Source organism: Amnibacterium soli (assembly GCF_039544415.1).
GTDB classification, from domain to species: domain Bacteria; phylum Actinomycetota; class Actinomycetes; order Actinomycetales; family Microbacteriaceae; genus Amnibacterium; species Amnibacterium soli.
This window is the reverse complement of sequence record NZ_BAABLP010000008.1, coordinates 1-47902: the sequence shown is the minus strand read 5'-3', so window position 1 is coordinate 47902 and position 47902 is coordinate 1. Positions and strand designations below refer to the sequence as shown.

General features: G+C 69.0%; 49 protein-coding genes. 23 read left to right on the top strand and 26 right to left on the bottom strand.

What is annotated here, in order from left to right; translation table 11 throughout:
• Nucleotides 1-340: 340 nt before the first annotated feature.
• Entirely contained in the window at nt 341-1588 is a 1248-nt protein-coding gene (locus ABEA53_RS15535) for an FAD-binding protein (protein ID WP_345482228.1), read from the top strand.
• 335 nt (nt 1589-1923) lie between these two features.
• Here the strand turns inward: ABEA53_RS15535 and ABEA53_RS15530 are convergent, their stop codons facing one another.
• The 8 genes from ABEA53_RS15530 to ABEA53_RS15495 form a co-directional block, all read right to left on the bottom strand.
• The gene (locus tag ABEA53_RS15530) at nt 1924-4110 is read right to left on the bottom strand and encodes an alpha-galactosidase (RefSeq protein ID WP_345482227.1); all 2187 of its coding nucleotides are present in this window, start codon (nt 4108-4110) and stop codon (nt 1924-1926) included.
• Nucleotides 4111-4164: 54 nt separating this feature from the next.
• The gene (locus ABEA53_RS15525) at nt 4165-7284 is read right to left on the bottom strand and encodes a glycoside hydrolase family 2 TIM barrel-domain containing protein (protein WP_345482226.1); all 3120 of its coding nucleotides are present in this window, start codon (nt 7282-7284) and stop codon (nt 4165-4167) included.
• 10 nt (nt 7285-7294) lie between these two features.
• Nucleotides 7295-10315, bottom strand: coding sequence for an alpha-mannosidase (locus ABEA53_RS15520; RefSeq protein WP_425550642.1), 3021 nt, complete (start codon nt 10313-10315; stop codon nt 7295-7297).
• A gap of 2 nt (nt 10316-10317) precedes the next feature.
• A complete protein-coding gene (locus ABEA53_RS15515; protein WP_345482225.1) occupies nt 10318-11133 on the bottom strand; it encodes a ThuA domain-containing protein in 816 nt (271 codons plus the stop codon).
• Entirely contained in the window at nt 11130-12278 is a 1149-nt protein-coding gene (locus tag ABEA53_RS15510) for a Gfo/Idh/MocA family protein (protein ID WP_345482224.1), read from the bottom strand. Before ABEA53_RS15510 ends, ABEA53_RS15515 begins: the two co-directional genes overlap by 4 nt.
• Entirely contained in the window at nt 12275-13078 is an 804-nt protein-coding gene (locus tag ABEA53_RS15505) for a carbohydrate ABC transporter permease (RefSeq protein WP_345482223.1), read from the bottom strand. Before ABEA53_RS15505 ends, ABEA53_RS15510 begins: the two co-directional genes overlap by 4 nt.
• Before the next feature lie 82 nt (nt 13079-13160).
• The gene (locus tag ABEA53_RS15500) at nt 13161-13985 is read right to left on the bottom strand and encodes a carbohydrate ABC transporter permease (RefSeq protein WP_345482222.1); all 825 of its coding nucleotides are present in this window, start codon (nt 13983-13985) and stop codon (nt 13161-13163) included.
• Nucleotides 13986-14101: 116 nt separating this feature from the next.
• On the bottom strand, nt 14102-15442 hold the full coding sequence (locus ABEA53_RS15495; RefSeq protein ID WP_345482221.1) for an ABC transporter substrate-binding protein: 1341 nt from the start codon (nt 15440-15442) through the stop codon (nt 14102-14104).
• A 188-nt stretch (nt 15443-15630) separates the two neighbouring features.
• On the opposite strand from ABEA53_RS15495, the gene ABEA53_RS15490 reads away from it, so the two are divergent.
• Complete coding sequence (locus ABEA53_RS15490; RefSeq protein WP_345482220.1) at nt 15631-16392, top strand: GntR family transcriptional regulator; 762 nt, start codon at nt 15631-15633, stop codon at nt 16390-16392.
• Between the two features lie 27 nt (nt 16393-16419).
• Here the strand turns inward: ABEA53_RS15490 and iolD are convergent, their stop codons facing one another.
• The 6 genes from iolD to ABEA53_RS15460 all read right to left on the bottom strand — a co-directional run bounded on the left by iolD (nt 16420) and on the right by ABEA53_RS15460 (nt 24600).
• On the bottom strand, nt 16420-18369 hold the full coding sequence (gene iolD, locus ABEA53_RS15485) for a 3D-(3,5/4)-trihydroxycyclohexane-1,2-dione acylhydrolase (decyclizing) (protein ID WP_425550641.1): 1950 nt from the start codon (nt 18367-18369) through the stop codon (nt 16420-16422).
• Nucleotides 18366-19253, bottom strand: a complete 888-nt coding sequence (gene iolB / locus ABEA53_RS15480; protein WP_345482219.1) for a 5-deoxy-glucuronate isomerase — start codon at nt 19251-19253, stop codon at nt 18366-18368. Before iolB ends, iolD begins: the two co-directional genes overlap by 4 nt.
• Before the next feature lie 13 nt (nt 19254-19266).
• A complete protein-coding gene (locus ABEA53_RS15475) occupies nt 19267-20808 on the bottom strand; it encodes a CoA-acylating methylmalonate-semialdehyde dehydrogenase (protein WP_345482218.1) in 1542 nt (513 codons plus the stop codon).
• Between the two features lie 10 nt (nt 20809-20818).
• Nucleotides 20819-21661, bottom strand: coding sequence for a Cgl0159 family (beta/alpha)8-fold protein (locus ABEA53_RS15470; RefSeq protein WP_345482230.1), 843 nt, complete (start codon nt 21659-21661; stop codon nt 20819-20821).
• Between the two features lie 55 nt (nt 21662-21716).
• The gene (gene iolC, locus ABEA53_RS15465) at nt 21717-22688 is read right to left on the bottom strand and encodes a 5-dehydro-2-deoxygluconokinase (protein ID WP_345482217.1); all 972 of its coding nucleotides are present in this window, start codon (nt 22686-22688) and stop codon (nt 21717-21719) included.
• Between the two features lie 88 nt (nt 22689-22776).
• A complete protein-coding gene (locus ABEA53_RS15460) occupies nt 22777-24600 on the bottom strand; it encodes a glycoside hydrolase family 2 protein (protein WP_345482229.1) in 1824 nt (607 codons plus the stop codon).
• 614 nt (nt 24601-25214) lie between these two features.
• Between ABEA53_RS15460 and ABEA53_RS15455 the strand changes: the two genes are divergently transcribed.
• Both ABEA53_RS15455 and ABEA53_RS15450 read left to right on the top strand, forming a co-directional pair.
• Nucleotides 25215-25385 carry a hypothetical protein gene (locus ABEA53_RS15455; protein WP_345482216.1) on the top strand — a complete coding sequence of 57 codons (171 nt, stop codon included), beginning with the start codon at nt 25215-25217 and terminating at the stop codon, nt 25383-25385.
• Between the two features lie 46 nt (nt 25386-25431).
• Nucleotides 25432-25947 carry a hypothetical protein gene (locus ABEA53_RS15450; protein ID WP_345482215.1) on the top strand — a complete coding sequence of 172 codons (516 nt, stop codon included), beginning with the start codon at nt 25432-25434 and terminating at the stop codon, nt 25945-25947.
• Nucleotide 25948: 1 nt separating this feature from the next.
• On the opposite strand, the gene ABEA53_RS15445 is transcribed toward ABEA53_RS15450, so the two are convergent.
• On the bottom strand, nt 25949-26569 hold the full coding sequence (locus ABEA53_RS15445) for a hypothetical protein (protein ID WP_345482214.1): 621 nt from the start codon (nt 26567-26569) through the stop codon (nt 25949-25951).
• 90 nt (nt 26570-26659) lie between these two features.
• Between ABEA53_RS15445 and ABEA53_RS15440 the strand changes: the two genes are divergently transcribed.
• Both ABEA53_RS15440 and ABEA53_RS15435 read left to right on the top strand, forming a co-directional pair.
• Nucleotides 26660-26938 (top strand): hypothetical protein, encoded by a 279-nt coding sequence (locus tag ABEA53_RS15440; RefSeq protein WP_345482213.1) that lies wholly within the window; start codon nt 26660-26662, stop codon nt 26936-26938.
• A 110-nt stretch (nt 26939-27048) separates the two neighbouring features.
• On the top strand, nt 27049-28065 hold the full coding sequence (locus tag ABEA53_RS15435) for a hypothetical protein (protein WP_345482212.1): 1017 nt from the start codon (nt 27049-27051) through the stop codon (nt 28063-28065).
• Between the two features lie 27 nt (nt 28066-28092).
• Here the strand turns inward: ABEA53_RS15435 and ABEA53_RS15430 are convergent, their stop codons facing one another.
• Complete coding sequence (locus tag ABEA53_RS15430) at nt 28093-28494, bottom strand: hypothetical protein (RefSeq protein WP_345482211.1); 402 nt, start codon at nt 28492-28494, stop codon at nt 28093-28095.
• Between the two features lie 544 nt (nt 28495-29038).
• On the opposite strand from ABEA53_RS15430, the gene ABEA53_RS15425 reads away from it, so the two are divergent.
• The 7 genes from ABEA53_RS15425 to ABEA53_RS15395 all read left to right on the top strand — a co-directional run bounded on the left by ABEA53_RS15425 (nt 29039) and on the right by ABEA53_RS15395 (nt 33989).
• Complete coding sequence (locus tag ABEA53_RS15425) at nt 29039-29635, top strand: hypothetical protein (protein WP_345482210.1); 597 nt, start codon at nt 29039-29041, stop codon at nt 29633-29635.
• Nucleotides 29636-29682: 47 nt separating this feature from the next.
• Complete coding sequence (locus tag ABEA53_RS15420; RefSeq protein WP_345482209.1) at nt 29683-29994, top strand: hypothetical protein; 312 nt, start codon at nt 29683-29685, stop codon at nt 29992-29994.
• Nucleotides 29987-30916, top strand: coding sequence for a hypothetical protein (locus ABEA53_RS15415; protein ID WP_345482208.1), 930 nt, complete (start codon nt 29987-29989; stop codon nt 30914-30916). The genes ABEA53_RS15420 and ABEA53_RS15415 overlap by 8 nt, the downstream gene beginning before the upstream one ends.
• Nucleotides 30913-31617 (top strand): DUF6518 family protein, encoded by a 705-nt coding sequence (locus ABEA53_RS15410; protein WP_345482207.1) that lies wholly within the window; start codon nt 30913-30915, stop codon nt 31615-31617. Before ABEA53_RS15415 ends, ABEA53_RS15410 begins: the two co-directional genes overlap by 4 nt.
• A gap of 269 nt (nt 31618-31886) precedes the next feature.
• Nucleotides 31887-32405, top strand: coding sequence for an RNA polymerase sigma factor (locus tag ABEA53_RS15405; RefSeq protein ID WP_345482206.1), 519 nt, complete (start codon nt 31887-31889; stop codon nt 32403-32405).
• Nucleotides 32402-33133: a hypothetical protein gene (locus tag ABEA53_RS15400; RefSeq protein ID WP_345482205.1), complete on the top strand. Its 732-nt coding sequence runs from the start codon at nt 32402-32404 to the stop codon at nt 33131-33133. Before ABEA53_RS15405 ends, ABEA53_RS15400 begins: the two co-directional genes overlap by 4 nt.
• A gap of 175 nt (nt 33134-33308) precedes the next feature.
• The gene (locus tag ABEA53_RS15395; protein WP_345482204.1) at nt 33309-33989 is read left to right on the top strand and encodes a hypothetical protein; all 681 of its coding nucleotides are present in this window, start codon (nt 33309-33311) and stop codon (nt 33987-33989) included.
• A gap of 323 nt (nt 33990-34312) precedes the next feature.
• On the opposite strand, the gene ABEA53_RS15390 is transcribed toward ABEA53_RS15395, so the two are convergent.
• From ABEA53_RS15390 to ABEA53_RS15360, 7 genes are all read right to left on the bottom strand, one after another.
• Nucleotides 34313-34834 carry a hypothetical protein gene (locus tag ABEA53_RS15390; protein ID WP_345482203.1) on the bottom strand — a complete coding sequence of 174 codons (522 nt, stop codon included), beginning with the start codon at nt 34832-34834 and terminating at the stop codon, nt 34313-34315.
• Between the two features lie 23 nt (nt 34835-34857).
• The gene (locus ABEA53_RS15385) at nt 34858-35190 is read right to left on the bottom strand and encodes a PadR family transcriptional regulator (protein WP_345482202.1); all 333 of its coding nucleotides are present in this window, start codon (nt 35188-35190) and stop codon (nt 34858-34860) included.
• Between the two features lie 228 nt (nt 35191-35418).
• Entirely contained in the window at nt 35419-36339 is a 921-nt protein-coding gene (locus ABEA53_RS15380; protein WP_345482201.1) for a DUF4238 domain-containing protein, read from the bottom strand.
• Between the two features lie 29 nt (nt 36340-36368).
• Nucleotides 36369-36959, bottom strand: coding sequence for a recombinase family protein (locus ABEA53_RS15375; protein WP_345482199.1), 591 nt, complete (start codon nt 36957-36959; stop codon nt 36369-36371).
• Nucleotides 36960-36978: 19 nt separating this feature from the next.
• Nucleotides 36979-37272 (bottom strand): DUF2185 domain-containing protein, encoded by a 294-nt coding sequence (locus ABEA53_RS15370; protein WP_345482197.1) that lies wholly within the window; start codon nt 37270-37272, stop codon nt 36979-36981.
• A 398-nt stretch (nt 37273-37670) separates the two neighbouring features.
• Nucleotides 37671-37895, bottom strand: coding sequence for a hypothetical protein (locus ABEA53_RS15365; protein WP_345482196.1), 225 nt, complete (start codon nt 37893-37895; stop codon nt 37671-37673).
• A 108-nt stretch (nt 37896-38003) separates the two neighbouring features.
• Nucleotides 38004-38285, bottom strand: coding sequence for a DUF4190 domain-containing protein (locus tag ABEA53_RS15360; RefSeq protein ID WP_345482194.1), 282 nt, complete (start codon nt 38283-38285; stop codon nt 38004-38006).
• A 128-nt stretch (nt 38286-38413) separates the two neighbouring features.
• On the opposite strand from ABEA53_RS15360, the gene ABEA53_RS15355 reads away from it, so the two are divergent.
• The 6 genes from ABEA53_RS15355 to ABEA53_RS15330 all read left to right on the top strand — a co-directional run bounded on the left by ABEA53_RS15355 (nt 38414) and on the right by ABEA53_RS15330 (nt 42864).
• Nucleotides 38414-38854, top strand: coding sequence for a hypothetical protein (locus ABEA53_RS15355; protein ID WP_345482193.1), 441 nt, complete (start codon nt 38414-38416; stop codon nt 38852-38854).
• Nucleotides 38855-39357: 503 nt separating this feature from the next.
• Entirely contained in the window at nt 39358-39675 is a 318-nt protein-coding gene (locus ABEA53_RS15350; RefSeq protein ID WP_345482192.1) for a hypothetical protein, read from the top strand.
• Between the two features lie 419 nt (nt 39676-40094).
• Nucleotides 40095-40619, top strand: a complete 525-nt coding sequence (locus ABEA53_RS15345; protein WP_345482191.1) for a GNAT family N-acetyltransferase — start codon at nt 40095-40097, stop codon at nt 40617-40619.
• A 101-nt stretch (nt 40620-40720) separates the two neighbouring features.
• Nucleotides 40721-41236 (top strand): DUF5063 domain-containing protein, encoded by a 516-nt coding sequence (locus tag ABEA53_RS15340; RefSeq protein ID WP_345482190.1) that lies wholly within the window; start codon nt 40721-40723, stop codon nt 41234-41236.
• A 156-nt stretch (nt 41237-41392) separates the two neighbouring features.
• A complete protein-coding gene (locus ABEA53_RS15335; RefSeq protein ID WP_345482189.1) occupies nt 41393-41917 on the top strand; it encodes an RNA polymerase sigma factor in 525 nt (174 codons plus the stop codon).
• The gene (locus ABEA53_RS15330; protein WP_345482188.1) at nt 41914-42864 is read left to right on the top strand and encodes a hypothetical protein; all 951 of its coding nucleotides are present in this window, start codon (nt 41914-41916) and stop codon (nt 42862-42864) included. Before ABEA53_RS15335 ends, ABEA53_RS15330 begins: the two co-directional genes overlap by 4 nt.
• 194 nt (nt 42865-43058) lie before the next feature.
• On the opposite strand, the gene ABEA53_RS15325 is transcribed toward ABEA53_RS15330, so the two are convergent.
• The gene (locus ABEA53_RS15325) at nt 43059-43262 is read right to left on the bottom strand and encodes a hypothetical protein (RefSeq protein ID WP_345482187.1); all 204 of its coding nucleotides are present in this window, start codon (nt 43260-43262) and stop codon (nt 43059-43061) included.
• Nucleotides 43263-43391: 129 nt separating this feature from the next.
• Between ABEA53_RS15325 and ABEA53_RS15320 the strand changes: the two genes are divergently transcribed.
• A complete protein-coding gene (locus tag ABEA53_RS15320) occupies nt 43392-43925 on the top strand; it encodes a GrpB family protein (RefSeq protein WP_345482186.1) in 534 nt (177 codons plus the stop codon).
• A 138-nt stretch (nt 43926-44063) separates the two neighbouring features.
• Here the strand turns inward: ABEA53_RS15320 and ABEA53_RS15315 are convergent, their stop codons facing one another.
• Entirely contained in the window at nt 44064-44648 is a 585-nt protein-coding gene (locus tag ABEA53_RS15315) for a TetR/AcrR family transcriptional regulator (protein WP_345482185.1), read from the bottom strand.
• A gap of 104 nt (nt 44649-44752) precedes the next feature.
• On the opposite strand from ABEA53_RS15315, the gene ABEA53_RS15310 reads away from it, so the two are divergent.
• A complete protein-coding gene (locus tag ABEA53_RS15310; protein ID WP_345482184.1) occupies nt 44753-45517 on the top strand; it encodes an SDR family NAD(P)-dependent oxidoreductase in 765 nt (254 codons plus the stop codon).
• 32 nt (nt 45518-45549) lie between these two features.
• On the top strand, nt 45550-45897 hold the full coding sequence (locus ABEA53_RS15305) for a hypothetical protein (protein WP_345482183.1): 348 nt from the start codon (nt 45550-45552) through the stop codon (nt 45895-45897).
• Nucleotides 45898-46213: 316 nt separating this feature from the next.
• On the opposite strand, the gene ABEA53_RS15300 is transcribed toward ABEA53_RS15305, so the two are convergent.
• The gene (locus ABEA53_RS15300) at nt 46214-46810 is read right to left on the bottom strand and encodes a hypothetical protein (RefSeq protein WP_345482182.1); all 597 of its coding nucleotides are present in this window, start codon (nt 46808-46810) and stop codon (nt 46214-46216) included.
• 242 nt (nt 46811-47052) lie between these two features.
• Here ABEA53_RS15300 and ABEA53_RS15295 point away from each other — a divergent pair, with 242 nt between their 5' ends.
• Complete coding sequence (locus ABEA53_RS15295; RefSeq protein WP_345482181.1) at nt 47053-47679, top strand: hypothetical protein; 627 nt, start codon at nt 47053-47055, stop codon at nt 47677-47679.
• The last annotated feature ends 223 nt before the right edge of the window (nt 47680-47902 follow it).

Sequence of the window (47902 nt, the reverse complement as noted above, 5' to 3'; positions counted from 1 at the left end):
AGCGGGATTTGAACCCGCGTTACCGCCGTGAGAGGGCGAAACTGGTGCCCGCCGTTCCCGAGCCTTCAAAAATATTCTCCTGATCGGACGCTTGATTCACTCTGCTGGATCACTAGCGCATGCCTGACTTCTCGTGCGCTTGTGGGCAAAATGTGGGCAAAAGCGCTCATGCGGAGTCAAGGCGAGACTCGGCGTGTCGCCGCTCCCTCGGCTGAGCGGACGACCCCTTAACCCCAGTCATCACCGTGCGCTCACGACCGGGTCGGCCGCGACTGACGAACAGTCGTAGCTCCCGGCCGGCTCGCGGCTCGCGCTTGCGGCGGAAGAGGATGATCGCATCGTGGTCGACGTCGCGCACGAACTGAATTGGGCTGGGACCTACGGCTACCTGGCGGAACGCATCGTGCGCGTGCGGAGCCTCGACGAGGTGCGTGACTTGGTGACCTCAGGCTCCCGTCTGCGGCCGCTTGGGACTCGACACTCCTTCAACGACGTCGCTGACGGCCCGGGGCTGCTGGTGGACTTGACCGGTCTGCCGGTGCAGGTCGAGGTCGCGCCTGATCGCCGCAGCGCGACGGTCAGTGCTGGCACGCGATACGGCGTGGTCGCCCGCGAGCTCGAGCGCCACGGCCTTGCGCTGCACAACATGGGCTCTCTGCCACACATCTCAGTGGGTGGGGCGACGGCCACCGCGACCCACGGCTCCGGCGTCAGCCTCGGCGCACTGTCCTCCGCCGTAGCCGCGGTGGAGATCCTCAGCGCCGACGGCGAGCTGCGCGTCGTGCGACGCGGCGAGCCGGACTTCGACGGCAGCGTCGTGGCCCTCGGCGCGCTCGGTGTCACGACGAGGCTGACACTGGATGTGCAGCCGACGTATCGGATGAGGCAGGACGCCTACGCCGACCTGCCGTGGGACGTGTTCCTCGAGCACCTTCCCGAGGTGTTCGCAGCCGCGTACAGCACCTGCCTCTTCACGGAGTGGGACGGACGTGTCCGCGAGATCCTGCTGAAGTCCCGGGTCCCGGACGGCGACGAAGACATCGCCGTGCCCGACGACCTGTTCGGCGCCCGCCGTATGGCACCTCGCCCGATCTCCGACCGTTCGACGCCCGTCGACGGCACCGTCGGCGCCTGGTGCGACAGGCTGCCCCACTTCCGCATCGATGGCACCCCGTCGAACGGCTCAGAGATCCAGAGCGAGCACTTCGTCCCGTTCAGTCACGCCGTGGACGCTCTTCAGGCGATGGCCGCGATGGGCGATCGCATCCGGCCCCACCTCCACACCGCGGAGCTGCGCACCATGGCCGCTGACACCGCATGGCTGAGCCCGTCACAAGGCGCCGACGTACTCTGCATCGCCTTCACCTGGCGCAAGCACCCCGAGGAGGTCGCCTCCCTGCTGCCCGACATCGAGGCCGCACTGGCTCCGTACGACCAGCGCCCGCATTGGGGCAAGATGTCCTCGCTCGACGCCGATGCGATCAATGCACTGTTCTCCGCGCTGCCACGCTTCCGCGACCTCGTCCAGCGCAGCGACCGGAACGGCCTGTTCCGCGGTCCCTTTCTCGACCGCATCATCCGACCCTGACGACTCCGATGCGCTGATGCCCCTCTGAGCGGTCTCCGCCTGAGCAGACCGGTCCACCGAACAGCAGCACGTCCTGCCGACGAGCAGTAGGACTCCGCGAGATCACGGCTTCACCGGAGACCGGAAGCGGGCCACGCTTCCGACCGGCCGGTCCGCTCTCTCCTTCTGGGACGTGTCGCCTCGGGTGCTCGGCGAGGTGTCATCAGCGGCGCACGATCGCCCGTCTCCTGGCATCCGGTCTGTCCGCGTGAGCGGGGGGGGGGGGGGGGGGGGGGGGGGGGCTGAGCTCGAGTCCCACCCGGGAGCCGGGAAGGGCGCCGACGCCCGGTCCGTCGTCACTCCTCCGTCACGTGGAGCACGACGACCCGCTCCGGGAAGGAGCCCGGGAGGTGCAGCCCGGCGACGGCGAGCGCCCGCCCGCTCAGGACGACCCCACTATCGACGCCGTACCAGGCCGGATCGGCGCGGCCCGGATCGGGGGTGCCGATCCGCACCGGTGAGACGCGGTACCGCTTCTCCGGGTTCAGGCCCGGGATCGTGAGGCGGCCGCGCGGCGAGACGACCGGGCGCCCGAGGAAGGCGAGGAACATCAGCGCCTGGCTCCGGTCCGTCGAGACGGCTCCGGTCAGCTGGAACGCCGGATCGATCTCCTCCCCGCGGACCAGATCGCCCGTGTGGAGCAGATGCCGGTGGTGCTTGTAGAGCTCGATCCAGAGCGCGAGGTCTCTGCTCTCCTGCTCCGTCGCCTTCGCGAGGTCCCACTCGACCCCGAGGTGACCGAAGAGGGACGTGGCGGCACGGAACGAGAGCGCGTGCGCCCGGCCGGTGCTGTCGTTGATCCCCGCGCCGACGTGCGCGCCGATCAGCTCGGCCGGAAGGAGCTGCATCGTCCACCGGTTGATCTGCTGGCGTTCGAGCGGGTCGGTGTCATCGCTCGCCCAGACCCGATCGGTCCGCTCGATCACGCCGAGGTCGACCCGTCCACCGCCCGACGAGCAGGCTTCGATCTCGAGGCCCGGGAACCGCGCCTTCACCGCCTCCATCAGCCGGTACGCGGCGAGGGTCTGCTCGTGGACTCCGGCGGCTCCGCGCGGCGGCGCGCCGGCATCGACGAGGTCCCGGTTGTGGTCCCACTTGATGTAGGCGATGTCGTACCGGATGAGGATGGCCGTCATCTGCGCCAGGACGTGGTCGAACGCCTCCGGGATCGCGAGGTTCAGCACCTGCTGGTTCCGCGCTCGGACGGGCAGCCGGTCTCCGGTCCGCATGATCCACTCGGGGTGCGCGCGGGCGAGGTCGCTCTCCTCGCTGATCATCTCGGGTTCGAACCAGAGCCCGAACTCCATGCCGAGCTGGAGGACGCGGTCCACCAACGGGGTGAGCCCGTCGGGCCAGACCTCCTCGTCGACCGTCCAGTCGCCCAGCCCGCGGTGGTCGTCGCGGCGTCCCTTGAACCACCCGTCGTCGAGGACGTAGCGCTCGACGCCGATCCGTGCGGCGCGCTCGGCGAGGTCAAGCAGCCGAGGCGTGTCGTGGTCGAAGTACACGGCCTCCCACACGTTCAGCGTGACCGGACGGGGACGGACGGGGTGGGTGCTGCGGCTCCTGAGGTAGCGGTGGAAGCGGTGCGCCTGGTCGTCGAGGCCGGCCCCGTACGCCCCGTACACCCACGGCGTCTCGTACGCCTCGCCGGTAGCCAGCCGGACCTCTCCGGGCAGCAGCAGCTCGCCGCCGCCCAGCACCTGCGCTCCCGCCGGGAGACGCTCGGCGTAGTGGCGGTGGTTCCCGCTGAACGCGACGTGCACACCCCAGAGCTCACCGTGCCGGAAGCCGAAGCCGGGCGTGCCGACGGAGAGGATGGTGGCCGCGTCGTGCCCGGTCCGCCCCTTGCGCCCCTCCCGCTCGTGGATGCCGACCACCAGCTCGCGCCGCTGCGGCACCCGCTCCCGCCCCCATCGCCCCGCGAAGTCGAGGATCTCCTGCGCTCGGAGTGGGATCGGGAGCACGACGTGGAGGTCCTCGAGGGCGTAGACCTCGGGCGCACGGTTCTGCACCTGCGCTCGGACGCGGAGCAGCCCGCTGACGAGGAGCTCGACCTCTACCACCACGCCGAGGCCCGCGACGGAGTCCTCCGCCCGGAAGGTCACGGAGGCGGGACCCGACTCGATGAGCGGCTCGCCGGAGGGCATCTCGTCGACGTCGATGGACGTGACAGTGAACAGCGGCGACCAGTCGGCGCCGGCGTGGTGCCCGACGAGGCCCGGCTTCCCCTGCCAGCCGGCGGTGTGCTCGGGCAGGATCGCGACGCGGACCGGCTCGTCGACGACGTTGCCCGACCGCGGCTCCTCGGCGGCCATCGTGAGCGCGCGGGCATCAGCGAGGGTCAGCGGCCCGAGCGACGGGCCCCAGTGCACGACTGCCGGCAGCCGCCCGTCGGTCGCGTCGAGGAGCACGCTGACGCCGGCTGCGGCCAGATGGATGAACGCGTCGGGGCCGCGTCGATGGGTGCCGGCTTCAGCCACGGATGCTCCTTCGGAGAGTCGAACGGGATCGAGTACCGGCTGCTGTCCGATGCGTCACAGCGCTGCGATCCACAGATCGAGCTCGCGCTCCTCGGCCCGGAGGAGCGCCTCGGGCCAGACGTCGGGCCCGCAGGCTCGCGAACCGAGACCGTTCTGGCCGGCGTCGAGGTAGAGGTACGACGAGGTTGCCGGCGGCAGCTCGTGCTGGTGCGTCGCCGCCGCGACCTGCTGGGCCGTGTGCCGCGCGAGGGTGAAGCCCGGCCTGCGACCGAGCCGGTCCTCGCGGGCGTCGAGGCGCAGCCATCTGTCACCGCCGCGCTCGAGGTCGAGGCGCCGGAGGTCGCTGCGGTGTCCGCTCTCCTGCGGCCAGGCGTAGGGGAACGTGAGCTGCTCGATGCCAGCGCGATAGCGCCCGACGAGGACGCCGCGGCGCGAGTCCGGGTAGGACTCCCCCGGTCCCGTGCCGAACCACTGCGCGCCGTCGACGTCGGCCGGCAGGTCGAGCCGCACGCCGAAGCGCGGCCACACGACCGTCCAGCGCGAGGTCGGCACGAGGTGCAGGACGAGTCGCACGGCGTCGTCCTCCACCGTCCACCGCTCGTCGAGGAGGACGGCCTCCCGCGTATCGGCCGCCGCCCACCGGGTCCTCCGCTCGAGCGCCCTGGATGTCCTGCGGACGGCGACGACCCGGGAGCGCAGCCGGTCGAGTCCGGCGTTCCGCCACTGCTCGGCATAGGACGGCCCGGGAACGCCCAGGCCGCGGCCCTCCATGGGGTCGCTGACGTCGTAGCTGCCCATGTGGGCGCCACCATCGTTGTCGGTCGGAGCGCGCCAGAGCTCGAGCCGCGGTCCGGTCACGGGAACACCGGCGAGCGCCACGAGCCGGCCGTCGACGAACTCGGCCGGGCCGAGGGCGGCACGGCCGCGGACGGGCCGCTCGTCGGAGCCCACGCGGACCACGGGCCGGGCTGCAGGAGTTGCCCCACGGGAGCGCAGTGCAGTCTGCGCGGACGCGAGCACGTGGCCGACGCCGGCCCAAGAGGTCTCGTGCGCGAGCACGGCCGACACGGTGAACCACAGCTCGCCGGTCCCGGTGCCGAGCACGTCCGGGTCGAGCACGACGACGACGTCCACGGCTCCACCCGCTGCGAGCGCGGCACCGTCCGGCGCGGCGACATCGAGCACGCCCTGCGCGACCCCGTGACCGTCGCGCTCCAGGCGCCAGGGGAAGCGGAGGTCGCCGGTGTCGGCCGAGTGCCGCAGGTTCCGGACGGTGACTGTGACCGCCCCGTCGGACGGGGCGAGGACGAAGCGGACCGGCGCGGTCACCGCGGCGAACTCGACCAGTCCGGGGGTCGGGGTCCCGTCGGAGAGCACCATGCCGTCCATGCAGAAGTGCCCGTCGTGCACCCCGGTCCCACCGAAGTCGCCGCCGGAGCCGAAGAACTCGACGCCGTCCGTGGTCCTGGTGCGGATCCCGTGGTCCCGCCACTCCCAGACGAACCCGCCGTGGAGCCGGGGGTACCGGTCGACGAGGTCCTCGTACAGCTCGATGCCGCCGGGCCCGTTGCCCATCGCGTGCACGTACTCGCAGAGCAGGAACGGCTTCGTCCGCTGCCGCGCCGACTGCGCGCCCGAGGCATTCAGGAGCAGCGCCGTGGAGTCGCTGCCGATGCTCGTGACCTCCGCGATCGCGGGATACATGCGGGAGTACACGTCCGTGTAGTCGCCGGCGTGGTCGCCCTCGTAGTGGACGGGCCGTCCCGGGTCCCGGTCGTGCACCCAACCGGCCATCGCGGCGAGGTTCGCGCCGGTGCCGGACTCGTTCCCGAGGGACCACATCACGATGCTCGGGTGGTTCTTGTCCCGCTCGACGGTCCGCTCGATGCGGTCCAGGTAGGCGGCCCGCCAGGCCGGGTCCTCGCTCGGGTTGTCCATCCACTCGTCGGTGCCGGAGTCGAACTGGCTGCCGCCGTGGTGGAACGCGTGGGTCTCGATGTCGCACTCGAGCATCACCCAGAACCCGAGCTCGTCGGCGAGGTCGAGCACCCGCGGGTGCGGCGGGTAGTGGGCAGTGCGGATCGCGTTGACGTTGTGCCGCTTCATCAGCTCGAGGTCTCGGCGGACGAACTCCTCGTCGAAGCCCCGTCCGAGGTCCGGGTTCGTCTCGTGCCGGTTCATCCCGTGCAGCACGACCCGGCGACCGTTCACCAGGAACCGGTCCCCGACGACCTCGACAGTGCGGAAGCCGATGCGCAGGGAGACGGTCTCCACGTCATCGGCACTCGTCACGGCAGCGTCGTAGAGCCGGGGACGCTCGGCGGTCCACGGCTCGACGTCCGGGACCGGGATCGGAGCCACCGCGGACGCGTCCGCCCACTCCACGTCGAGCGCGAGCTCTGGGACCCGGAGCCGCAACGGGAAGGAGCCGTCGCCGACGCGGAGCTCCGGCAGGAGGAGCCCGGCCCCGCTGCGGTGGTCGAACTCGGCGCGCAGCCACACGTCGTCGATGCCTCGGACGGGCCGAGCTTGCAGGGTCACATCCCGGTAGATGCCGGGCAGCCACCACTGGTCCTGGTCCTCGACATACGTGGAGGCGGACCACTGATGCACGCGGACGGCGAGGGTGTTGATCCCCGCGGTGACGGCCTCCGTCACGTCGAACTCCTGCGCCAGCCGCGACCCGGTGCCGACTCCGATCTCGATGCCGTTGGCCCACACCCGGTAGCGGGACTCGACGCCGTCGAACCGGAGCACGATCGCCTCGTAGCGCTCGCGCTGCAGCCATGCGGGTGGCAGCTCGAAGGTGCGCCGGTGGTCACCTGTCGGGTTCTCGTCGGGCGAGTACGGCGGATCCTGCGGGAACGGCAGCTGGACATTCGTGTACTGCGGAGCGCCGTAGCGGCCGTCCCCATGCAGCACCCAGTGGCTCGGCACGGGCAGCACGTCCCACCCGCTGTCGTCGTAGCTGGAATCGGCGAAGCCCTCGGGCGCCTCGTCGGCCGGCAGGACGTCCGGTGCGCCAAGCGTGCCGGGCACCCCGGCGAGGAGGCGGAACCGCCAGTCGCCGGCGAGCGACATCGTCGGGGCGTCGGAGCTCAGCCAGGACCGGGCGGCCCGGCGGCGCCCCCGCCCCGGCCCGACATCGTTCAAGTAGTGGTCGCTCTCGTGCACGACATTCCCCTCAGATCGCGCGCGGTGCGCGGAACCGCAGCGTGAGCAACTCGAACGGTCGCAGGTCGAGCTCGACCCGACGGAGGCCCGTCCCCCGGATCGCGTGCTGCGCGGCAGGACGTTCGAGCAGGTCGGTCGCCTCGACTCCGGCCCAATCGACAGTCGTGGTGACCATCGCTGCCGACCGATTCCCGTGCGCCTCGTAGAGCCGCACGACGAGGTCGCCGCTGCTGTCCTCCGCCAGCTTGACCGCTTCGACGACGACGGCCGGATCGGACACCACGAGCAAAGGGGCGACAGGAGTGCCACGGAGCGGCTCGAGTGGCAGGCTCTGGCGGTAGCCATCTTCGATCGCCTCGGGGATGCCGCCCGGCCGCAGGCTCACGGTGAACCGGTGGACGCCCTGGTCGGCACCGGGATCCGGGTACCTCGGCGCCCGCAGCAGCGACAGCCTGGCCGTCACCATCGGTCGCCCTGACGGCGCGGACACGGTGCGGACGTCGTGGCCGTAGACGACGTCGTTCGCGATCGCCACACCCCAGGACGGCTCCCCCACGTGGATCCAGCGATGCGCGACGGTCTCGAACCGCGCCGCGTCCCAGGAGGTGTTGCGGTGAATCGGCCGATGCAGGTGGCCGAACTGGATCTCGGACGCGGCCCGGTCGGCACGGAGGTCCAGCGGGAACGCCAGTTTCAGCAGCTTCTGAGACTCGTGCCAGTCGATGTCGAACGCGAGATCGAGCCGTCCGTCGACGAGGCGGAAGCGGACGTCGATCGTCGATGCACCGAGCTCGTGCCGGACCGCGACGGCGTCACCGTCGATGCGGGTCGACACGGGATCGCGCAGCTCCCGGCCCGACCGCTGGTCCTCCTCGTTGATGTCCCACGCGTCCCACTCGCGCGGGGTGTCGCGGAACAGCTGCAGCACGCCGCCGGTCATGCCCTCGGGAAGCACCTCGCGGTCGGCGACGCGATCCCGGATCGAGACGAGCACGCCTGTGCCGTCGATCACGACGCGCAGCGAGAAGTCTTCGAGCACGTAGAGCGCGCCGTCGTGCTGAGGCGGCGCGACGAGCGCCTCCTTGGCGGGTCCGATCGCCATCGCGGCGACTCCCCGCTGGGAGTAGGGCCCGGCGTTCGCAGCGACCGGGCGGTCGCCGTCGCCGACGAGCGCCTGCAGCGCGCCGGCGATCACATCGCGCAGGTCGTCCGCGACCCGCGCGTGCGCCGCCTCCGCGTCCTGGTGGACCCAGGCGATTGAAGTGCCGGGCAGGATGTCGTGGAACTGCTGCAGCAGCACCGTGCGCCAGGCGGTCCGTAGTTCGGCCTCGGGGTAGGGCGTCCCGCGCAGGATGGTCGCGGTCGCGGCCCAGAGCTCGGCCTGGCGCAGGAGCGCCTCGCTGTGCCGGTTCCCGCGCTTGGTCCGCTGCTGAGACACGAGCGTGCCGCGGTGCAGCTCCAGGTACATCTCACCGAGCCAGACGGGCGGGTCGTGGAGCTCGGCCTCCGCGGCGATGAAGAACGAGTGCGGGTCGGTGAGCGTCACCCGCGGGGAGCCCTCGAGGTCCCGCTTCCGAATCGCCTGCGCGAGCATCTCGCGGGTCGGGCCGCCGCCGCCGTCGCCCCAGCCGAACAGGCCGAGCACCTCCCGGGCGACGGCCTTCTCGCTGAAGGTGCTTTCCGCCCGGGCGAGGTCGAGCGCCCCGAGATCGGAGTTGTAGGTGTCGGCCGGCGGCAGGTGGGTGAAGATCCTCGTGCCGTCGATGCCCTCCCACTGGAAGGTGGAGAACGGGATGCGGTTCGTCTCGTTCCACGACGGCTTCTGCGTCACGAAGTACCGCGCCCCGGCGGCCCGGGCGATCTGCGGCAGGGCGGCGCTGTACCCGAAGGAGTCCGGCAGCCACACCTCGTCGCTCTCCAGGTCGAACTCCTCGAGGAAGAACCGCTTGCCCTGCAGGAACTGCCGGACGAGCGACTCGCCGCCAGGCATGTTCGTATCCGACTCGACCCACATGCCGCCGACAGGGCGGATCCGGCCCGCCCTCACCGCGGCGCGCACCCGCTCGAACAGGTCGGGCTGGCTCTCCTGCAGCCACAGGTACTGCTGCGCGGAGGAGGCGGCGAACACGAACTCCGGATGCCGGTCGATGAGATCCAGCACGTTGGAGAACGTGCGGGCGACCTTGCGCACCGTCTCGCGGCTCGGCCACAACCAGGCCGAGTCGATGTGCGCATGGCCCACGGCGGACACGCGGATCGCGCTCGCCGCGGCGGGAGCAGCGAGCACGGGCGCAAGCGCCGCGCGTCCGTGCTGGACGGTGCCGGCCACGTCGTCGGGATCCATCACGTCGACCATGCGCTCGAGGGCATGCACGATCTCCTCGCGCCGAACGCCGAGCGGGAGCACGTCGACGAGGCCGTCGAGCGTCGCGACGTCCTGCAGCAGGTCCCACACCCTGAGGTCGCGCCGGGCGACCTCCAGGCGGGCGAGCCGGTAGAGGGGCTGGTCGCCCGTAGTGGCGCGGTCCCCCAGAGGCGTCGGCTCGTACTCGTAAGGCACCTGGATGAGCGGGTTCGCAGCAGCCTCGAGCAGGAGACGGAAGGGACCGGGCGCGGGCAGCGGCACCCACGCGTTGAAAGGCTCCACCGCCTTCACGATCGATCCGTCCGGCCGGTACGCCGTCGCCTCGGCCTGGAAGCCGGGCAGCTCCGCTGTGAAGCCGAGGTCGACGACGAGCTCGGCCTCCTCGGGATCCCACTCGACGGGGACCTCGCCGCGGACGTCGAACCAGACCGTGTCCCAAGGGCGACCCCACGGGTCGCCGAGCGCCATCGGCTCGAAGGTGCGCGTCAGCGCCTCGGCGAACGGCACCGGCTCCCCGGCGACCGTCCAGGCGCTGATGTCGACCGCGCGAGTCTCCGAGTACAGCGCCGGCTGGAGCCGGAATCGTGTGAAGCGGCGGACCCGCTGCATCGCGAGCGCAGACGCGTCGAGGCGGACGCGACCGTTCGGGTTGAGCTCGTCGGCCACCCTCAGCGCTCGCGCGGCGCGACGGGCTCGCGGGTGTAGTAATCGATGAGGCCGTCCGGCGATGTCAGCACGGGGTGGTCGTAGTCGCCCGTCTGGTACATGGGCGTCTCGGTGTAGGACTCGCGCGGGTGCTCCGGTCGGGCCCACTGCACACCGTTGGCGATCACCCGCTGGACGTCGGGGTGGTGGTAGACGGGGTAGACCTCGTCTCCAGGGCTGAAGTAGAAGACCCGTCCGTAGCCGCGCCGGTACGTGACGCCGCTTCGGAAGACCTCGCCACCGGAGAAGCTGCTGATAAAGATCAGTTCCTCGGGCTCCGGGATGTCGAAGAACTCCCCGTACATCTCCTGACCCGGGATCACGATCGGCTGGGACACGCCCTCGGTGATCTGATGACGCGGGGCAACGGTCCACACGAGCTCGCTGTCGCCGTCGTTGCGCCAGCGCAGGCTGCAGGTGGTGCCCATCAGGCGCCGGAAGATCTTCGAGTGGTGCCCTGAGTGGAGCACGATGATGCCCATCCCCTCCAGCACGTGCCGGTGGATCCGGTCGACCACCTCGTCGGCGACCTCCTCGTGCGCAGTGTGTCCCCACCAGAGGAGCACGTCGGTCGCGGCGAGCGTGTCCTCGGTCATGCCGTGCTCTGGCTCGTCGAGGACCCTCGTCGACACGGTGACGTCGTCGCCGAGCAGCGCGCTGATCGCATCGCCGATGGCGTTGTGCATCCCGGTCGGGTAGATCCCGCGCACGACGGGGTTCACCTGCTCGTGGCGGTTCTCGCCCCAGACGACCACTCGGATCGGCTGCGTGCTGGTCATCGGGCGCCTCCTGCGGCGATCGGGGCCGGGGCGGATCCCCAGGCCGGGGTGGCGATGCCGTCGGCGGCGCTTGTCCAGCCGCGCAGCACGGCCAGGACGTCCTCCTGGCGCTCGTCGGCGAGCGCCTGGGCGAGCGCCTCCTCGAGCAGGTCGCCGATGACGACGCGCTCGCCGCCGAGGGCGCTGCTGCGGACGGCGCCCTCAACCATCGCGATGCTCAGCACGTTCGAGCGCACCTCGTTCTGCGGTGTGCGTCCTGAATGGAGCGCGCCGACGAATTCGGCGAGGGAGCCCGCGATGCCCTCTGGCCCCGCGGCGGCCTTCGGATCGGTGCCGTCGAGATCGGCGACGACCGTCGTCTCGCCGTCCCAGGACGCTGCGCCGCGCTCGCCGTAGGCGCGCCACTCGGCGTTGAAGGAGGTCTGCAGCCCAGGGGTGCAGCGACTGCCGGCGTAGGAGAACCGGGCGCCGCCTGTCAGCTCGATCTGCACCGTGGCGGAGGCGTCACCCGCGAACCAGCTCCAGGCGGGGTTCCACGAGTCGCACCGGACGGCGACCGGCTCCTGCCCGGTCACGTACCGCAGCTGATCGAAGTGGTGGATGGACATGTCGACGAGCAGAGGGTGCGCCATCTGCTCGCGGAAGCCGGGCTCGTGGTCCTCATGGAAGAACTGCGCGTGCACGGTGGCGAGGTCGCCGAGCCGGCCGACCGCGGTGCGGTACGCGGCGAGTGCTCCGAGATAGCGACGGGATTGGCTGGCCATCAGCAGTCCGCCGGTGAGGTCGGCGAGCGCGACTTGACGCAGGGCCTCGGCCACGGTCGGTGCCAACGGCTTCTCGCACAGCACCGGCAGACCGGCTCGCAGGGCCTCCTCGTTCACGGGCCGGTGCGCCTGCGGCACGGTCACGTCGATCACCGCACGCGCTCCGGACCGCGCGGCGACCTCAGCGACGGACGTACCGATTACGACATCGCCGAGGCCGACGGCGCGGACGGTCTCGGCCGCGAGGTCGAGGTCGAGGTCGACCACCCCTGCGACTCGAGCGACGGGAGACGTCGTGAGCATCCGGAGCCATTCCCGCCCCATCGCGCCCGCACCGACCACCGCCAGAGGGAGCCGTCCTTCGTCCTGGATCGAGCTCATCCCTTCACCGCCCCTCCGAGACTCGACTTCAGGAGGTGCTTCCTCACGAAGATGTACAGGACCGCGGGCGGCGCTACGTACACGATCGCGCTTGCGGCGAGCAGCCCCCAGTCCACATGGTCGTGCTCGCTGAACGCCCGGAAGAGGCCGATCGCGAGTGGATACAGGTCTTGGTTCTGCAGCAGCACGAGCGGAGTGAGGAAGTCGCCCCATGAGCCCATGAAGATCAGCATCGCGGCTGCTCCGAGACCGGGCCCGGCCAGCGGGAGCACGACTCGTCGGATCGCCTGGAAGCGCGTGCTGCCGTCGGTCCAGGCGGCCTCCTCCAACTCGATCGGTACTGCGTCGATCGTGCCTTTCATCAGCCACAGCGTCACTGGCAGGCCACCGACCGCCTGCACGAGGATCAGCCCGTAGAGGGTGTTCGCGAGTTGCAGGTTGACCATGATCAGGTAGAGCGCCACGATCGTGGCCGGCGCCGGGATCACGCGGATGAGCAGGATCCCGAACATGAAGAACCGCCTCCCTCGGAAGACGTACCGGGACAGCGCGTAGCCGCCGGCGAGCCCGAGCCCGAGGTTCAGCACCGTCGTGCCGATGGCGATGACGAGGCTGTTCACCAGCAGCAGCGGCGTGCCGGCTGCGGTGAAGAACCGGACGAAGTTGCCGAAGGAGAGTGTCGGCAGCTGCACGGTGGCGCCGGCGTTCGCGTCGATGGCGCTGAGCACCACCCAGGCGAAGGGGACGAGGCAGAACAACGCGAGCAGGACGAGCAGCACGTAGCCGATGCTCCGCTGCACGACGTCGACCGGTCGGAGTGGACGGTGCCGGAAGGTTCGGACCGCGGGCTGACGAGGGTTCCGTGCGTTGATGGCGGTCATCTCACACCTCCACTTTCGCCAGGCGCACGTAGACGGCGCCGAGCACGAGCACGATCGCGAGCAGGATGATCGACGCGGCACTACCGATCCCGATCTGGGAGAACTGCAGCGCGCGCTCGTAGATGTAGATGGCGGCGATCCTGGTCTGCCCGCCCGGGCCGCCCCTGGTCAGGAAGTACACGAGCCCGAATACGCCGACCGTGCTGATCGTCGTCAGCAGGAGGTACAGGAACACGGGGCCGCGGATCAGCGGCAGCGTCACGTAGCGGAAGACCTGTACGGCGCGCGCGCCATCGATCCGTGCCGCTTCGATGAGCTCAGCCGGGACGTCCTCCAGGGCGGCCTGGAACATGATCATCGCGAATGCCATGCCGCGCCAGATGTTCACCAGGATGATGGCGAGCATCGGGGCGGTCTGCAGCCAGTCGTTCGGTGCGGCTCCGAACACGCCGATGGCACGGTTCAGCGTGCCGGCTGAATTGTTCGACAGCACGCTCGCCCAGGCCAGCGACGCGACGACCTCCGGAACGACCATCGGCATCAGGATCGCCGCGCCGAAGATGCCCTTGCCGCGCACCCATGTCCGACTCAGCAGGATCGCGGCCGCCATGCCGAGGACCGTCTGACCGATGAGGGCGGAGAACAGCAGGAAGGTCCCGGTCTGCCCGAGCGAGGAGAGGAAGTCCGCGCTGGTCAGCAGGTAGGTGTAGTTGTCGACGCCGATGAACTTCGGGTCACGGGCCGCGAAGCCGGTGAGCTGCGTGTTGGTCAAGCTGAGCCACATGCCGTACACCGCAGGCAGCACGATGAACACGACGATCAGCAATGCCGAAGGTCCTAGGAGGAGCAGCACCATCGGCCAGGGGCTGCGCGCACGGCGGCGCCTCGGCGCCGGCGACCTGAGGGTCGCCGGCGCCGAGGCGGGTGCGTCGAGGATCGACGTCACCCCTGCACCAGGCTCGGCCCGAGCAGGTCCGTCGCGTCCTTGACGAACGCGTCGTACGCCTGCTGCCCGTTTGCCTTGCCGCTCAGGATGAGTTCCGTGGCGGTCGCCGTGGCCTGTCCGACCTTGTCGGCTCCGTCCCCGGTCACGACGTAGACGCTGTTGGCCAGGTCCTTGCCCGCGTCCAGGAGGTGCGGTTGACCGGAGTACGGCGCGACGCCGTTCAGGTCGTTCCGTGCGGATGCTGCGCCCGACGCGACCAGCTGGTCCGCGAGGACCTTGCCCGACGAGAGGTACTTGACGAACTCCATCGCGGCGTCCTTGTTCTTGGACTTGGCCGGTATGGCGTAGCCGCCGCCGGCACTGCTCCAGCCGTAGGTCTTGTCACCGGCGCGCAGCGCCGGGTACTGCCACGTGATGACCTTCTGGTCGAGGCCCGGGATCGGCGTCGCGCCTTCGGGGCCCCAGTCGAAGCGCCATCCCCACGTGCCCTGCGCTGCGACCTGGATCTGGCCGGCCGGGAACTTCTTGTACTTGGTCGGTTCCCACGGGTTGGGGTTCTGCAGGTCCTTGACCGGCATGAGGCCCTTGCTGACCAGCTTGCTGTAGAGATCGAACACGGCCAGCCAGCCGGCACTCTTCAGGTTCCACTTGCCGCTCTTGGCATCGAAGTAGCTCTGATCGGTGCCGCCGAGCAGGGGCTGGAAGCCCTCACCCCATGTCCCACCACCCCAAGCCGTCCCCGCCGGGATGACGATCGGTGTGTCGCCGGTCTTCTCCTTGGCCTGCTCCAGTCGAGCGATCATGTCGTCCCAGGTCTGCGGCTGTGAGGTGTCGATCCCTTCCTTCTCCAGCACGTCCTTGCGCACGAAGAAGTTCTGCACGCCGGCGCCCGAGACGAGGTTGTAGACGTGGCCGTCCTGGCGGACCATCGCCTTCTTGATCGCGGGGTAGTAGTGACTCCAGCCGTCCCACTTGTTGAGGTAGTCGTCGAGCGAGGTGAGGTACCCGGCCGACGACCAGGAGATCGCCATGTTCTCGCCGATGTCCAGCACGTCCGGCGCCTGATTGGCGATCAGCTGCTGCGTCATCTTGGTCTGGAACTGCTCATCAGTCAGTTCATCGGCGATGAGCTTGACGGTGATGTCCTTGCCCTGCTTCTTCATCGCCGCCTCGAAGCCGGGGATGACCTTCCCGATCGCGTCGATGTTGGTCTTCTTGGTCTCCATGATCGAGATGGTGACCGGCTTGTCGCTCCCGTCGCCGCCGCCACCTCCGTCGTTCGGCGAGCAGGCACTGAGTCCCGCTGCGGTCATCAGGGTGGCCGCGAACGCCGCCACGACACGAGTGCGCTTCATTGCGATGCCTCTCTCACGAGGGACCCGTCGGCTGCTCTGCCGATCTGTCGGGCCAGTGCTCGTACTTCATGTTAGGACATGCGCTCGACGAGCGTCAACGAAATCCCCTATTTGTCCTGACATGACATAGAGTCGGTCTTGTCAGGTGCGGAGACGTCGAGAGGCACACCATGGAAGGCGGGGAAGCGGTGATCCTGCCGGTCGAGCAGCTGCTCCCGGACCGGGCTCCACTCGCGACGCTCTGGGTCCGCCTCGCGGCGGGACTCGAGGACGCGGTGACGTCCGGCGCTCTGCCTCCCGGAGCGCGGCTCGAGAACGAGATCGCGCTCAGCGAGCGGCTCGGCGTCTCCAGGCCAACGGTGCGCCGCGCCATCCAGGAGCTCGTCGACAAGGGGCTGCTGGTGCGCCGGCGCGGGATCGGGACGCAGGTCGTCCACGGATCCGTCGCCCGGCAGATCGAGCTGACCAGCCTGTTCGACGACCTCGCGAGCGCCGGCAAGGTCCCCGGCACCCGCGTTCTGGAGCTCGCGAAGGTGCCGGCCACCCCGCTCGTCGCGACCCAGCTGGGGGTCGCGCCCGAGGCCGAGGTGCTGCGGATCAGGCGACTGCGGCTGGCGGACGACGTGCCGCTCGCGGTGCTGCAGAACTATCTGCCGCCCGCGCTCGCCGACCTCGACGAGCAGGAGCTCGCCGATGCAGGGCTCTACGGCGGGCTGCGGTCGCGCGGCGTGGTCCTGCGGGTCGCTCGGCAGCGCATCGGCGCCAGGAAGGCGACGAACGAGGAGGCGCGCCTGCTCGACCTGACCCGCGGGGCTCCCGTGCTCACGATGGATCGCACCGCGTACGACGCCGACGGCGCCGCGGTCGAGTACGGCCACCACTGCTACCGCCCGGATCTCTACAGCTTCGAGATGACGCTCGTCGACCGCTGACGGGCGCTCCGGGAGCGTCCGACGCCGTCAGCCGAGCAGCGGGCGCTGCTGCCGGCGCAGGAGCTCGTACTCGGTCCGAGCGGCCCGAGTGCCCGGCAGTCCGGCGGTCTCCGCGACCGGCACGTCCCACCAGCCCTCGCCGTCGGGCGCCTCGACGTACGGGTCCGCCTCGACGTGCACGACGGTCGTGCGCGTCGACGCCTTCGCCGCGCGGACGGCGACCTGCAGGCGGTCCGCGACGCCGCGTCCCGACGCGACCTCGATCACGTCGACGCCGTACGAGCGGGCGTTCGCCGCCAGGTCGACGGGTACTCGCACGTCCGGCAGCTCCTGCTGCGTCGCGGGGTCCTGCAGGCGGTACCGGGTGCCGAATCGCGCCGACCCGACGGACTCGGACAGCCGGCCGATCGACGCGTAGCCGTCGTTCTGCACGAGGACGACGACGACCTTCAGCCCCTCGGCCACGGCCGTGATGAGCTCGGTGTGCAGCATCAGGTAGGAGCCGTCCCCCACCATCACGAGGACGTCGCGATCGGGAGCCGCGCGTCGCACGCCGAGGCCGCCCGCGATCTCGTAGCCCATGGTGGAGAAGGCGTACTCGACGTGATAGCCGAGCGGGTCGCGCACGCGCCAGAGCTTGTGCAGGTCGCCTGGCAGCGAGCCGGCGGCCTGGACGAGCACGTCGGTCGGGTCGCTCGCGGCGAGGACCGCGCCGATGATCTCGGGCTGGCCGGCGACGGCGGCGCCGGTCGGGGCGAGTGCCCGATCGACGAGCGCGTCCCAGCCCCGCTTCTCCCCCGCGGCCCGGTCCGCCCAGGCGGGGTCGACCGTCCAGCCGCCGAGCGCCTCCGTCAGCGCCTCGAGGGCCCGCCGCGCGTCGGCGACCACGGGCAGCTGCGAGCCGTGCTTGTACGCGTCGACGGAGGCGACGTTGATGTTGATGAAGCGGACGCCAGGGTGCTGGAACGCGGTGCGGCTGGCCGTGGTGAAGTCGCTGTACCGCGTGCCGACGCCGATCACGACGTCGGCGTCCGCCGCCAGGCGGTTCGCCGCGGTCGACCCTGTCGCGCCGACGGCGCCGAGGTACTGCGGGTGGTTCCACGCCAGCGAGCCCACACCCGCCTGACTCGCCCCGACCGGGACGCCGGTCGCCTCGACGAACGCCCGCAGCGCGTCCTCCGCGCCGGAGTACAGCACCCCGCCGCCCGCGACGAGGAACGGCGCCTTCGCGCCGCGGATCGCCGCGATCGCGCGGTCGAGCTCCCCGGGCTCGGGCACCGGGCGACGGACGTGCCAGTCGCGCGGCGCGAGGAACTCCGCCGGCACCTCGAGGGCCTCCGCCTGCACGTCCTCCGGCAGCGCGATCGTGACGGCGCCGGTCTCGCTCGGGTCGGTGAGCACGCGCATCGCCGCGAGCGCGATCGAGAACAGCTGCTCGGGGCGCTCGACGCGGTCGAAGAACCGGGACAGCGGGCGGAAGGCGTCCGTGACCTGCACGCCGGGGGCGTGGGGGTGCTCGAGCTGCTGCAGCACGGGATCGGCGACCCGGGTGGCGAAGGTGTCCGACGGCAGCAGGAGCACCGGGAGCCGGTTGGCGGTGGCCAGTGCCGCGCCGGTGAGCATGTTGGCGGCGCCCGGGCCGACGGAGGCGGCTGCGGCGAACGTCGCGCGTCGGCGGCGCATGCGCGCGTAGCCGACGGCCTGGTGCACCATCGCCTGCTCGTTCCTGGCCTGGTGGTAGGGCATCAGCCCGGGCTGCTCGATCTGCAGCTGCAGCAGCGCCTGCCCGACACCGGCGACGTTGCCGTGCCCGAAGATCCCGAAGGTCCCGGCGATGGTGCGCTCGCGGTGGTCGCCGTCGACGGTCCACTGGTTCGCGAGGAACGTCATCAGCGCCTGCGCCACGGTCATTCTGCGGGTGGCGGGCCCCGCCGCCTCGCCCGCCACGTCCGTCGGGCTGCTCGTCGTGGTCGTCATGGTCGGTGCTCCTCCTGGAGGTACGGCAGGCGCGGATCGGGCCGCTGGTCGGCCCAGCCGCCGCGGATCCAGCCGTGCGCGGGATCGTCGGTGATGCGCCATGCCCGCTCGGGGTCGGGCCCGGCCATCACGTTCAGGTAGTAGAGGTCGTACCCCGGCGCAGCGACCGCGGGCCCGTGGTAGCCGTACGGCACGAGGGCGACGTCCCCGGTGCGGACGACGGCGTCGACGGCGATCTCCCGCGCGTCGGAGGCGTAGGCGGCGAACAGGCCGAACGGGTCCGCCTGCGGCGGTGCGGCGCCGCCTCGGGTGACGCCCGTCTCGAAGTAGTAGATCTCCTCGAGCCGGCTCTCGTCCTCGGAGGCCGCGTCGTGCTTGTGGGGCGGGTAGGAGGACCAGTTCTCGGCCGGGGTGACGACCTCGCAGACGATCAGCTTCTGCGCCCGCAGCGCACCTGGGACGCCGAAGTTGTGGACCTGACGGGTCGACCGCCCGGCGCCGCGGATCTCCACCGGCACCTCGTCCGCCCGCAGGAGCGCAGCGGGCAGCCTGAGGGTCGCGGGCGCCTCCGCGATCGCGACCCGGCCGTCGCCGACGACGCGGGCGGCAGTCCCCGCGCCCAGGTACAGCACGTCGGTCGGCCCGTCGAACACCGAGGCCCTGCCGGCGAGGTGCCACGTCCCCTCGTCCGCAGCGACGTCGAGCGCGCCCGAGAGCGGCACGACCATGCGCTCGACCGGTGCTGCCTCAAGGTCGACGCCGTCGCCCACCTCGGCGACGCGCAGGCCGGTGTGGGCCCAGCCGGGCAGGGAGGCGTCCACCACGGTCTCCCACGGGCCGCGGGCGAGCGCGCCGCGCGAAAAGAACCAGTCCCTCGTCGTCATCCGAGCGTCCGCTTCAGGTCTGCGGGAAGCCGAGGTCGACGCCGCCGTGGGACGGGTCGAGCCAGCGGGCGGTGACGGCTTTGAGCTGCGTGTAGAACTTCACGCCCTCGGCGCCGTGGGCCTTGGTGTCGCCGAAGAGGGACTGGCGCCAGCCGCCGAAGGAGAACGTCGCGACCGGCACGGGGATGGGGACGTTGATGCCAATCATGCCGACCTCGACCTCGTGCTGGAACCGCCGGGCCGCCCCGCCGTCGTTGGTGAAGATCGCCGTCCCGTTGCCGAACGCTCCGGTGTTGATCAGCGCGACGCCGTCCTCGTAGGACGCGACCCGCACGACGGACAGGACGGGGCCGAAGATCTCCTCCGTGTAGACCCGCGACGACGTCGGGACCCGGTCGATCAGGGTCGGGCCGAGCCAGAACCCGTCCGGTTCCCCGTCGACCTCGATGCCGCGCCCGTCCACGACGACCTCGGCGCCGTCCTCGGTCGCGATGTCGATGTAGGACGCGACCTTGTCGCGATGCTGCCGCGTGACGAGGGGGCCCATGTCGCAGCCGCGGCGTCCGTCGCCGACCTTCAGACCCGCCATCCGCTGCCGCACCTTGGCGATCAGGGCGTCCGCGACCGGCTCCACCGCCACGACGACGGAGATCGCCATGCACCGCTCCCCCGCGGATCCGAACCCGGCGTTGACGGCGGAGTCCGCCACGAGATCGAGGTCCGCGTCAGGCAGCACGAGCATGTGGTTCTTCGCACCCCCGAGCGCCTGCACCCGCTTGCCGTGGCGCGCGGCCGTCTCGTAGATGTACTGCGCGATCGGCGTCGAGCCCACGAACGAGATCGCGCGGACGTCAGCGTGGGACAGCAGCCCGTCCACCGCGACCTTGTCGCCGTGCAGGACGGTGAACACCCCGTCGGGCAGGCCCGCCTCCTGCCAGAGCGCGGCGAGCCAGTTCGCCGCCGACGGGTCCTTCTCGGACGGCTTCAGGATCACCGTGTTCCCCGCCGCGATCGCGACGGGGAAGAACCACATCGGCACCATCGACGGGAAGTTGAAGGGCGAGATGATCCCCACCACCCCGAGCGGCTGCCGGAGCGAGTAGACGTCAACACCGGTCGAGACCTGCTCCGAGAACTCGCCCTTCAGGTGGTGGGCGAGGCCGGTCGCGAATTCGACCACCTCCTGACCGCGGCTGATCTCCCCGAGCGCGTCGGACAGCACCTTCCCGTGCTCGCTCGTGATGATCTCCGCCAGCTCCCCCTTGCGCGCCTCCAGGAGCTCGCGGAAGCGGAACACGATCGACTGCCGCCGCGCCAGCGACAGGTCCCGCCACGCCGGATAGGCGGCCTTCGCCGCCGCGATCGCCGCGTCGACGTCCGCCTGATCGGCGAACGCCACCTGTTTCGTCACCACGCCCAGTGCCGGGTCGAACACGTCGCCGCGTCGCGGCCCCGCACCGCCGACGGGAACGCCGCCGATCCAGTGCGGTACCAGCGGGAGCTCGGTCGTCTGCTCGGTGCGCCCGCCTACCGGCGTCGGCTCGGTCGTCGTCATGTTCGTCTCCTCAGTGGTGGTGCACGCCGTGCTGCGCCGTCACGCGAGCGTGCACGAGGCCGGCCGCGGTGTCGACGGCGCCGACGACGTCGTCGTCGGCGGGATAGAGCAGGGTTCTGCCGACGACCAGCCCGCGCATGCCCGGCAGGGTCAGCGCGTGCTGCCAGGACGCGAAGGTCTCGTCCGGCGCGGTCGTGGGGTCCCCGCCGAGCAGGAGCGTGGGCATTGTCGTCGCTTCGGCGACCCGCTCCATGTGCTCGACGACCGGCAGCTTCAGCCACGTGTACGCGGAGGAGGCGCCGAGGCCCGACGCGATCGCGACCGAGCGGATCACGGCGTCGGTGGACAGGTCGTTGCAGAGGCGGCCGGACTGCCTGCCGCTCATGAACGGCTCGAGCAGGATCGGCAGCCGGGCCGCCGCCGCGGCGGTCACAGCCGCGGCAGCGCTCTCGAGCGTGGAGGCCGTGCCGAGGTCGTCGAGGTCGACGCGGATTAGCAGCTTGGCGAGATCGACGCCGTCCCGGACCATCGTCGGCACGTCGTACGCGGTGAAGCGGTCGTCGAGCTCGAACGCGGCGCCCTGCAGCCCGCCGCGGTTCATCGAGCCGAGGACCACCTTGCCCTCCAGCGCGCCGAGCACCGCGAGGTCCTCGATGATGTCCGGCGTCCCGAGCACACCGTCGACGCCGGGCCGGTCGAGCGCCACGGCGAGGCGCTCGAGCAGGCCGATTCGGCTCGCCATTGCGGCGGGGCGGAGGCCTGCACCGAGGGCGCCCCGCGCGGGGTGGTCGGCGGCGACGATGAACAGCCGCCCGTCGGCGCCGAGCAGCGGCCTCCGGGTCCTTGAGCGCATCGCCTCCGCGATGCGCTCGGGCTGCTCGGCGCGGATGCGCCGCAGCCTCTCGAAGTCATGCACGGGTCGCCTCCCGCTCCAGCAGCGCCTCGACCTCGGCCTCGTCGGGCATCGCGGTCGAGCACTCCCGCTTGCCCGCGACGATCGCACCGGCCGCGTTGGCTCGGCGCATGATCCGGGTGAGGTCCCAACCGGCGAGCAGCCCGTGGCAGAGCGCGCCGCCGAACGCGTCCCCGGCGCCGAGCCCGTTCACGACGTCGACCGGGAAGGGCGGCACCTCGACCCGTTCGTCGCGGGTCTTCGCGAGCACGCCGCGCGGGCCCTGCTTCACGACGGCGAGCCCGACGCCGCGGTCGAGCAGCGCGTCCGCGGCCCGGTCGGGATCGGTCTCCCCCACCGCGATCTCGCACTCCTCCCGGTTGCCGACCGCGACCGTCACGTGCTCGAGCGCGAGCGCGACCTGCTCGCGCGCCTCCGCCGGCGAGCTCCAGAACATCGGCCGGTAGTCGAGGTCGAGCACCGTGTGCGCGCGGCGTCCGCGCGTCCGCCATGCGGCATGGTGCGCGGACCGGCTCGGGTCGCGGCTCAGTCCCGTGACGGTCGACCAGTGGACGCCGGCATCGCGGACGGCGTCGAGGTCGAGTTCCTCCGGCTCCACGACCAGATCCGGTGCGATTGGATCGCGGTAGAAGTACAACGGGAAGTGGTCGGGCGGGAAGATCTCGCAGAAGGTGATCGGGGTGTGCAGCCCCGGCACGACGTCGAGGTACCGGTCCGAGACGCCGAGCCGGAGCAGCTCGCGTCGCGCGTAGCGCCCGAACGGATCGTCCCCGACCCGCGTGATCACCGCGGCGGTGCGGCCGTATCGCGCCGCAGCGATCGACACGTTGGTCGCGGAGCCTCCAAGGTACTTGCCGAAGGTCGAGACGTCCTCGAGCGCGACGCCGTCCTGCAGCGGGTAGAGGTCCACCCCGATGCGACCCATCGCGAGGACGTCGAGCGGGCCGGCTGCTTCCGGATTGGTCATCTGGGTGATCCTCATTGATCGTGGATGGTCGGGTCGTCGTCAGGACGGGGTGCAGCGGAGGCGCGCCGCTCGGGCACCGCCGGGCGCGTCAGCGCCCGGCGGACTCGATCGCGGCGGGCCGGAGCTGGGCTGCACGGATGCGCTCGATCGAGAACTTCTCCGAGCGGTCGAAGCGGTACACGCCGTTCTCCTCCTGGAACACGTCCGTCAGCTGCGTGTAGCAGTAGCCGAACATCTCGGGCTCGTCGAGCAGCACGCCGACGAGCCCGTCGAAGCGACGATGGAACTCCTCCGTGTCGCGCACGCGCTCGCCGTAGCCCCATGACTGCTCCTCGTTCTGGGGACGCCCGATCTCGTCGGGGTTCCACCAGATGCCGCCGAACTCGCTGACGAAGTACGGCTGGCCGGCGTAGGGAATGGACCAGGTCTCGTCGCGGTCATCGTCGCGATTGACGCGCGGTCGGCCATGCGAGAGCCCGGCGTGGTTCGCCGCGAACCGCGCCGGGTCCTGCTCGTAGTCGTGGCTGTCGTAGACGTCCGACTCGATCACGCGATGCGAGTACCCCGAAGCGTCGAGGACGGGGCGGGACGTGTCGTGCGCCTTCGTCGCGAGAAACATCGCGCGTGTCACGTCGTCGAGCACCGTGATCCGGTCACCGATGTGCTGGGGCGTCTCGTTCAGCGGGCACCAGCCCACGATCGACGGGTGCGAGTGATCGCGCTCGAGCACCTCGAGCCACTCGGCGACGTAGGCCGCGTCGGGTTGCTGCCGGTCGTCGGCCGGGCCGTCGGTGATGCAGCCCCAGTCACCGAACTCGCCCCACACGAGGTAGCCGAGCCGATCGGCGTGGTACAGGTACCGCTCCTCGAACACCTTCTGATGGAGGCGTGCACCGTTGAACCCGGCGGCGAGTCCGAGCTCGATGTCCCGCACCAGCTCCGCGTCCGATGGAGCCGTCATGAGGGAGTCCGGGTAGTAGCCCTGGTCGAGGACGAGCCGCTGGAACACCGGCTCGCCGTTCAGCGTGATCGCTCTGCCCTGGACAGCCACGCTACGCATGCCCGCGTAGGAGTCGAGTGCGTCGAGCAGAGCGTCATCGGCGTCGCGGAGCTCGAACCGCAGGCCGTACAGATGCGGATCGTTCGGCGACCACGTCCGGAGGCGGTCCTCCGGCACCGTGAGCGCCATCCGAGGTGCGAGGTCGAGATCCGCTCGCACCCGCATCCTGGCGACCTCGCCCTCCTCGTCCGACGCGATCACCACGACGACGGCTCCAGGTCGGTTCGTCGTGAGCGGCATCTCGATGTCGAACGACCTCGCCCCGAGGTTGGGCGTGATGCGCGGCCGACGGAAGGCGGGCACCGGCACCGGCTCCATCCACACCGTCTGCCAGATCCCGGTCGTCCTGCCGTACACCGCACCGACCGGCGTGTACTCCGTCGCCTGCTTCCCCCGCGCCTGCGGTCGGGTCGGCTCGTCCCGGGCTCGGACGACCACTGGGACGGTCGACCCCGGAGGCGCCTGCTCGGTGATGTCGATCGAGAAGCTCGCGAAGCCGCCGCGGTGCCGCCCGACCTCGACGCCGTCGACCCAGACCGTCGCATCGTGGTCCACTGCGCCGAAGTGCAGCAGCACGCGGTCGCCCGCCCACTCGGCCGGTACCTGCAGATCTCGCCGGTACCAGACCGCCCGAAGGAAATCAGTGTCGCCGATCCCTGACAGCTTCGACTCGGGCGCGAACGGCACGAGGATGTCTCCCTCGAGTGGCGCATCTACAAGGCCGCGCTCGAGACCCGTGTCGGCGCGATCGATCTCGAAGCCCCAACGCCCGTTGAGGTTGGACCAGCGAGTACGTCGATACTGCGGCCGAGGGTATTCCGGCCGCGGGACTGAGGCCGTACGTTCGTCAATCTGCTCGTTCACGTGCGTCCCTTCGACGTTCAGCAGACCGCACCGGGCAACTACCCTCGACCTACTTTGTTAGAACATAGCAGCGCGAGAAGCTCAAGACGAGTGCTCAGCGCGTCGAGCTAGCGGCGCGCCTCCGGCGCATGGAGACCAGTAGTTGACAGACGCCTGGGACACGGCGACAGCTGTGCCACTCAGAAAGATCTCTCGCCTCACCACTGTCAGGCGCGTCGCGGCGCGTCGAGGACTCGTCTTTGAACCGATGGGTAGCGAGACAGTCGTTCGTGCGACACCGCACTCGGTCGTTGCTCCGCTCGCGAGTGTCTCGTCACCGTGTCTTGCGGCCGGCGCCTCCGGGCGAGATACGAAAGTCCCCTTGCAAGACAGGGTCGGACTGGTGTCGGCCCCCTTGACCAGCCCGTCGTTCCAGGGCTTGTGGCTCTCGGGTATACGGATCGCTGCGGTCGGTGCATGGGGGTTGGGGGTGTCAGTAGGGTCGGGCTGTGCGGTTGGAGCGTTGGGCGACACTGATCGCGTTCGGCATCACCGTGGTGATTCTGCTCAGTCTCCTGGTGGTGGCGGCGGTGCTGCCGTCTCCGGTCGGGGCGGATTGAGCTGTGGGTCCTGCGCAGTTCGGTGGTGGCGGGGTGTGGTTCACCCTCGCGTTGATCAACGCGGGGTTGGCGGAGGGCAAGCAGCGGTCTCGTCTGGCCTGGTTTCTGCTCTCGCTGCTGCTGGGCCCGATCGCGACGTTCCTGATCGTGGTCCTCAGCCCGGGCCAGGAGTGACGTGTCAGCCCGCTCGTCTCTTGGGGGTGTTCTGGCAGTCGCGGGCGTGCTGCTGCTGACGGGCTGCGCCCCCGCCGTGGGAACCGCGTTCGGCTACGGGACCGGCGACGGGACCGGTGCGGTCAACGGCGAACCCGTCCAGTACGGCCACGACGCGGTGATCGGCATCCCGCTTGACAACCGGACCGCGGATCCGGTCGAGCTGCTGACCGTGACACCACTGCACAGCGTGAACGTCCTCTTCGGCGCCAGCAGCGTCGCGCCGGTGCTGCGGGAGCGGGACGGGGACTGGTTGTCCTTCGGGGTCAACCGCCCGTCGGACACCCCGACCCTGGTGCAGGAGTGGCGACAGCGGAAGCCCGCAGCGAGGTACCGCATCGCGGGCCACGAGAAGAACCTGCAGGCGTTGCTGGAGATCTCGGTTCGGAACCCGGCGCGTCCGGCCAGGGTGGTCGGGGTGACCATCCGGTACCTGCAGGACGGCCGCGTGGTCACCGAGACCACGCACGAGACCGCGTGCTTCTTCCCGAAGCATCGCGCGTCGGTCTGCTCTCTGCCCTGAGTCAGCCCCGGGAGGGGCAGGACGCTTCATCCTCTCCGCGGTACGCCCAGGACACCAGGCCCGGGCTGCGGACTCCGTCGATGCCGAGTACCGACACGGTCACCGCGGGTGAGTTGTCGGTCGAGGTCGTGGACCCGGCAGCGGTGCAGCCGTCGTTCTTCCACCGCAACCTCGCGAACAGCACCACCTGGTCCCCTGCCGGGATCTCCAGTCCGGCGCCCGGCACGATGAAGCGGGCGTCCAGGCGATCGTTCGCTGGCCGGGCCGCGGCGATGAAGAAGCCGCCGTCCAGCGCGGTCGCGTGCACGGGCAGGCCCGATTCCGGGCCGAGGAGTGGCAGCTGCACCGACCGCACCCGGACCGGCAGAGCGCTGGTGTTGGAGACCACGAACCGCAGGTCGCAGTTCAGACCGCGCGTCAACTCCAGCGCGGTCGTGTACCGGTCGCCAGGATCTGCCGGGTCGTCGCCCTCCGACGCGGCGACGGTCGAACCGCGGGTGCAGATGAAGGGGCGGGCATCCGCGCCGACCACGACCGCGTCCCGCGCTTGCCACGCCACCACCTGCCACGTCACCACCGCGACCAGACCGGCTACCAGCAGCACTGACGACACCGCGGTCACGACTCGACGCCACCGGGGCATCCGACGTCGAAGCAGCACCGGCGCAGCATCCCAGAACACCCGCCTTTCCCGCAGCAGTACCGTCAGCCCATGCCGCGTTGGACGCTCCTCGTGCTCCTGATCGTCGGGGTCATCTGCGCCGGGATCGGCACCATCCTTCTCGACCCGGTTCATACGGCGAGTTTCGGGTGGACCGCGTACGCGCCCCTGTCCCGGTCTATCCACTCCGGCAACGCCGTCTACACGCCCATCGACCCCACCTGGCTGCAGTGGCGTCCCCGCATCGGCGCGACACTGCTCGCGCTCGGTGCGGGCACAACCGGTGCTGCCCTCGTCGCCCTGCTCACCCGCCGACGGGCCCGCGCGTGAGCAGTCATCTCAACGCCTTCCCGGCCCTGCAGATCGACGGGGTCCAGGTTTGGGTCGATCAGGCCCGCCCACTCGCTGTGCTGCAACGCCCCGGCGAACCAGACCAGACCGTGGCGTGGCCGGACCTCTTCACCGGCTGGGCCGAGCCGACGACCACGATCGTGGAAACCCCGGACGGAGTGTGGGTGCACTACGGGCTGCTCAACAGCGTCCGCGACGAGGACCCGCTGGCCGCCGCGGTGAACGACTTGGACGCCCCAGCTGTGTACATCCGCACCGCAACGGGAGCGACTTCAGTTGTGCGAGTGGGACGCGACCAGGTCCTCGGCGCCACGCTGCACGGGCTCTGGACTACCAGCCACCTCAGCCCCGACCCGGATCACGACCACCCCTACCTCGGCGGCCCCCTCCCTGGAGACTGGCACGAAGACACCCCGATCACCATCCACCGACCCGACGGCACCCGCCGGCAAATCACCGTCGACCGCGACGTCCTCGCAGTCGATGCAACCGGCCAGCACGTGCGGGTCCTCGTGCACGCCTCCCCTCCCATCGCGATCCCCGGCGAGGACGGCTCGACGAGCTACCAGTACCGCCCCACCGAGCTGCTGCTCCTCGCCGACCTCCCCCTGCCGGACCGGATCCGCTTCCGCGACCTCGTCCCCGAAGGATGGGGCGCACCGACGGACTTCGACCGGCAGGGCTGGCCGCAGCGCGCCACCATGATCCCCGCCGTCACGCACGGCACCCCGGACGCGGAAGGCGACTGGACTGTCGTCGAGCTGCCGCCGGATCTGCGGCAGCAGGCGGTCGCGTTCACGATCCGGCAGTTCGAGCACCTCGAGCAGTACTGGCACCCCGAAGACGGCTCCTCCGCACACCCGCTTAGCGACGGCCTGCACGACGCGACCGTCCACGTCGTCGGCGACTACCCGCACACTCGCGTCGAGGTCACCTTCCGCCACCCGGCCTACCCCGCCGGGCACCTCCGTCGCACCTACCCGGTCTACGACCCCGCTGGCCGGATCCGCGTCGACGAGGACCTCGCCATCTGGCTCATGGAAGACCTCGACACCCGCGACCTCCCACCAGCCACCGCTGCCGTGGACGGGATCCTCCACATCTGACCGCGCGAAGCCAACCGCTCCGGTCGGTCAGTAGATGCCGGAGTCCTCAGCAGCAGCGTCGTCATCCGCGGCGCTATACCGAGGGGCCGTCCACCGTGCCGGCTGACCGATCGTCGCGGATCGCAGCGGCCGGACCAGCCCAAGCAGCAGCGGCACGACGAATGCGATGAGGCCGTTGCCGTAGATCAACACGGCATAGACGGCGGTGCCCTCAGCGGCCTCGACCCAGCCGCTACCGGCAACACGCAAGTCCTCAGTCCCGACAGCGTCGAGTGTGGTGAGAAGGCTGCCGGCGGCCAGGTAGAGCACGGCCGCATTTACCGTGGTGAGTAGGAAGCGGCGCGCGGACACGTCCCGACGAGGCAGGCCGGCGGCAAGAGCGATCGCATAGACGGCTGCGGCGACCCACCAGCCCCAGCTCGACCACACCGGCCCACCAACAGGACCCGTCCACGGTGCCGCAACTATCGCTGCGACAGCACCACCAAGCAGCACCGTGGCGATGATGCTCGTCCCTGCCCAGAGGAAACCACGACGTCGAACCGACCTGGGAACCACCACGAGTAGACAGCTTGGCCGTCAGCCTTCACGCGCGGCACTGCACGAGCGCGGCAGAGGCGGATCCCCGCGCGGCATCGAACGAGCGCGCGAGAGCGACCAAGCTCGGGTTGCCCCCGATCGTGCGCCAGAACCCTGGCCTGCATGTCGGCCGTCTCGTGGACGTCGATGCTGTCGGGGTCCTCCACCAGCGCCCTCGTGCGGCCAGTCGGTGTACTCGTTCCTCGCGTTCGCCTGCTCGGCCTGCTCAGGTCGATACCGTCACCGGATGAGCGAGCGATCACCTCGAGGGACGACTGTGGGTGACAGGGTCACCACCGCTCGGCGTCGAGCCGCACGGCAGGAGTACGGCCCTACCGGCAGCACAGCTGCCGAGGTGCACGGCGACCAGAGGCCGCGTCGCCGGTGGTTGCTCGTGCCCGCGGTCGCCGGCCTCGCGCTTCTGCTCGTGCCGGTGGCCGCTCTTGTAGTCACGAACCGGGATCCAGACCCGCTCTTCCTGCACTACTGGTGGACCCCGATCGCCAGTGTTCCGGCCGACTCGCTGCTGCTCGGCGCGCTCGGCCTCGCCCTGCTGCTGGCCACCGCTGTCGCGGCAATCGTTGCCACCGTGTCTCGACGCTGGTACCCGCGGCGCGGTGCCCGGCTGATCAGCCCGCTTCTGGGCCTCGCCGTGATCGCCTCGCTGATCGGGATCTCTATCGCTGTCTCCGCGAGCAGGGCAGAGGACTCCTCCGCAGCGATCCGTGCCGTGCTGCTTCGCAAGCACCCAGCCACCGCGGTCTCCGGGCAGGCGAGGCGAGCGATCGAGCTCGCCCTCGGCTGGCCGGCGCCCACCGCGGCCGGGATCCGCATAGAGCACCGCTCCACCATCCCGGCCGGGCCGTGGCTGGTGCAGACCACCGAGGTCCTCAACCAGAACCTCGCCGACGAAGGCGCCGACGTCACCGTCGAAACCCTCATCGACCCGACCAACGGCAGCATCAAAGCCGCCTGGTTCTACGGCCTCTGACAGTGCCAGCCGAGGCGATGGCGTCGCCGTCTATCCAGGTGCGACAGGTGCAGCTCGCGCTGCTGCTGACGGAAGCAGCCGCAGCATTCGTGATCGTCGGCGGTACCGCACGCCTGCTCCGCGGCGACCGGCACACACCCTCAGATCTCGACGTGGCCGCTACTTCCGACCAGTCGGTGCGACTGTCGATTGCACTGAGAGCACTCAGCCCTGGTCCCCGCGCGCCACAGCCCAAGAAGGTCGGGCCGTGGCGGGTGATCACGTCGTGGTCGCCATTGGATGTGTTCGTGGAGGATGACCTCCCGGCCTGGCACACGATCGAGATCGACGGGACGAGGTTGTGGGTGGCAGATGAGTAACCGCACCGGACTCGGCCTGCTCGAAACCGCCGTCCTCCGCGTCGTCGGCCGGCTCAGCGGCCCCGCCCTCGAGTACGTCCGCTGCTCGGACGTGCTCGACGCGCTCGAGACGGAAGGGTTCGGTGCGTCGTACCTGTACCGGGTGGTGCAGGACCTGGCCGTGTGGTGGCGGCTGCACCTGCCGCTGCTGAACGGGCAGGGCAACTTCGGCAGCCCCGGCAACGACCCCGCCGCCGACGCCACCTACACCGAGGTCCGCCTCTCCCCCATCGGACGCCTCGCCCTCGCCGCCGAGAACGGACAGACCGGCCCGCTCCCCCTCGCCCTGATCGAAGGCACTCTCTACCGCGGCGGCCGCATCCCACCCTTCGACCCCCACCACGTCACCGACACCCTCACCCGACTCCTCCACACCACCGACCCCTTCAGCGACGCCGAACTCGACCTCCTCGTCGGCGCTCCGGCACTGCCGACCGGCGGGACCGTCGACGGGGACCTATCGACCCTGCTGCACGGCGAGCCGGCGGAGATGCGAATGAGCTGCCGGATCACGCACCTCGAGCGAGAGGGCAGGCAGGTGCTGGAGATCACCGGGTTCCCCCTCGGCGTCGACGTCGACCTCATGCTCCAATGCATCGCAGACCGCGCCCGCTACCCCGACGACCGCCGCGGCGGCGGTACCCGCTACCTCGCTGACATTCAGGACCACACCTCCGGCCGCCTGCCCGGCATCCGCATGCACGCGATCCTCCGCACCGACGCCGACCCGGCCGAGGCGGAAGCATGGTTGCGAACGGTCTGGCCGGTCAGCATCGACCAGACCTGGCAGCTCCCCGCGCCCATGGCCGACCGCCTCCGCGCCGCCGCGCAGACCATCGCGGTGCAGCCTGGTGGCCTTCGACAGCTGCGAGCACTGCTGTGACCGACTCGATTCCTTCTCCGACCGCTGAAGCCTCCGCCGGCACCACTCCCACGCCCCGTGCGGTTCTCCCGCGGCCGGCCGCTGCCTGGGGTTGGACAGGGGTGCTGCTGGCAGCCGGCGCGCTCGTCGGCGTGCTCGCGAAGCTCGCCGACTCGTGGGGACGAGATGCCGCGAGTCTGAACAGCACTCCCGCGGTCTGGATCCTCGCCCTCTGCCTGATCGCGCGCCTCACCACCTCCCCAGTGCGGGCCGCAGCAGGAGCGGCAGGGTTCTTCCTCGGAATGCTCGCCGGCTACTACGGGACCACCCTCATCGTCCTGCACTACCTCGTCACGCCCCGTCTCCTGGTCGCGTGGACGATCGCGGCGATCACCGTCTGCCCGGGCGCCGCGGCACTCCTCCACTTGGCATCCCGCAGCGGGCGTCTGCTCGTCGCGCTGCCCATCGGTGTCGCAGCCGGGCTCGTGTTCATCGACCACGCAGTCCAGGGCGTGCTGATCAGTTGGCAGCAACCGGATTTCGTGCCGTTCGTGCACCCGGTCCAGGCCGGCTTCGACCTTGCTACGGCTCTCGTCATCGTGCTTGGACTACCCCGAGGAGCCGCGATCCGCGTTCTCGGATCTGTCGTCGGTGCGCTTACCGCGCTGCTGCTCCTCCCGGTCGTGGAGGGCCTGACCTACGGCTCAGGCCTTCTGGGTTGAGCGAGGTTCGCAGCGAGCACGGCTGCTTCTGCGAGGCCATCCTGCAGCGCCGGATCTTTACCGGATCGGCGACCATGCGACGGCGCCGTTGGCGTGATTCGTCAGACCTCGAGTGCCTGCAACGGGCACGTGTGTCAGGCGCACCTCTTGAGGCTGCACCCGAGCGCGGACGCGTATGACGGCCGGCGCACCTGATCGTGGTCGAAGAACTCGTGAGTGAGGATCCGCCCCGTGATGCAACTCCCTTGATGAGAGGTTGAGGAGGGGCGATGCTCGAGAACGAGCGCTTCGAGCGGCTGTTTCGTGCCGAGCACCGGACGCTGGTGGCGTTCTGCTTCCGGCGCGTGGACGATGTCGAGCTCGCGCAGGATCTCGCTGCGGAGGTGTTCCGTGTCGCGTGGTCCCGCCGTGCGGAGTCGCGTCGGTCGGACCGGGGCTGGTTGTTCGGGATCGCCCGCAACCTCATCGGTGACGAGTACCGCAGACGTACGGTCCGCAGCAGCAGCGGGCACCCGTTCCCGGCCGAGGACACCCCCGATCCACGTGCCGCGAACGAGTCCGTGCACGTCGAGGTCCGCGCGACGATCGACGGCCTCGCTCCTGGACAGGCGGAGGTCCTCCGTCTCGCGTACTGGGACGGGCTTTCTGCCGGCGAGATCGCTGAGGCGCTCGGCATCACGACCGCGGCCGTCTGGATGCGCCTCACCCGAGCCCGCGCCGCCTTCGCCGCCGCCTGGCGCAACGACCACCACACCGCACCGACCCCGCAGTTGAGGAGCCAGCCATGAGCACCCGCAACGTGATCACAGCGGCCGACCCCGCGCGCGCACTCCCCCGAGAAGCGCTCGAGCTCGACGTCGACGGCCTGCTGAAGGAGTTCACCACCCAGCCTGAGATCGAGCATCAGCTGGCGCAGACCGTGCCGCGCTCGACGCCGCCCCGCCGGCGACGACTCGACCTCGCGCTGGCGGCGGTGATCGCCGCGTTCCTCGCCGCGATCGCGTTCCTTCCCGCCTCCTTCACGCACGGCGCGATCGCGGGTCGCAGCACGAGCACCCCGACCAGCGCACCGACCAGCGCACCGACGAGCACTCCGACCGCGTCGAGTGCCGACGCACGAGCCACAGCGACCGCACTGCTGAACGAGATCACCGTCCCGACCGCCGCGAACCGGGTATCCACACCGCCGACCCAGTACCTCGCGCAGCCCCGCACGGGACTGTCGTGCAAGGGCCAGGCGTCCGCATCGCCGCGCTACTGGATCGTCCCGGACACGACGCTGCAAGCCGTCGCAACGTTCCTGAAGACGCACCGGCCCGCCAGCGCGACCCGGCTGCCCTTCAACCACAACACCGACAGCGGCATCTCATCCGCGTTCACGTCGTACCGACCCGCTCCCCACAGCCTGGTCGTCATCGCTCTCGCCACGACCCCGGAAGGGATCGGCATCCGGGCCGACGCAGACGTCTTCCTCGGCAACACCTGCATCAACAGCGGAACGACTGCCACCCCCTGATAGCACGCGCACCCACGGCTCCCGCACCACTCCGAATGGGGGCCTCATCCCTCTCGGCCCGCAGCTGCCGACCTGTCACAGTTCCGCCCATCCAGACATTCCTGATCGAAGCCCCGACTCAGGGGCCGGGCTCCACCGACCTGTCCCTGTTCCAATTCATGAAAGGACCACTCCGTTGATCCGCCGCCCTCGCGCCCGCCTCACCGCTCTCGCCACTGCAGCACTGCTCACCACAGCCGCCTTCGCCGGCGCGGCCGCACCGGCGAACGCGGTCACCTTCGACAACGAACCCGTCCGCATCACCGCGCACTTCACCGTCGCCGGGCACCCCTACACACTCCGCGACGTCTCCGTCGGGACCGCGACACAGACCGTTCGCATCGGGCAGCACTCCGGTCAGTACCGCAGCCACTACCGGCTCACCCTCAAGGACAACACCGGTCACGTCCTCGCCAAGGTCAACAGAGGCCTCTACAAGCAGGACTACATCCTGACCACCTTCTCCGACCGGACCTTCCCCACGAAGAAGGCCTTCGCGAGAGCCGAGCACCGCGCTCTGCACGTCACCAGCGCGACGGCGAAGAACCACTGGTTGAAGGAGCTCCGGATCCAGTCCGTCGGTGCCGACCTCGAGAGCAACATCGGCGTCACACTCGACTACCTCGCCCAGCTCCCCGCCGGCACAGCCCCCAACTTCAACGCGGTGAAGTCGATCCACTCGAACGAGTACCGCGGCAACGTCACCATCTCAGGCACCGACACCAAGCACTGGTCCGTCATCGTCCGCGACACCCAAGACGGCTACGGCGAGTTCTACGACAACACCACCAGCAACGGAACCAGCTTCCACTTCTGACTCCGAGCCTGCGCCCTGCTTCATCCAATCGGCGAAGCAGGGCGCTGTCTTCACGGCACGGGCCACACACTCCCCGAGTGACTCCAACAAGGGATCCCTTTCAGGACACTCCCCCGCTGGACGCGACGCGCCGGGTTGTCGACTGTCGAGAATCCGTGTCGGAACTGTCGGCAGCGCTACAAGGCGGCCGACGAGTTCCCGGACGGGCTCGGATCAACACACCATCAGTCACAGAGAGGCAGCTCCGCGGACACGGCAGGTCGATGGCTTAGTGCCGGACCTCTTGACACTCGCTGACCGGTGCCTGCGGAAGCCAGCGGGTGTCACGCGACGTGTGCACGTCCACCTTCCCGGAAGCGCGCGAGCAGGAAGACGGCAGCACCGATCGACCCGAGGGCGAAGCCGCCAAGTAGACCCAGGTGCGCCGGGAACGGTGTGAACAAGTAAGCCAGCCCCAGCGAAAGCACGGTCAGCACGATCGGGGCGAGAGTCGCAGTCAGCTTGTCGACGAGGGTCCAGCCCGTGGAGAACCAGAGCAGCCCAAGGCCTACAATCCACCCCGCCACGGGGACGATAAATGCCCCGACGGTGAGGAGGAGCACGGTGAGGATCGCTCCCGAGCGTCGTTGCAGGAATGGCAGCTGGATCGGGTTCGTACTGGTTCGTGCATCGGCGGCGATCGCGGCAGGGTCACCGAGCTCGTGCAGCACGTCGCGGACCCGGGCAGGATCAGATGCTTCGGGTCCGAGCGCATCGATTATGTGCTGTCGGACACCGTCGACGACGAGTTCCTGATCAGGAGCACCCTCGAGAAGAGTGTGCAGCGTCTTCAGGTAAGAGCGCACCGCGGGGTCTTGGGCAGTCACAGTCATGAGGTCCTCTCGAAGATGGTGTCGACGGCGCGGGAGAACGGCCGCCAGATGTCGATGAAGCGGTCCACTGCGCTGAGCCCGGCGGGAGTGAGTCGGTAGTAGCGGCGCGGTGGACCCGACGGCGACTCCTGCCACCGGGTAGACACCATGTCCGCGCTCCGAAGTCGAGCCAGCAACGGGTAGAGCGAACCTTCACTCGCCAGCAGGCCTGCCTCGACGAGGCGATGTGCGAGATCGACGCCGTAGACCTCGTCGTCGCGGAGCACCGCCAGCACACAGTGCTCAAGCACTCCTTTGCGGAGGTTCGTCAGCACCGGATCCGCTTGCATGCGTCGCACGTTACCGTGTTACGCAAGGAACCGGAAGAGGAACACGCGACGGTTTCGGTTCGGAGAGGACTGACCTTTGCCCCCCCCCTTCGTGGGCGTGGGCATCAGTCCGTAGACGACAGTCCACGAGACACCGTCTGCCTCCGGACTCCTGAACTGCGCGTCATGTTCCGCGATCCGCGTCCGATACCTACGTGTTGCGAGGCGCCGCGCAACGGATGAGAAGGATCAAGCCGGTGCTGCCGCTTCCTGGCTGGCCGGCTCCGGTAGACGGTCCGGGACGAGAGCCGCGTCGGCCGGATGATGGAAGACAGCGCGGCGGGCGTTGATCACCGCCGCCGAGTTGAACGATCTCGCGTGGGCCGCGGAGGCCGGGAGCCGTAGATCCGCCACCCCAGCCGAAACCTCCTCAACGGTGACTGTGCGCGATATCGGCATCGGGTCGGCCATCACCAGGCCCTGGCTCCGCGAGATCGGGAACAGAATCGCCGCGGCGGTCATGAGCCCCACCCCTTCTTCATCCTGCGCGTCGCGGCGCGGAACGAGGGTGACCGGTGCGTCAGAGGTGATCAGGTGCTTGCGCTCGAAGCTGACTAGCGCCCACGGCCGGCCGAGGAAGTACTTCAGCAACTTCGGAAGGAGATCCACCAGCTCGTTCGCGTGCTGGTCGGGTCGCACCGCGATCGGTGGACCGCCCGGACGGACGGTGAGCTGCCACAACTCCTCGACCTCGTCGTCGGACAGGTCCGCCTGAAGTCGTTCTGCGACCGTCTTCACGAATCGATCCCGGCCAGCGATCTGGAACTGCAGGCGAATCATCTGCCTGCGGATGTCGGTCATCTGCTGCCGGTGCTCAGGACCGCGTAAGAACTGGACCGCGATGAACACGCCGAGGACTGCGCGATCCTGCGCGCTCAGGGGCCACGTGCCGTTGGCGAGGGTGCGGAAGACGGCAGAGGCTTCGGACTCGAAGTCCGACAGCATCGCTTCGAAGTTGCCAGCGCGCGGGTGTAGCGCCGACCCCAGAAGGTAGAAGTCGTTGATCGTTGCGGCGGTCCGGGTCGACTGGGTGAAGCGCTTGTCGCCCGGCAGCATGGCGACGCCGAGGTGTCCCTGTTCCGCGAAGCCCTCGAGGTAGAACCGCGGCACGATGTGGTGCCGGCGTGGGAGGGAGCCCGTCACAGCGGAGCACGGCGAGGCGTCGATGTGATGACCGTTCGGTCGCGGATTGCGCGCTTCACGCTCGAGGCCCCGACGCCGAGCAGCAGCGCGATGTCGTCAAACGACTTCCCCTCGCCACGCATCCGCCTCGCCAACTCAACGCGGTCTGGCGTCATCACCGTGGGCCGGCCGCCCAGTCGGCCGCGCGCCTTCGCGGCGGCGAGGCCGGCGCGGGTCTTCTCGCTGATCTGGCGCCGCTGCATCTGCGCGAACGCCGCGACGATGTGGAAGAACAGCTCACCTCCGTGATCGGTGGTGTCAAACGGCTCCGTCAGCGACTTGAACTGAATCCCCTGCTCCCGCAACTCCCCCACGATCTCGATCAGGTCTCCCACCGAGCGACCCAACCGATCAGTCGAGTACACCGCGAGCACGTCGCCCGGGTTCAGGTACGCCAGGCATGCCTGCAGCTGCGGCCGCGCGGTCGTCGAGCCGGACAGCTTGTCGGTGAACACCCGCACCGCGCCGGCCTTCTTCAGCGCATCGAGCTGCGAGTCGAGGTTCTGATCAATCGTCGACACCCGCGCGTACCCGATCACGTTCCCCATCGGCACACCTCTGCCATCGTCACGCCGGCCCCTCGTCTTCAGACCACGGCAGGGGCTCTTCCACGAAGGTGTTGCCCTTCCGCCCCCACGCCGTTCCCCGAGCCCGATCCAAGAAGGGGATCACTGCCGGGTCATGATTCGCGATCGTGTTGACCGAGAAGATGTGTGAGTTGTCCGGGTCGTCGATGTACGCCTGGTCCTCGTCGCCGGCCATGAACTGCCAGCCCGAGTTCCCCTTACGGTCTCCCGGCTCGACCGGCATCCGCACCATGTAACCCACCGCCGCACCCTCAGCGCTGATCCGGTTCGTCACAAAGCACGCCACGTCCGGCGCCAGCGGCCGCATCGTCGCCGGGTCAGGCAGTCCAAGCACGTACCAAGGACGCACCGATCGCGGGCCCCGACCGAACATCACTCACCTCCACCCGACTCGCCCAAAAACCTACAAGACACAGTTCCGGCCGGTTTGATTTCGGCCACGAGTTCTGACCCTCCCACTCCCCCGAAGTTCCGCGGACCGCTCATCGAGCTCGTGGGGCAGGCCGGAAACGATCGTTCACGGCCGAGTGGGCTACGTCTCACTGCTGACTTCGTTGCAGCGTGCTGAGACGGCACTTCTGAGACAGACAGTGAGACAAGTCCGTAACGACGGGCCTCGGGCGGCGTCCCAAAACCCTGCCCGCGAGACAGGAGACAAGTACTCCGTCCGCCTCAGCTGCGGATGCGGCGCAGGCTCCAGGCCCTCACAAGAGCACCGACGAGAACGACCCAACCGCCGAAAATGACGCCGAAGCCAACAGCCGGCGCGTGCAGCGAGAACAGCTCGAGGACGAGCCCGGCGGCAACCAGCACCGAGGCCAGAACCATTCCTCCGCGAACCCGCGCATCCTCAAGCACCAGCGAACTATGGCAGTTCCCATCGTTCTCGGCGACCACCGACGGCGCCTGTGTCAAAACCCTGCTCGCGAGACGCCTCGTTCCCCTGCCCCTGAGACGGGGCTAGCGAGCTACGCCCGCGCATTCGTGGGGGCCGAACAGGTGGTCCTAGTAGAGCTTGAGCACGAAGGCTCCGATGAGGAACAGTCCCACGAGCAGGACCGCCCCGACGGTGCCGATCCAGCCGAGGATGACTGCGGCAAGAGCGAGGCCCCGACCGCTCTCCTGCGTCTGCTTGATCTGATTCAGGGCCACGTAGCCGAGCACAAGACCGACCACGCTTGCGAAGAAGACAGCGATGAGGGCGGCAATCGCCATTCCGTTGAACCGCGGCTGTGCGCTCTGCACCGCGGAGTACGAGGACGAGCTCACGCGCGTGGTTCCGGTCACGGGTTGAGTGTCCGCGCGATGCCACCGCTAGCGCCAGACAGCACGGCGTGTCGAACGAACACGACCGTCTCTCCCCTGCTTCTGATGCATCCCTTCCGTCAAGTCGGGACCGTCGCTATGGTCCGAGCGTGAATGCGGAAGCGCCCGTCGTCGTCCTGCAGCACGCGCCGCCCCGCCCGCGTCTACTCGAGCGTCGCGGCGGCGCGGCGCTCGTCGTGCTCCTACTGACGCTCGGCGCCCTCGTCGCCCCGGTAATTGGATGGCTCGTCGGCGCGGTGCTCCTGTGGAGCTCACACGGCTGGCGGACGATCGACAAGGTCCTCGGCTCGGCAGTCGGTCTGGTCGCGCTTGGCATCCCCTTGCTCCTCCGCTTCCTTGTCCCCTGGACCCCGAGCACGGACTGCAGCGGCAGCGGATTCTGCGCACCATCTCTTGACCCCGCCTGGTACCAGAACGTCTCAACCATCGGTGCCTGGCTGGTCATCACACACCTGGTACTCGGCGCATACCTTCTGCTCCGTTTTCACCTGGGCGGCGTCGTCCGGACCAAGCCGACGACTAGACGCTGAACGCAAGCAGCAGCAGAACCTCCGTCCTCCTAAGGGGCGGGGCGACAGTCTTCGCTGGACTGACCTCGAGCCGTCTCACTCCCCTGCTCGTGAGACGGCCCACTCGTCCTGCCCACGAGACGACTAGTCCTCCCGATGCGAGACACTCGCGCGCTACCTTCTCGACATGACGCAGGAACCGATCTCGCGGAAGTGGACGGACAGCCCCGGCGCTCAGTTCGCCCTAGCAACACTCTTCCTCGCCCTGACGATCGCCTGGCTTCTTTTCTCGACTCAGCGCAGCTGGTCGTACTGGGTCCCTGCCCTCGCATGGCTGCTCCTGGCGTCCACGTGGCTCGTTCGCGGCATCAGACAGATCGCTGCAACCCGCTCACCGCGCCACCTCTGATCCCTCGTCTCGCGCTACCGCGTCTCACGACGCCTACAGCTGAGAGGTCTCCATGGCCTGCCCGAGTAAGTGGTCGCCGTTGCGGCAGCCGAGTGCGAGGAGTCACCATTTCTCCGTGATGACGGTCGGCGAGTTCATGGACGCGGTGCAGCCCGCACTTCAAGAGATCCTCAGTCCAGAGGAACTCGCGGAAACCACCACGCGAGTGACGTGGTCAGCCGTTGCGCCGACCGGGCTCGGGCGTCGACGACCAATGAGCGACGACGAGCCACTTCTGCCCGACGCGTTGCTCGAGGTCAGGACGCTCGGGGAGCACAAAGGCATCTGGGTCGACGGAGCAGAGACCGCCGCCGAGGCTTACGAGCGAGTGCGCTCTGACCTTCAGGACTTTGTCGCAGAGAGCAAGTTTGGGTGGGGCCAGCTCCGCCCCTAGACGCAGACTGACGACTGTCTCACTCCCCTGCCCGTGAGACTCAATGGCAGTCACGCGATGAGCGAGACCGCTCGGAAGTGGTAGCCGTCTTGCTCCGTGCTTTCCCACTCGATGTCGACAGTGCTGCCCACTGCCAAGCTGTGGAAGCCGGGTCCCTGGATGGCGCTGAAGTGAACCCAGCATCCGCCCGGTAGACCTGGAGCTTCAACGACTCCCCACCCCTCGTCATCGCTCCAGGAGGTGACAGTCGCGGTCGCGTGTCCAGTCGCGTAAGCCATGCCGAGATTCTCGTCCTCCGCTGGAGCCCAACCGTCGACCCGCAACCGTCTCAGAACGCTGCTCGCGAGACAGCTCACTCCCCTGCTTGCGACACCGCGCATGCTGCCGAGCACTCGGAGAGCAGCCATGGGCAGACTTCGATGGTGGACGTGTCCGGTCGCCTGCTGAACGAGCACGACGTCGAAGCACTGCAGGAACTCCTGGAGTCGCAGCCCGAGTACGCCGAGCAGTTGACCGGGTACCCGCCAGGTCCCAGCGACGCACTGAGCGCAGTACTCAGCGTGCCGCCGGATCTCGATCCGGCACGCAAGCGCGCGCTCGGACTGTGGAGGGGCAGCGCGCTCGTGGCCTTCGCGGACGTGCTCGTGGGCTACCCCGATCCCAGCACCGCCTACGTGGGCCTCCTCATCGTGCACCGCCGGCACACACGGCAGGGGCTCGGCCGCCGACTGCACCACGCGCTGGATTCCCTGCTGGTAGGAGAGCCCGGCCTCAAGCGGCTGCGGGTCGGCGTGATCTCGACGACGGCAGGCGCCTCAGAACCGTTCTGGGTCGCCATGGGTTACCAGCCGACGCAGGAGCAGAAGCCGTACCGCTACGCGCATGTGGTCGGCACGGTGACGTTCTGGGAACGGGGAGCCCGGGACCCGTCCGCCGACGGATAGACGCAGCCGAGCGGATCTCACTCCCCTGGATCTGGGACGTTCTCGATGTGCTGCCCGTCGGGGTCACAGTGCTGACGGTCGGCCGACGCCATAGTGGCGGCATGGACATGCGTGAGGCAGCCGAGGCCTACTGCCAGGTGATCGAAGCCGCCCGCGGCTCAAATCGGCCTCAGTTCGCCAGCGATGTGGCCCGCACCCTGGCTAGGGCCGTCGCGGCTGCGTACGACCTTGTATCCGCTGGAATCGATGAAGAGGGCCTCGGCGAGGCAGCGCCCGAGCCGATCCCGCATGAGCGGTGGCTCACCTGCTTCGCCGACATTGCCAGTGTTCTCACCGCCTGGGACGACTACTGGACAACACTCGACGCGTACCGCGTGGACGACGCAACGGGCCTGCCCGACGTGAGGGCTCTCCCGCCCGCCGACTTCGTAGTCAACCTGTCGCTTGCGGACGCTCTCGCGGACATCTGGCGGGACCTCAGACAAGGTCTCAACGCCATGCGCGAGGGCGTCCCAGCGGACAACGTCGCGTGGGAATGGCGCTTCAGCTTCCAGACCCACTGGGGCGCGCACGCCGTTGAAGCACTACGGGCCATCCACGCCCAGGTAACCAGCTAGCGCTCCGAGGCCGGCAGAAGCCCGTCTCAACTGCCTGCCCGTGAGACAGGGTGCGCCTGTGTCGCCGTTTGCCCCGAATCGGGGGTGTGCGCCAGGTGTAAGGATTCGCTCGCTTTGGAAACGTGCGTGGTGAACCCCTTCTGACCGGAGTCGCCGATGCCTGAACCCCGCGCTGCAGCGTTCGAGCGTGTCTTCCGCGCCGACCATGCTGCGCTCGTCGCGTTCTGTTTCCGCCGGGTCGACGACTACGAGCTCGCCTGCGACCTGACCGCGGAAACGTTCCGCATCGTGTGGTCGAGGTGGGATGAGCCTCGCCGCTCCGATCGGGCCTGGTTGTTCGGCGTGGCCCGCAACTTGATTGGTAACGAATACCGCCGCCGCGCCGGCCAGCCGGCGCCGTTCCGGCTGGACGAGGACGTGGAAGCACTCGACGCACGCGCGGAATCGCGCTTTGACGCCATCGAGATCCAAGCCGCTCTCGACACCCTCCCGGAAGCGCAGCAGGAGCTGCTGCGCTTGACCTACTGGGACGGTCTCAGCGCCGCTGAAGCGGCCGAGTCGCTCGGCATCACTCCCGCCGCTGTCTGGGTTCGACTGACCCGGGCCCGACGAGCCTTCGCCCACGCGTGGCACGACCAGAACCCGCAATCCGTCATCGTTCCGACTAGGACCCACCCATGAACGTCCCCGAAGCACTTCGACGCGCCGACCCCGCTCGCACCCTCGCAGCGCAGCAGATTGACCCTGCCGCTGAGCACCTGCTGCAGCAGATCCTCGGTACCCCTGTCGAGTCCGAGCGGAAGGACACCGCTCCCAGCCGCCACAGCGGTCACCGGAGCAGGGACTGGAAGCCGGTCCTTGCCACCGCTCTCGTCGCCGCAGCGGTCGTGACCACCACGATCCTTGCGATCCGAGCCGTGCCACAGCCCACCGGAACCGGCCCCGCCGGCTCCCTGAACACCGGCACGAGCCTGGAGGACGCCGTGTTCTCGAGACTGGCCACAGTCGCCGACGGCGTCGTGCCGGTGCGCCAGAAATCGGCACTCACCTGGACTGAGAAGAGTCCCAGCGCATCCGGTGGCGCAATCCGCACAAGCGGGCGGAACCTGTTCATTGCCGCCGCCTGCGAGGGAGGCGGCTCGATCGCGATCCGTGTCTCCGACCAGCCAGATCTCACCCTCGACTGCAGCAGCCCTTCCACACTCGGCCCGATCAACCTCACCGCGTTGTTGGACGCTCAGAAGCAAGCCGCCGACCTGCGGATCGTGACCACCTCCGGACACCCGAAGTACGTCGTGAAGTCCATGGCCTTTGCCTCGCCCGCGAGGACACAGACCACGCTCCCAACCCCGGGCCAAGTGCTGGCAACAATCTCGAGTACCGACGGCCGCAAGCAAACCCGCACCATCACACCCAACGGCGTCCCGCTCGAGATCCTCTATCGCTGCACAGGCGACGGACAGATCGCCGTCGTCATCCCCCGCGGCCCTGCCCTGAACAGCATGCGGTGCGACGGACCAATGACCGCAAGCAGCCCGACCGGCGTCCCGGGCTCGGTGCCTGTCACCGTCTCTGCAACAGGATCGGCAAAATGGACCGTCACCGTGCGAGTCCCCAGCTCAAATTAAATCCAGACCGCTTCAACCAGGCGTCAGCGATGCCTGTTCGCGAGACGTGCCACACCTCAGCCGTGATACGACTCACTGCCCTGCTTGCGCGACAGCTCACTGCCCTGCTTGCGCGACAGCTCACTGCCCTGCTTGCGCGACAGCTCACTGCCCTGCCCCTGAGACATCCACCCTGGGCGTTGCGCAGTACCCGGTCAGTCCGTTCGGGAACGCTCGCGCCTGAAGCCGCGAAGAGCAATCGCGAGCGTGACGACGCCTAGGACGAATAGGACGACGCCGATGATCCGCAAGAAGGCATCACCATCCGTCGGAACAGCGAACAGCAGCCAAATGATTACGTTCAGACCGCCAGATACGATCGATATGCCGTACCGGGCTGGATCTCGCTGATCCACCACGCCCGGACGCTAGTACATCCGCGCCCGCTTCTCTCAAACCTCAATCTGCTGCCCATGGGACGTGATTGCTGGCGCCGAAGTGACCTGCCTGTCGTTGCGTAGAGCCGGGGTCGTGACCACGATGACGTCTTGGAAGACGACGGTGTGGAGTGGTTCGACAAGCCCGGCAGCGAGGCAGTCGAAGTATCCGCACCAAGAGCGAAGTGGGTTGCGCTCGGAGCCCGGTGGGTAGCCGCCATCGAGGCGGTAGTGACAGGAGGCGTTCGGGTCGAGCACATCGGCTCGACCTCAGTCCCGCAGCTCCCCGCCAAGCCCGTTATCGACCTTCAGCTGTCCGTCGCCGACCTCGAGGACGAGCAGAGCTACCGACCCGCTCTCGAATCGCTCGGGCTCGTCCTGCGACAGCGCGAGGCCGACCACCGGTTCTTCAGACCGCCGGCAGGCGAACCACGCACCGTGCACGTGCATGTGTGCGCAGCGGGGTCACGTTGGGAAGACGACCACCTCCAGTTCCGCAACGTCCTGCGGCGCCGGCCCGACCTCGCGGACGAGTACGCACGCCTGAAGGCCAGCCTTGCTCGCCAGTTCCGGTACGACCGAGCTAGCTACAACAGCGGGAAGTCGGACTTCATCGCCGAAGCGATCCCGTCCACGGAGGAGTGACTGCCGGATCCTGTCCACGCCGGCGAGACGTCTCAGATGCCTACCCGCGAGACCAGGGTCGCTGGTCGTTCCCACCGTCGCGGACGCCGCCGACCAGGTCGTACCGATGTCTTTAGTTGGCCGCTCATGCTCGTGCCGCTAGCGCAGCACGTCAATCGCGGTGTCCGCCGCGTCGAGTAGAACCCGCTTCGAAAGTCCTGCTTCGGCCAACGCCTCCAGCCCCCGAAGGGTGGTGAGCAGGAACCGTCCCAACCGGACGGGATCGGCTCGCGCGTCGATGTCGCCGGCGCGCTGCGCCGATTCCACACATGCCGTGAGGATGCGTACGAGCTCTTCAAATGTCCGCCGAGATCGCTCCGCGATTTCTGATCGATGCGCCGCGAGTTCAGCCGTGGTCTTGGCGAGGAAGCAGGCACGCTGCACGTCCGACTCTCCCGCTCGCGTCGCCGCCCTCAGCAAATATCGCTGCAGTCGGTCCAGTGCGGATTCGTCGGGTCCGTCGAGGGCCACACGCACGGCACCGACCGCGTCGTCGCAGTAGAGGTCGAAGACGCGACTGAAGACCGCCTCCTTGTCGCCGAAGGCGGCATAGAGGCTGCCCTTACCGAGCCCGCTCGCAGACATGAGGTCGCTCATGCTGGTCGCCGCATAGCCGCGATCCCAGAATCGCTGCTCGATCTCGCGCAGCACCCCGTCCTCGTCGAAAGTCCTCGGCCTCACCATGCAGGCAGCGTACCCCGGTTCCGGACCGTGCGGTCCGGAACCTGTACTGTCGACCGAGCGGTCCAGAACTCTGCCGCTCAGATCCGACACCTCAGGAGGCCTCAATGGGCCAGTTCGACGCCAAGACCATCCTCATCACCGGCGGCAGCACGGGCATCGGCTTCGCTGCCGCACAACGCTTCGTCGAGGAAGGCGGAACCGTCTTCTTGACCGGTCGCAGGCAGGAGGAGCTTGCTGCGGCAGTTGACCGCCTTGGCCCGCGCGCGGTCGGCGTGCGCGGCGACGTCGCAGACCCCGCAGACCTGGACGCGACGCTCGACGCAGTTCGACAGCGGAGCGGCGCACTCGACGTCCTCTTCGCCAACGCCGGCGGAGGCACCGGCCTGTCCACCATCGAGCACTTCACCGTCTCCGAGTTCGACGCCACCTTCGGGCGGAACGTCCGTGGTGTCGCACTGACCGTGCAACGATCACTGCCGTTAATGGGCAAGTCGTCCTCGATCGTCATCACCGGGTCGACGACCGCGGCCACCGGTTCGCCCGGCTTCGGGACGTACTCCGCCAGCAAGGCAGCCATCCGCCAGTACGCGCGGGTCTGGGCCGCCGAGCTCGCGCCCCGTGGGATTCGCGTGAACACCGTCGTCCCGGGTCCCACGGACACACCCGGACTGCGCGGGATCGCAAAGGGCGACCCGGAACGGGAGCAGGCACTGCTCGCACAGATGGCCGCGGACACCGCTCTCGGCAGGGTTGGGCTCCCGGCCGAGGTCGCCGAGGTCGTGCTGTTCCTCGCATCCGAACGAGCCAGCTTCGTCACCGGCTCCGAGTTCCTGGTCGACGGCGGCCAGGTAGAGACCCGCACCGCCTGAACCAAGCGCATCCAAGAGCGAAGGAAGAACGAATGTCGAACATCATCGACGTTGTAGCCAACGTGCCCGTACCCGATCTCGAGTCCGCCATACCGGTCTATCAGCGGCTGACCGGGTCAGCTGAGGTACACCGCTTCACCTTCCGAGAACATGCGGTCGCGCGGGTCGGAGCCTTCCTGCTCATCGAAGGTCCCCTCGAGGGCTGGCTCGGCGAACAACGGGCGACCGTCCTGGTCACATCCGTGCGCGAGATCGTCGACGTGATGTACGAGGAGAGAGGCGAGGTGCTCGAAGGACCACACCCGGTCCCCAACGCCCTGCGGCTCCTGGTGCGCCACCCCGACGGCACCGTCATGGAATACCTCGAGCCACAACGCTGAGATAACTGATCCGCCTGTCCGACAAACAGCGGCACTGAGGAAACCCCACCGCTCCGGGTGCTCGTCGTCGGTGCAATCACCGACGACGAGCCTCCCGAGCTAAGCGATCGACGCCCTTGCGGAGCCGATGCCCACACGGCTTGACCCGGCGCGACTGGCAACCATCCCCTCCCGTCTCACGAGGCTCACGTCCACCTCAAGCGAGACCGACCTCGAGAGCACTAGCGCAGCACTCGATGCCTTGGTAGCCCCCGCGAGCGTCTCACTCCCCTGCTCGCGAGACGTGCCACTCCCCGAACTGCGAGGCAATGACGGTCTAGCTCAGAGCAGGAAGCGCCCAAGGGGTCTTCGACTTCTGCCACGGATGACCGTCCGGCAGGTGGACGTAGTCCAGTTGAAGCCACTCTTGTAGGCGAGAGTCCAGCCGCACGTCGACCTGCGGCGTCTCAAGGTCGAGAAGTTCCCAGGCTCCTTCGTAGTCAGCGAAGGGCCAGAGCCGCGTCAACGCCGAGGTGAGTGTGGTTGTTCGCTTCCCTTCATGCTCTGGGTCGAAACGCCACTGACCGTACGTGATTGCCCGAGCCGCGTTCACGTGGTCCCGAGGCACGATGAAGGTACGAGGGGAGAGCGCTTTCGCAGGGCTCGGCATGAGGACCAACGCAAACCACTCGTGCTTGGAGCGAGCGACGTCTGAACCATGCTTGCCAAGACGGAGGGAGGTATCGAGATCTGCTCCGCGGTCGGAAGCGGTCTTGACCTGCACCTCGATCACGCGCCTCTCGCCGCCGATCGCCTTCACTCCAAGGATGTCAGTCCGCTCCATACCGTCACGCGTGAGCGACACCGCCCAGCCGTGGCGAGCAAGCATCGAGCAGACCCAGTGCTCGCCCGCGAGGCCAGTGAGTTGATTCATGGACACGTCTGCGAGAGTGCCGGACTAAGCGGGTGAGCGATATCCCCGTTGCGGGGCTAGTCGTCCGAGTCGAACCCCTGCTCGAGCACTCACCCGCAACGACTCGCCAAGACGACCGCAATGCGCAACCTCTGCGATCGGGGCCGGTACTGGGCCGCCAGCTCAACAGTCTCAACAGCCTGCTCCTGAGACGGCCTCCTGCGTGTACCGCACTTACTCGCGGTGCACGTAGCCGTTCTGCTTTGATCGCGAACGTGACCCGCTCACGAGAACGACGATCCGCGCTGTCGTGGACAGCAAGCCTCGTCTGCCTCCTGGCGCTGACCGGATGTGCCCCGAACGCGCTCGGTTTCGAGCACGACGACACCATCCGGCAGAGCTTCACCGCCACGAACGGGCGCGCGTGGGGCGGCGTGTTCCTCGACAACATGAGCGGTGATGGGATCACCCTGCAAGACCTCCGCATCCGCGGCCTCACCAACGCCCGCATCAGCTCGATCAAGGTCATCCGGATCAGTCCCGGCAACGCCATCGGCTTCTACCCGACCGACCTCACACCCGGTATGCAGCAGGAGTTCCAGGCAGCCCACCCGCTGCACGGCTTCCGCCTACCCGCGCACAGCCGCGACGCGTATGAAGCCGTCCTCCTCGTCGCGGCCATCGACCGCTCGCGCGACGCCTCGACAACAGACGCCGTCGTGACGTACCGCAGCGGCGGGTCGTCCTGGTCCGAGACGCGGCGCAGCAGCTTCTGCCTCGCGGTCAAACGCCTTCAAGGTTGCGCCGCTTGGACGAACCCAGACAACCCCATCGAATCAACCTCACGCCCTGAACACGGCTACAGCGCCATCTCAGAAGCCTGCTTCTGAGAATCTCGGATAAGTCGCCTCCCGGCTTGGCCGCGCTGGCCCATCGTTGTGGAAGCCTCCTCCGCGGCGTGGCACCACCGGCGGCCCCGTCAGGCACTACTGAGTCCGCCCTCCTCGATGGGCGGATTCCGTCGGCGGAATGACAACGGGATGTGCTCGGCTCGAGCAGGCAGGTCCTCGACGAGTGGCGCCCGAGACGAATGTGCGCCGACGGTCTTCAGAA

Excerpts from the sequence above, each read along its gene's own strand:
- ABEA53_RS15515 (WP_345482225.1), bottom strand. The coding sequence starts at position 11,133 with ATGACCAGCACGCAGCCGATCCGAGTGGTCGTCTGGGGCGAGAACCGC.
- ABEA53_RS15510 (WP_345482224.1), bottom strand. The coding sequence starts at position 12,278 with ATGAGCTCGATCCAGGACGAAGGACGGCTCCCTCTGGCGGTGGTCGGT.
- ABEA53_RS15490 (WP_345482220.1), top strand. The coding sequence starts at position 15,631 with ATGGAAGGCGGGGAAGCGGTGATCCTGCCGGTCGAGCAGCTGCTCCCG.
- iolD (WP_425550641.1), bottom strand. The coding sequence starts at position 18,369 with ATGACGACCACGACGAGCAGCCCGACGGACGTGGCGGGCGAGGCGGCG.
- iolB (WP_345482219.1), bottom strand. The coding sequence starts at position 19,253 with ATGACGACGAGGGACTGGTTCTTTTCGCGCGGCGCGCTCGCCCGCGGC.
- ABEA53_RS15475 (WP_345482218.1), bottom strand. The coding sequence starts at position 20,808 with ATGACGACGACCGAGCCGACGCCGGTAGGCGGGCGCACCGAGCAGACG.
- ABEA53_RS15470 (WP_345482230.1), bottom strand. The coding sequence starts at position 21,661 with ATGCGCTCAAGGACCCGGAGGCCGCTGCTCGGCGCCGACGGGCGGCTG.
- iolC (WP_345482217.1), bottom strand. The coding sequence starts at position 22,688 with ATGACCAATCCGGAAGCAGCCGGCCCGCTCGACGTCCTCGCGATGGGT.
- ABEA53_RS15440 (WP_345482213.1), top strand. The coding sequence starts at position 26,660 with ATGCCGCGTTGGACGCTCCTCGTGCTCCTGATCGTCGGGGTCATCTGC.
- ABEA53_RS15415 (WP_345482208.1), top strand. The coding sequence starts at position 29,987 with ATGAGTAACCGCACCGGACTCGGCCTGCTCGAAACCGCCGTCCTCCGC.
- ABEA53_RS15405 (WP_345482206.1), top strand. The coding sequence starts at position 31,887 with ATGCTCGAGAACGAGCGCTTCGAGCGGCTGTTTCGTGCCGAGCACCGG.
- ABEA53_RS15400 (WP_345482205.1), top strand. The coding sequence starts at position 32,402 with ATGAGCACCCGCAACGTGATCACAGCGGCCGACCCCGCGCGCGCACTC.
- ABEA53_RS15385 (WP_345482202.1), bottom strand. The coding sequence starts at position 35,190 with ATGCAAGCGGATCCGGTGCTGACGAACCTCCGCAAAGGAGTGCTTGAG.
- ABEA53_RS15375 (WP_345482199.1), bottom strand. The coding sequence starts at position 36,959 with ATGGGGAACGTGATCGGGTACGCGCGGGTGTCGACGATTGATCAGAAC.
- ABEA53_RS15345 (WP_345482191.1), top strand. The coding sequence starts at position 40,095 with ATGGTGGACGTGTCCGGTCGCCTGCTGAACGAGCACGACGTCGAAGCA.
- ABEA53_RS15340 (WP_345482190.1), top strand. The coding sequence starts at position 40,721 with ATGGACATGCGTGAGGCAGCCGAGGCCTACTGCCAGGTGATCGAAGCC.
- ABEA53_RS15335 (WP_345482189.1), top strand. The coding sequence starts at position 41,393 with ATGCCTGAACCCCGCGCTGCAGCGTTCGAGCGTGTCTTCCGCGCCGAC.
- ABEA53_RS15330 (WP_345482188.1), top strand. The coding sequence starts at position 41,914 with ATGAACGTCCCCGAAGCACTTCGACGCGCCGACCCCGCTCGCACCCTC.
- ABEA53_RS15315 (WP_345482185.1), bottom strand. The coding sequence starts at position 44,648 with ATGGTGAGGCCGAGGACTTTCGACGAGGACGGGGTGCTGCGCGAGATC.
- ABEA53_RS15310 (WP_345482184.1), top strand. The coding sequence starts at position 44,753 with ATGGGCCAGTTCGACGCCAAGACCATCCTCATCACCGGCGGCAGCACG.
- ABEA53_RS15305 (WP_345482183.1), top strand. The coding sequence starts at position 45,550 with ATGTCGAACATCATCGACGTTGTAGCCAACGTGCCCGTACCCGATCTC.
- ABEA53_RS15300 (WP_345482182.1), bottom strand. The coding sequence starts at position 46,810 with ATGAATCAACTCACTGGCCTCGCGGGCGAGCACTGGGTCTGCTCGATG.